Below are 57,671 nucleotides of genomic sequence, written 5' to 3'. Positions count from 1 at the left end.
TGGGCTAATTACAAGAATTAGGGATATTGCTGAATTGTTAAGAATTAAAAAAGAAGCAAGTATTGGGATAACTATTGGATATAGTGAAATTGATATTTGTGGGTATTTTTATGAAGGAAGCGTTATTGAATTTGATATTTCACCAATACAGATAGACTCAGAGAAAAAAATAGATATACTCATGAACTTCCTAAAAAGCCTAAGTCGGAAACTAAACAAAATGATAATTATTACCCCAGAAATGACTATGGAAGAGGTGCTAATTCGAGTAGAGCCCTAAAGGGAAACTAAATTAAGTAATTCACACTGTGGTCGCTTTCGCTTCCTTGGCCACGAAACATTATATGAAATACTGCAAAATACTTTATGGAGTGATGGATCTTATGGATGTAAAAAAGCTAAGAGATTGGGTAGACAAACAGAATATAAGAAGTCGGGCATTAGAGGCTTTTTGGCTTAATTTAAATAACTATAGGCTCGAGGAGCCTGAGCAATTTGATGAGTTATTTTGGGATTATGATAAAGATTATTTAAAGATCTTTATAGAGGATGTTTCCTTACATATCAAGAACTTGGAATATTTAGACCCAGTTAATAGAGATCTTGAGTATGTTGAAGTGAAAATTAGAATCGAGTATCGAACAAATCATATAGGTTATTACAGGCTGATCTTCAATCTAGATGGTACAGTAGAGGATGATTTTTTTATTTCTGAATGGACTGGATTGAGGTTATATCAGACAAGAGCCTTATTAGAGGATATTAAAGAAGAAATAGAAGCTGAAAGAATAAATGGAGAAATAACAGAAAAAGAGGCTTTTAAGTTAAAGGACATAATAGATGAGAAGAAGGACATGATTAGAAAGGAATTTAGTCATTAGAGCAAGTTATGGGAGAAGCGACGTAATCAAATAACTAGGGAGATTTTTATGTCTGAATACTACTGGGACATTAAAATTGATTACCTAAGAAATACCCGCTGGTTGTACTATAACGATGATTATTTGGAATTTCTTATACAAAAGGTGTGGAAGATAAATAAACCTGTAGAGATCGTAGATTATGGATGCGGATTTGGATATTTGGGACTGAAGCTTCTTCCATTGCTACAAAATGGATCAACATATACTGGCATTGACAAAGGCATGGAATTAATAAAGCAAGCCAATGAAATATTTTCGAAACTCTCTTATAATGCTGAATTTATAGAGTGTGATATTGAAAAAGTGGAATTAGAAAAGAAGTATGACATAGCAGTCAGTCATGCTTTTTTATTACATATGCCAAATCCAAAGAGTATTCTACAAAAGATGCTTGATTGTGTTCAGGATAATGGAATGGTTATCTGTTTTGAACCACATTGGATTGGTAATATGGCGAATTATTATCTAGACGGAATTGAACAAAGCGATGTCATCCGGTTAGGGATTCTACAGGAGTTATATGAGAGAGATCATAAGCGTACGGCTAAGGACGGAAATATAGGCATCCAAATACCGATCATGCTAAGCCAGCTAGGCTTAAGAAATGTAGGGTGTAGGGTTAGCGATAAGGTGAACTTTCTTGATCAGAACATGGACACGGAAAGTAAAAACATGCTTTATAGTTCTTTGAAAGAAGAAGGCTTGGGACAAGAACCTAATGATATTTCAGAGGTACTCAAAAATTTATTGGCCAGAGGATTAAACGAAATGGAAGCTCAAAAACAATATGAAGCAGAAGCAACTTTTTCTGAAGAGTTCAGTGATAAATCTTGGTTAGTATATGCGCCTAATATGAAGATTTCTTTTGGTACAGTACAGAGACTTTAAAAGTAGGATGTATTCAAAAAACATAATTGGGAGGTTATATGGGCACAGATATTTGGTTTTTTGTAGAGAAAAGGCACTTCAGAGACGAATATGAACAGATTGATGGTACTTGGAGAAAAATTAAAAAGAGTAAGGCAGAATTAAATGATACTGCTACTTGGGTAAGTGCAGATAAGTGGAATGTTAACCCAGATTACTATCTATATCCTGAAGACAAGACTGCTAATTGAAACCAAGTGATCCTTATGAATTTTATAGTGGCGATAGAAACTATGATTTATTTAGTATTCTATCGAATACTAGGAACGATTATAATCTAAAGTTTATATCTTTGCCAAGAGGTCTTCCTGTGGATATTTCCCCTGAATTGAGTGAAGTTGCATTCGAGGATAAAGATGACTTTTATGACCACAGTTGGCTATTATTGAAGGATTTAATTAATTTTAAATGGGATGAAAATTATTATTGTGATCAATTTATGGAATATAGAAATATTATGAATACATGTTCGGGGTTCATCAATGAAACAATTCCAAAATTATCAAAATTGGGGGATGCTGAAGATGTAAGAGTGATTTTCTGGTTTGGTTAGTACAGAATATTCTTTTTATTTAGCTGGTTAATTGTGGGCATTAGAATGTTAGACTCAAAAAATATGGATTTCTTATATCATAATATTTGGTCTGCGGCTCCTTATGGAGCTAGGTCTCCAAGATGGATTTCGGCGAGAGATTTTCAGCAGACAACCCTTTGAGTTCGTGTGAATACAGAGACGTTAAAGATAAAACATGCAGAAAGCTCGTGGTGAGAACTTGGATAAGGTAGAGAATATAAGATTAGAAGAGAAGAAGTATCATGATATCTGTTATGACAATTACAATTTGTTTGAGTCCGGTTCTTGGTTACATAGACCGGTACAAACGGTATTGGACCTTCTAGCTGAATATAAAGATTACGATAATCTATTGGTGCTTGATTTAGGAGCTGGAATTGGTAGAAATAGTATTCCTATAGCTGAATCCATGAAGATTAGAAAAGGAAAAGTAGTTTGCGTGGATTTATTAAAGTCTGCTATTGATAAGTTAGAGAATTATAGTAGAGAGTATGGTGTCGAACAATTTATTGAAACAAAATTATCTGATATTGAAAACTTCAATATTAAACAAGATGAGTATGACATTATAATAGCTGTATCTGCTTTGGAGCATGTAAGATCGGAAAGGGAAATGGAATTAAAGATTGAAGAAATGACTACAGGAACAAAAATAAATGGAACCAATTGCATTGTTGTTGGAACGAATATAAAAGAGATGAGAATGAAGGATGCACAACAATTAGAGCCAATGTTTGAAGTAAATATCTCGACTGAAAGTATGATGGAATTATTAAGACATCAGTACATTGGATGGGAAGTTAAAAAACGATTAGTAAAGCAACTGGAATATGAAATTGAAAGAAATAAACAACTCGTGAAACTATCAATGGATTGTTTAACCTTTGTAGCTAAGAAATTAGTGTAAGTCAGTACAATGAAGTCTGGAAGGAGTCATCTAATAAAAGTTTCACACATCAGGCTAACGCCCTCAGTCTGACAGAGGAATTTTGGGAGATGGATTTAGCCAGACACATCCGATTAGCGGCAGATCTCGCGAACATAGAAACATTATAGGAAAGCAGTGCGAATCCATTGTAGTACCAATACAATCAAAGGAGAGTCAACATGCACTCTGAAGAGGATTCCACGTATAGCCTGTCTATAGAATGTAAAGACATTATCCTTCGGGAATATCTTTTAGAAGATTTAGATAAAATACATGAACTCACATGGCGACCGGAGATTTACGAATTTTTACCAGGCAGGAATGTTGAAAAAGAAGTTAGACTCGACTGGTTGGAAAATTATGAGATACCTGAAATTAATCAATTTTTGAGACGTGTCGAGGAGGGAGTGAGGGTTGAGGATCTTAGATTGAAGCTAGGAATTGTGCTTAAAGAAACGGGAAAATTCATAAAAAAGAATTTTAGCAAACCCCACTTTTGGGGTCCATGAATACAAATACGTTATTCTAACTAACGCAAATTTGAAAAGAGGGGCGTGAAACCATGAATGAAAAGTCGCAGTTACTAGAGGAGTTCAAGGAATGGATATGTTTTGTTTCTGAGATTCGTGAAATGGATTGGCAAATAAAGATTGCCGAAGATAAATGGTCAGTTCACGATATCGTAAGTCATATATTGCTGTGGGATAAATACTTTTATGAAGCAGCCATACATCCGATATTAAACAATACGCCTTTGACATTAATACAGATTGATTTTAATCAATTTAATCAGGATGCTGTTGAATATGGGAAAACAAAAACAAAGGAAGAATTAATTGAAATGACTATTCAGTACCGTAACATGATATTGCAGAGTATAGAGAGTTTGGAAGATGATAAGTTTACTAAAGAATATGCTGACGGGAAGTTTACTGTAATATCTTATCTAAGAGATTTTATCTGGCATGATCAACATCATATAAGACAGATTGATGAGCTTAAAAGAAGAGCTATGTGAGTATATAAGCAGGTGAATAATATGAGAGATTATTGGAACAAAAGGTTTGCTGAAGAAGGAATGATTTGGGGTTGTGAACCAAGTCAAACTGTAACGCAAGCTATAGATTTGTTCAAAAAGAATAATGCACATCATATATTGGTTCCTGGTGCTGGATATGGGAGAAATACTAAGATGTTCTCTTCTTGTTTTCAGGTTGATGGAATTGAGATATCTAGTTCAGCTATAGATCTAGCAAAAGAATGGGATTTAAAAACGAATTTTATTCGAGAATCGGTGTTAGAGTTTCGTACAAGCAAAAGGTATGACGGCATATATTGTTATGATTTATTACATTTATTTTTGTTGGAAGACCGAAAAAAACTGATACAGAATTGTGTGATGCATTTGAAGGGACAGGGAGTGATGTATTTTACGTGTTTTTCTGATCGCGATTTTAATAATGGCGTGGGTAGAAAAGTTGAGGAAGGAACATATGAATACAAGAAAGGGAAATATGCTCACTTCTTTACTGAAAAAAATTTAATTGAACATTTTAATGATTTGAATATATTAGAAACTGGTTCCATAAAAGAATATCTGACACATGCAGAAAAACAACAAGAATATAAATTAAGATATATAGTTGTTCAAAATATTGATTAGCCATTTCGGGGAAGTAATTCAACAGACACACCCTACCGCTTAACTGCCGCAAGTGGCAGCCGGACTGTTAGTCCTTAAACGCTAGGACATCGTGCATACAGATCGTTATATGTAATTGGAACCGAAGGGAATAAAAAAATTAAAATATATCTATGTATAAACGTAATTTATTTATTGTTAGTTATATGTCAATTGGGTTATCTAATTTATAGATGGGATGAGGTGAACATATAATAAATATAGCAATGTGACGGCTATTCTTCGATGGGCTGAATTCGTATAATAAAAATATACGTTTCGGCTTTGCCCTTGATATCGTGATTTCTTCTGTATTCGTATCGAAAATCGATTTTCTGTAAATATTTATACATAAACATGATGAGCAAAAACAAATAAGGGGGGAGCTAACATGACAAATAGAGAGGAAATGAATCCTAAGGTTGATGTGTATTTAGGAAAAGTGAACAAATGGAAGGCGGAAATGGAGAAGTTGAGAGCAATCATGCTTGACTGCCAGCTAACTGAAGAACTGAAGTGGGGTAAACCTTGTTACATGTTTCAGAATAGTAACATAGCTATAATACAAGGCTTTAAAGAACACTGTGCACTTATGTTTTTCAAAGGTGCTTTGTTAAAAGACCCCAATGGTATTCTAATCAAACCTGGGGAGGATACGCAGGCGGGGCGCCAGATTCGGTTCACGAATGTTGAAGAAATTGTTGAGATGGAAACCATCTTGAAAGCCTATATAATTGAAGCCGTTGAAGTGGAAAAAGCCGGTTTGAAAGTGGATTTTAAAAAGAATACAGAACTCATTTTTCCTGAAGAATTCCAAGCTAAATTAGATGAAAATCCTGCTTTGAAAACTGCTTTTGCTGCATTGACGCCGGGACGACAAAGAGCATACATTATGCATTTTGCTGCGCCCAAACAATCTAAAACTCGGGAATCGAGGATTGAAAAATGTATGCAGGACATTCTCGCTGGAAAGGGATTAAATGATCGATAAATTCGATGAGAAATAAAATTGAAGGGAGATATTTATTTGGATTTTTTTCCGTTGGAGATATCTGTACTATCTGCCGATGCACTTCGTGAGTACATTTCAAGAGAATATTTTTCTTATGGCTTACTTAAATGCCGGTTATTTTATAGAGGCATACATGACATATATAGAGTTAATGCAGACGAAAAAGAGTATTTCTTTAAGGTATACCGTCAAGGGATCAGAAGCATGGAAGAAATACAAGCAGAGGTAGATTTGCTCAATCACCTAAGATCATCAGACATTGAAATCACTACACCAGTTACAAGACATGATGGAAAATTTATTTCACAGTTCAACACTGCAAATGGGATAAGGTATGGAGTGCTATATACGTCTGTTGGAAAACTTGAGTTTAATCAAATTGCGGAAACGGCTGAATTAAACGAGAGATTAGGTAGTTATATCGCTACAATTCATAATGCTTGGGACAAATGTGAGCTTGGAAAAAAACGATGGAATCTAGATGCTGCCTCATTTATAGATAATTCTATGGATGCTATCAGACAGTTCTCAACCATTCATGATTTTGACCTGCATTTTTTAGAGGAAGTTGCAAAGAATGTGAGCGATAAACTAGAGTGTTTAACTGTTGAAAGACCGCAATATGGTATATGTCACGGCGACATATATAGTGGGAATATCCGAGTTGACGCTAACAGCAATCCTATCCTTTTTGATTTTGATTTCTGTGGAAATGGATGGAGAACATATGACATATCTATGTATGCATTCCCATTTGGCATGGGATGTGACGAAACGAAATTAAAAAAGAGAGAAGAACGAAAATATCAATTCTTAAATGGATATAACAAGGTTAGAGCTATGAGCCAAAGTGAAGTAGATTCTATTGCCCTCTTTATTCCCTTCAGAAGAATTTTTAATATTGGCACTCTATACATTTCTTATCTTCCAAATACTTGGGGAGACTCTGCTGTCATCAGAAATGTAGATGAAGAATTAAACTGTTTCAAAAGTGGTTGGAATTAAACCCTATATTTTAATTAGTATGCAAAGCTAATGATAACTATATTCCGAAATCAACCTAGAGATCCTTTACATAAATAAAGCAAACCCACTGCCATGAGTCTAACCGCTTAAGGCAGTGGGTTTGTCTTTAAAACCTTTATATCCGTTAAAAACGGATTATTCCTCCCCGGTCGCCACCGGATTTTCCTCATAGCTGATCCAATCGCTCCAGCTTCCTGGATAGAGTCTCACATTACGAAATCCTGCCTCATTCAAGGCCAGAACATTCGGGCAGGCGGATACGCCTGATCCGCAATATACGATGATCTCAGCGTCCTGATCAAGATCAGAAAAATGCTGTTTCAACTGCTCTGCATTTTTAAATGCACCCTTTTCGTCCAAGACCTCTTTCCAGAAGAAATTCACTGCACCGGGGATATGCCCCGCTGCTTGATCTATAGGCTCTTCCAGTCCCAGGTAGCGTGGCTGCTCTCTGGAGTCGATCAATATAGGTGAAAACCCGATATAGGAGCCAACAGGAACAGAAGCTTCGGATATACGTTGTACTTCTTTCATACTTGTGAGCATTTGTGGCTGAACATTTGCCACAAATGTCGAGGGAATGCGAATCGGCTGGTCTGCCGTAACGGGGAATTTTGCTTCCTTCCAAGCGCTGTAGCTTTCTTCCAGTACGTATACCTGCTCATGACCAAGGTAGCGCAGCAGCCACCAGAAGCGGGAGGCCATCATCCCCCCTTGGTCATCATAAGCGACGATGCGTGAACCTGCATTGATCCCGGCACGGCTCAGACGTGCAGCAAGTGTATCTACATCAGGTAGTGGATGGCGACCACCATGCTCGCCTAGAGGAGCGGTAAGGTCTTCTTCCAAATCGAAGTGAATCGCCCCAGGAATGTGGTCTTCATTAAATTCGGTCCGTCCAGCCCCGGCTTGTCCGAGCACGGAACGGCAGTCGGCAATGATTATGTCGGGTTCATACAATCGGGCCAACAGCCAGCGCTTAGATACGATGGATTTCATAGAGGATTCCGCCTTCCTTTTTTTAACAGCAAATTTAATCCATTGAGTATGGTTTATGAAAATGGGGTAATAAGCTAAGAGCTAACCTTCAGGGGGTGCTCATTGTCAGGCATTTCACTTTGGTGGACAACTTGCTTTTTAAAATCCGTTCCGTATCGGATGAAAACCCATACTCCAAACAGGATAAAAAAGCCTGCCCCAAATTGTAAGGTAGACAGCCTTTCCCCGAGCAGCACCCAAGCCAGCAGGGAGGAAATAACGGGCTCACCGAGTACCGCCATCGACACAGCGGTGGCGTTAATGTATTTGAGCAGCCAGTTAAACAGGTAATGTCCGAACAGCGTAGGCACAATGGCAAGCAGCAGGAACAGCCCCCATTCCCGTGGCGCATATCCAGTAAAAGGTATAGCATTCACCACATTATACAGCGCAAGCGATGTGGCTGCGATGATAAAAACCCAAAAGTTATAGACAAAAGCGCTCAAATGCTCGCGTAGATGCTTGCCCATTAGCATGTGGATGGACACGGCGACCATGCCCAAGAAGGACAGTGCATCTCCGAGCAGAGCTTGTCCTGAGACATGAAAATCCCCTGCGCCGATGGCCAGTGAGCCGACAAAGGCCATACCCATTCCGAAGAGCATAGCGCGATTCGTGCCTGTCCGGAAAAACAAAAAAGAACCGAGCATGACAAGGATCGGTTCCAATGTCATAATAACAGTAGAGCTTGCAACGGTGGTCAGTCGCAGCGAGCCCATCCACAGCAAGAAATGCAGCCCTAGCGCGATACCGGACCAGAGGATCAGCATCCATTGCTTGCGAGTGAGGCTGAATAGCTCGGTGCGGTATTTCCAGACCAATGGCAGCATCAGAAGATTGGTCAGGTACAGACGGTACATAGCGATGACGGACACCTCGGCTTCAGACCATCTGACGAAGATCGAGGAGAACGAAATAGCGATAATACCTATGATGTACAATAATTCAAAGGAAAACGACGGTTTGTGTGCTTGATTCATGTGGCAGCTCCATCCGTATGAAAGAAAATAAATACATTAAAATTCTTTCTAACGGTATCTCGAAAATGAGGTTTAATATAGCTCATTATACCGTACCTGGCATTCCCATGGTATTAGGATTTTGCAAAATACTGAGAATATAATCAACGGGAGCGAGAGGGAGGATTTTAAGTGAGATGCTGCATAGAACTTTTGCTGCACAAGCTCGTCTAACATAGTGGAGGTGGATTTTATGAAGAAACATAACACATTTTCAATCATACTACTGACTGTCGTGGCAGTGCTGGCTCTATCAGCCTGTGGTACGAAACCGCAAACCAATAACAATGCACCTTCAGGGGCAGACCAACCGCAAACGCAACAGCCGCAAGTCGCACCAGAGCCGGTTGCTGAACCGCAGGTTAAAAAAGGCACAGGCGTATACAACGGAGCTGCTGACCCACATACGGTAGAGATTGAAACCAACGGCGAAGCCCAATCCTTCCAATTAGGGGAGGGGATGGATACGGTAATAGCTGGACTTAAAGAAGGTGATCCAGTAGCGTTTGAATATAACGAAAAAACAGTAGAGGGCGACGCGACAGCGAAGCAACTGACTTTAACGAAAATACAAAAGACAGAGGCTGCAACAGATGGCAATCAAAACGGAAGTTCTGGTCAACAAGTAGGCGGGGAACGCACGAAAACTCAAACTTTTGAGCTTACCCTTGAAGGGAAAAAGGAAAAGCAGACAGCAACCTTGGCAAAGGGAGAGGGCTATTCGCTGTATGTGTTTGATCCGATGTCCCTGTTCCCAGATCAAAACCGTGTCGCCTTAGCGGTGGATGATAACTACTACGCCGAAATTACGAAGTTGCCCTCCAACTTTAATTTAGATGAGCTTCAAAAAGAAGGCGAGAAGGAGTTGGCTTCCATTGGCAAGGTGCAAAAGCTGGACAAAGCAGACGTGCCTAAAGCGCTGACCAGCAGCCGTCTGTTCTTGCAAGCGAACGGTTCGAAGATTACACAACAGTATATTGTTGTGGAAAATACTACGGGCGCTTTCAGCGTGAAAGTGAATATTCCACAAGGGGAGCCTGCTGAAGGATTCGAATCCTTCATTTATACATCGCTGGAGAGCCTGCAAGCTAATAAATAATCCTAATATAAAGTCAGATGGACGCTGGCCTATAATTATGAATTTAAGGCAGTTAAACTGCTGAAATTTGTTGTTTCAGGTACTAGGTTAGCGCTTCGAGGGTCTAATCTGTAATTGCGAGACCTGCACTTTTGTGCTATAAAGGATGAGAGAATAAGATCATTCCGGCTTGCGAAGTCGTATGAAGCGATGAAGGAGTTGTTAGATTTAATATGTCCATCGAAATGAATACACAAGAAGTCATCAACGTGATTAAAAACAGCAAGAAAAAGACGCCTGTTAAAGTATATGTAAAAGGGGCTTTGGCTTCCGCATCTTTTGGCGAGAACGTTCAAGCTTTTATTTCTGGAGACAGCGGTGTGGTATTTGGTGATTGGGCCGATATCAAGCCGGTACTGGATAGCGCAAACGCGAAAGAAGAAGATTATGTGGTGGAAAATGACCGCCGTAACTCCGCTGTTCCTATGCTGGATCTGAAAGGCATTAATGCACGCATTGAGCCAGGCGCCTATATCCGCGATATGGTAGGCATCGGTAACAACGCAGTCATTATGATGGGTGCAGTAATTAACATTGGCGTTACGATTGGTGAAGGCACCATGATTGATATGAATGCTGTACTTGGCGGTCGTGTTAAAGTAGGCAACATGTGCCACATCGGTGCAGGCGTTGTCCTTGCAGGTGTCATTGAGCCACCATCCGCACAGCCTGTAATCGTAGAAGACGAAGTATTGATCGGTGCGAACTCGGTTGTACTGGAAGGCGTACGCATCGGTAAAGGTGCAGTTGTTGCAGCCGGAGCGGTTGTAACTGAAGATGTGCCTCCATACTCTGTGGTAGCGGGGACACCTGCACGTGTAATCAAACAAGTCGATGACAAGACCAAATCTAAAACTGAGATTTTGAAAGAACTGCGCGTTCTGTAAGAAGGCAAAGTTTTTTATGTACCAAAGGTGAACGATTCCTTGTCAGGAGCATGATGCACTGACAGCATAACTTAGGGACGAAGCACAACGGACAAGGCTCGGCGGCTGCGCCGGGCTTTTGTCCTTTTGTTCTTTTGCCAGGTAAGAGCTGATGAGCTATAAAGAGGAGGCGTAGCAGCAAAATGAGTACAGCCGATTATCGTTCTTTTGTTCAAATACGAAGGGATCTGCATCAAATTCCCGAACCAGGGTTTGAGGAATATAAAACACAACGATACTTGCTGAACTACTTGGAAACGCTCCCTCAGGAGCGGCTGGAGATTCGTACATGGCGTACGGGCGTGTTAGTATTCATTCATGGAACGGCTCCTAAGCGCCGCTATGGATATCGTTGTGATATGGATGGTTTACCCATCGAGGAAGAGACGGGTTACGATTTCCGTTCGACTCATCCCGGCTACATGCATGCTTGTGGACACGACTTACATATGACGATTGGATTGGGAATTGTGACTCACTTTGCGAGTCATCCGACTAAGGATGATCTGGTCGTGTTGTTTCAACCTGCGGAGGAAGGACCTGGTGGAGCCTTGCCTATGCGGGACAGCACGGAGCTGGCCGACTGGATGCCGGATGAAATTGTCGCATTGCATGTTGCACCAGAATATCCTGTAGGCACGATTGCCACCCGCCCGGGTATCCTATTTGCCAATACATCGGAGCTTTTCATCGACCTCATGGGTACGGGCGGACATGCGGCTTATCCACACAAGGCGAATGATATGGTAGTAGCTGCTTGCCAGTTGGTCGGACAATTACAGACGGTGGTAGCCCGTAATGTGAATCCACTGGATGCAGCGGTCATTACCGTTGGCAAAGTTAGCGGAGGCACGAAGCAAAATATTATCGCGGAAACCGCGCGTTTGGAAGGTACAATCCGTACGCTGTCTGCCGATACGATGACGCTGGTTAAATCGCGAATCGAGGCGCTGGTGCGCGGTGTGGAAGCTGGCTTTGAATGTCATGCGGAGATTCATTATGGCTCCAATTATTTGCAAGTGTACAATGAAGCCAAGGTAACTGAGGAATTCATGAACTGGGTCAGTAACCGGCAGGATGTGCAGCTCGTTGAATGCGGAGAAGCGATGACTGGAGAGGACTTCGGATATTTTCTGGAGCGGATTCCCGGTCTGATGTTCTGGCTGGGGGTGGATACGCCTTATGGCTTGCACCATGCCAAGCTGGAGCCTGCGGAGGAAGCCATCGAGGTGGCCATCCGTGTGTTGACAGACTATTTTACATGGAAGTCTCAAGGGTGAATGATATAGCCTGAATAATTATGTTTAATGAAGAGAATGTAATGGAATGAAGTCGAATTTTTGAAGGAGGGTGTTATGGGAGAGCAAACCATCATCCGATTTGAGCGGGTGACCAAACAATATGACAACGATCCCCCGGTGCTGGCGGATGTCAGCTTTGAGATTGAACGTGGTAAATTTTATACACTGCTGGGTCCCTCTGGCTGTGGTAAAACGACGATTCTACGTATGATTGCAGGGTTTGCAGAGCCGACAGAAGGCTCTATTTATTTGAATGATAAACTCATTAATCGTGTTCCGGCCAATGAGCGGCAGGTCAATACAGTTTTTCAGGATTATGCGCTATTTCCACATCTGAATGTGTTTGAAAATGTAGCCTTTGGTCTGCGGATCAAAAAGATGAACAAAAAGGATATTCAGGAAAAGGTGACACAGGCGTTGTCCTTTGTCAATCTGGAAGGCTACGGTGAACGGGAAATTTCCGAGATGTCCGGGGGACAGCGTCAGCGTGTGGCGATTGCACGGGCTATCGTCAATGAGCCTGATGTTCTCTTGTTGGATGAACCTTTGTCGGCACTGGATTTAAAGCTGCGGACAGAAATGCAGTACATTTTGCGTGAAATGCAGCAGCGCCTGGGAATTACCTTTATATTCGTTACGCATGATCAGGAGGAAGCGCTGGCCATGTCAGACGAAATTTTTGTCATGAACAAAGGCAAGATTGAGCAGAGCGGCACGCCAAATGATATCTATGATGAGCCGATTAATCGATTTGTGGCTGATTTTATCGGCGAATCAAATATAGTTCCTGGACGTATGATCGCGGATTATCAAGTGGAATTTAACGGTCGACAGTTTGAATGTGTTGACGGAGGATTGCGTCCGAACGAACCGATTGAAATTGTGATCCGGCCCGAGGATTTGGAGATTACGAGTGTTGCTGAAGGCAAGCTGCGGGTAAAGGTGGATACTCAATTGTTCCGTGGTGTTCACTATGAAATAAGCTGCTATGATGATTCAGGACAGGAATGGCTCGTGCATTCTACCAAAAAGGCGGAGCTGGGAAGTGAAATCGGCCTGAAATTTGACCCGGAAGCCATTCATGTCATGCGCTTTGGGGAGACAGAAGAAGAATTCGATCGGCGTCTGGAAGCCTATGAAGAGGTGGATCAGCATGTCCGGTAATACAAGAGCAGCGTATCTGCTGCCTTACTATTTATGGATTGTGCTGTTCGTGGCGGCGCCAGTTGTCTTAGTATTTTACTATTCACTATTTGATGTGGATGGTCATCTCACATTCAGCAACTATGCTCAGTTTCTGACACCTGTTTATTTAAGCATGACGCTTAGCTCATTTTGGTATGCATTTCTGATCACTGTATTTTCACTGCTCGTGGCGTATCCAGCGGCATATTTACTTACTCGCACCAAGCATAAGCAGCTGTGGCTGTTGCTCATTATTTTGCCTACCTGGATTAACTTGTTGCTCAAAACGTATGCTTTTATCGGGATTTTCGGAACCTATGGTCCGGTGAATGCGGTGCTAGGAATGGTTGGGTTGGGTGGTCAGCAAATATTGTTTACCAGCTCCAGCTTTGTGTTTGTATCTGTGTATATTTTTGTGCCTTTTATGATTCTGCCCATCTATAACGCGTTAGAAGGCTTGAATCCTTCACTGCTGGACGCAGCCCGTGATTTGGGAGCCTCCAAATGGACCGCGTTTCGAAGGGTTATTTTCCCGTTAACACTTTCGGGTGTGCGATCCGGTTGTATGGCTGTGTTTATTCCAGCGCTGTCGCTGTTTATGATTACCCGTCTGATTGCGGGCAACCGTGTGATTACGCTGGGAACGGCGATAGAGCAGCATTTTCTGGTTACTCAGGACTGGGGTATGGGCTCTACAGTTGCTGTGTTCCTGATTTTGGCGATGGCGATCATTATGCTGCTCACCTCGCGAACGAAACGGAGGGTGCGGCATGGCAAATAAAAACCGATTCGGAAATATTTATTTGGTGATTGTTTTTCTCGTGTTGTATGCACCTATCTTGTATTTGATGTACTATTCCTTCAACAGCGGCGGGACCATGCACGAGTTTGAAGGTTTTACACTTCAATATTACAAAGAGGTGTTTGCAGACACCCGCTTGATCATTATTGTTATTAACACCTTAGTGATTGCTTTGTTGTCGTCTGCGTTGGCTACGATTATTGGGATCATGGGTGCGCTGGCTATTCATCAGATGCAGAACCGTCGAGTTAAAAATACGTTGCTGTCGCTCAATAATGTACTGATTGTGAACCCGGACGTCATTATCGGCGCTTCCTTCCTCATTTTGTTCACGATGGTTGGGATCAAGCTGGGTTTTTATTCCGTTTTGTTATCCCATATTGCGTTTAGTGTGCCGATTGCGGTCATTATGATTTTGCCCCGCCTTCAGGAAATGAGTCCATCCTTGGTGGACGCCGCGCGTGATTTGGGTGCCAGCCGGCTGGATGTGCTAACCAAGGTGATTTTGCCCTTTATCAAGCCAGGAATTTATGCGGGCTTTTTTATGGCGTTAACGTACTCGCTGGATGATTTTGCGGTGACCTTTTTTGTGACAGGCAGTGGCTATTCGACCTTATCGGTGGAAATCTACTCACGGGCCCGTCAAGGGGTTTCCTTGTCCATCAATGCACTTTCCACGCTCATATTCCTGTTTACTGTGCTGCTGGTGGTGGGCTACTACTTTATTATGCGCAAGGCGAATCGTAATGGTAAAAAAGAGCCTGCGGCGGAAATGGGGGTGCCTAGATGAAGTCGCTTGTGCGCGTGTTTCTGTCCATTTTCATTATCTCGTTTGGTCTGATGGGCGTGGCAGCCTGGCTGAACTCCAGCCAAGGCTACTCTGGTGGCAACACACTGACAGTGTACAACTGGGGAGACTACATTGATCCTGAACTGCTGGAACGGTTTCAGAAGGAGACGGGCATTACCGTCATTTATCAAACGTTTGATTCCAATGAAGCGATGCTGACGAAAATCGAGCAGGGAGGAACTTCATTTGATGTAGCGGTTCCCTCGGAATACGCTTTGGCTAAAATGAAGCAGGAGCATCTGTTGCTCCCATTGGACCACAGCAAACTGCCGAATTTGAAGCATGTAGATGCTCATTATCTAAACCTTTCGTTTGATCCAAATAACCAATATTCGGTTCCGTATTTTTGGGGAACAGTCGGGATCGTGTTTAACCCGGAGCTGACGAAAGGCATTGATTTTCATAGCTGGGATGGTCTATGGGACCCGAAGCTGCGTAATAACCTGTTGCTGGTTGATGGAGCTAGGGAGATTATGGGCATGTCGCTGAACAGTCTTCACTATTCCTTGAATGATACAAACCAGACGCATTTGCAGCAAGCTTTGACGAAGCTGGAGAAGCTAGCACCTAATGTCAAGGCTGTGGTTGGCGACGAGATTAAAATGCTGCTGGCCAATGAGGAAGCTGCTGCCGGGGTTGTATGGTCCGGTGATGCGTCCGAAATTATGGATCAGAATGATAAACTGGATTACGTTGTGCCAGATGAAGGGTCCAACCTGTGGTTCGATAATATAGTTATTCCAAAAACGGCCACCCATGTGGACGCGGCTCATAAATTTATCAATTTTATGATGCAGCCCGATGTGGCCGCTCAAAATGCCGAGTTTGTAGGTTACTCCACGCCAAACAAGGATGCAAAAAAATTGCTGCCTGAGGATATTTCTGGCGATGAGCGGTTCTACCCTCCATCTGAAATTACAGATAAGCTGGAAGTATACAACAATCTGGGTAAGCGAATGCTCGCTCACTATAATGAATTGTTCCTGCAATTCAAAATGCATTTAAAGTAGGGGAGTAGCGTTGTGGATCAGGGAATGGTGCTTTAGAGGTCGCTGCGGTGGCGGATGGTGCTTACCATCGCTGTTAAATTCCGATTTTTATGATTGAATATGTAAAGGTGAAAATTGGAATTTAAAGGCGACCGCTTCGCTTGTCCAACACCATTCCGCCCCCTCCGCTGCACTGTGCTTAAAGCCACGTACCTATGAATCCCCCACGCCGACGGTGAGGGAGTAGTGAGAGCAAAAAGGCCCTTGAGCCACCCGTGTAGGGGATTCAAGGGCCTTTTTTGTTTACTCACCGCGCGAAGCGGTAAGTATAGTTTTTTTCCCCGGCTATTGTCCGAAGAAAATAAAGTTGTAGACTTAGAAAATAAAGTATTAGACTGGTGAGCACTTCATTAAGCCAACTGGCAGAATAGTGAGAGAAAATGAACATTCTTAAAGCGGTGCCACTGAGAGTAAATGAATAATGTGTTGATATTAAAGCTGGATAGATTACTATACGAAATATAAAGGTCAAATAGCCGGGTTTATTAAAAGGCAGCGGTACTCCCGCTCAAACGAGTAAGGGTGTACTACTGCCGTTTCTTTTTCAGATTCGTTTTTAGATTCCTGGGATTATAGTTGCAAACTTATATAATCAATCTAAGTGAAGCACGGCTTTGCCCGAGAATTTCCGTTCCATAAGATTACGGGCAACGGTGTCAATTTCGGTCCAGGGCGCCTCCACTTGGATTCGTGGGATTAACCGCTCATCTGTGACCAGCCGGGCCAGCAAACTCAGATCGTCCGCGGCTGATTGACGAGTGAGCTCCTCACCTAAAAAGAAGCTGTACAAGGTTCTTCCTCCGCTGGTCACCATATTCTTCATATCGATCATAGCAGTATTTGAAGAGGAAAATCCTACCGCAACGCAAATCCCTTGGGGCGCTAGCTGCGGCAGCAACGCCGCCAGTGTATTGCCGCCTACTGAATCGATGATCAGATCGTATGGCCCAAATTTGTTGGCTGATGAAATTGCGGAATATCCAATGATCACTTCGTCGGATCCGACCTCCCGAACAAGCTCAGCCTTCTCTTCCGTGCTAGCCGTACCTACAACGTATGCGCCGGATTGGACTGCAAGCTGATGGGCGAATAGCCCAACTCCGCCGCTAGAGCCTGTAATGAAAATTCGTTTACCAAGCAGCATGCCGCCTTTTCGAAGTGCATAAAGAGCCGTGAGCCCTGCTACGGGGAGGGTAGCCGCCATAGTAAAAGTGAGTTTGTCTGGGATTTCGGCCAACAACGATACGGGAGCAGCCACTTGCTCGCTCCAGGCTCCCATCGGGAGCAAACCAACAACCCTGGCCCCTTTTTGCGGTCCTGCGCCGTTCTCTGCCGGCTCGATGACAATCCCGGCGAGATCCCAGCCAGGACGGCTAGATATTTCCTGATTTTTAGCGTCACTCACTTCACCGCGGTTGAGTGAGACGGCCTTCACTTGCACAATTGCTTCCCATGGCTTAGGCTGCGGGGCGCCAACTTCCTTGAAGGCCAAATGAGACGGGGCATGCGGATCAACAACAATAGTACGAATCATATCGGTTTTCCTCCATGTTGGTATGGTCATTAGATGACCTTCATTTCAATGAGGAGTATACTTTAAATGAAGGTTCGGCCCAAGTGCAGAACTACACTTCATAAGAGAAGGGAAGAGAAGATGGATATAGATACGGAGAATTCCAGACATAGAATCGTAATGGGAGAAATTGAAGCCCTGCGGATAAAACGCCAGCAAAAGCTTGTCGATCGACCTCAACCGTCCTTGAAACGATTTACTCAACAAGAGCTGAACGACGAGGCTTTTCCTTCGTATAAAAATCTGCTGGTTGGACGTACCCGCCGCATACCGTCCCGCCAGACGATAATAAATATTGCAGAATATCTTGAGTGTACATCCGACGAGCGTAACGATTTGCTTTTGGCAGCCGGTTTTCTTCCAATTCAGACCGAATTGTATGGACGGTCGTTGGAGCGTGCATTAGAGTGGGCTCAGCAAACGATGAGGGGTATTCCTTTTCCCGCCATGGTCGTAACACATACTCAGGACATCAAGGGATTAAATGAGCCTTTTCATCAATTGTTCGAAATCCCTCTCGACCGTTCATATGACGGTTTAATGAATAGGGTCGATTTACATTTTAATTCTGGTTTTCCTATCCGGTCCCGCTCCACGTTTGACAAGGCGTCGTTTAAGCAGTGGGAGGAGCACATCATAAACGGAATACAAGCCTTTAAGAGTGAGCACATACTCTCGCGTTATGATGCGTGGTATCAAAAATTGCTGGATAGAGTTCAGAAATATAACGCGTGCGAATATCTGAGTGTGCGGGATGTAGGGGGAAATGTTGATCAAATACAAACAATTCTAGCCAGAATGGAAAGCTCCGGAGACCTTATTCCCGTACGCTACAGACAGATTTCGATTTCTGCAGGCGGCCGCTTATATCCGCAAATTGAGGTTTTCCTGCCGGTAGATTCCTCCGCGCGCACAGTTTTCGAGAACCTGGGATGTCCATCTGATTGTGCATTTATCTAATCCGACACTTACAAGAGGATGGAATCGAAAAAGCTATTGGTAGCTGATAATTCAGAATAGGTGGTTTATTAAACTAATGGGGAACGTTAGTTGAATGACAACAGCGGCAGTCTAAGGCTTTATTTATCAAGTCTTGGTCTGCCGCTGCTTTATATTAATTGTTCAGTTTAAAACTTATTTTTCAAAAGCTGGCGATTCTTCAGTTCAAAAACCTCGCTAAATCAACAACTCTAGTCTGATACTTTGTTTTCACCGAACAGCTATTCCACACACCTTATAGGATTGAGGGACTTTAAGGCGGGCAGTGAGCGAAGCGGGCCAATTGAATCTGGAGAAGCGGCAGCATTCGCCTTTGCTGAGGGATTCTTACCTATAAATGTTTTATACAATTAAAGAATCCCCCAGCAACAGCGATCGGAAGATCAAATGGACTGCGTAGCGCCCCTAACCACCTTAACCTCTCACAATTCCTCTAACAAACCTCTCTATTTTATCCAACCCTTGCTCCAGTACATCCTGTCCGTAAGCGTAAGATAAGCGAATGTAACCTTCGCCATAGGAAGAAAAGGCATCTCCCGGCACGACAGCCACTCCTTGCTCTTCCAGCAGCTTCAAGGTGAAGTCCATCGAGCTTAATCCAAAATGGGCGATGGAAGGGAAGAGATAGAAGGCTCCTTCGGGCTTCTCCAGTGGAATTCCCATATCAGTCAGTCTTCCGTGTACATAGTCACGACGTTTGCGGTATTCAGCGCGCATCGGAAGTGCATCATCCACCCCGGCGGTTAGGGCTTCCAGTGCTGCATATTGGCTAATTGAGCTAGCACAGGTCACATTGTACTGATGTACTTTGACCATGTGCTGTGTAATCTCGGCGGGTGCAAGTGTGAAACCAATGCGCCATCCTGTCATGGAATGTGATTTGGACAGTCCGTTAATGACGATGGTGCGCTCCCGCATACCTGGAAGAGTCGCAATAGATACGTGCGATGTATCATAAATCAGTTCGCAGTATATTTCATCTGAAATGATAAACAGGTCGCGTTCCTTGAGCAAATCTGCGACTGCCTCCAGCTCTTCGCGGCTCATTACTCGTCCGGTTGGATTCGAAGGATACCCGAGAATGACTGCTTTCGTCCGCTCAGTCAGATAAGGCTCTAGTACCTCGGACGTTAGCTTGAAGCCGCTGTTGCGGGTGTCAGCCAACACTGGAATGCCACCTGACAAACGGATCAATGGCTCGTACCCTGGGTAGATTGGTACGGGTAGAATGACTTCATCACCGGGTGACAAAATTGTGCGTAAGGTAATATCCAGCGCTTCACTGGCTCCGTTCGTTACGATAACCTCATCCTGTCCACGGTATTTTAGGCCGTATTTACGGGCTACAAACGCCGCTGCGGCTTCTCGTAATTCCGGTAGTCCCGGATTAGGTGTATAAGTGGTCCGGCCTTCATCAATCGCCCGATGGGCAGCTTCCATAATATGCGCAGGCGTAGGGAAATCCGGCTGTCCAATCGTTAAGGAGAGCGTTCCGGGTAATGCGGCAACTTTATTTGCGATTTTGCGGATGCCGCTGATTTGAATATTTTTGACCTGATCGTTAAGCAAATGCTCCATAGCGTGTGTGCCACCTTTTTCTGTATTAGAACAAGTTTACAATAATATGATCTGATTATGCTACGGCAAGAAGAATTCATTTTACATAATTCAGGTACTAAATTGGCTAATTTGTGGTATCTTAAATATAGGATATGTTTGTAAGCGTAATCATAAGGGAAATGGGGAGTGATTAAAGCCAATTGACTTAACGATCACAGAACTACGCGAATGTTAGATTGATTGACTTTATAGGATAGTTAAGTTATCTTTTGTGGAGAAGTAATATGATAAAGTAGAATAAATAATAGAATGAAGAGGTGAGATGTCGTGGGAGTAACAGCTAAACAAATTTTTGTGAATTTACCAGTTAAAAACCTGCAACACTCCATTGATTTTTTCACTACCATCGGATTTGAATTCAATGCTCAGTTCACTGATGAACATGCAACCTGCATGGTTGTTAGTGAGCATATTTTTGTCATGCTGTTGGTTGAAGAACGTTTTAAAGCGTTCACTACAAAGGAAATTTCAGATGCCACGAAAAGCACAGAAGCTATTGTCGCTCTATCGGTGGAGAGCCGAGAAAAGGTGAACGAGATCGTCCGCAAAGCTTTGGAAGCAGGTGGCAAACCCTCCAATGAACCTCAAGATCATGGTTTTATGTATGGATGGAGCTTTCAGGATTTGGATGGTCATCTGTGGGAGTTCTTTTATATGGCAGAGCAGTCATAGAAGTAAGGGTGACGAAGTAAATGAAGTGTGATGGAAAGTAATCTATCCTGAAAAGATAGTTTACTTTCTTTCTTGCATGCTATTGAACCCAACAGGAGGAATTACAATGTCTAACGAAGTGAGAATATACCCTGTTCAAGTGCTCAGTGAAGCATTGTCAGATTCATTAAGCCGACTGTTGATCGACGTGGTTTCTGATGGTGCATCTATAGGGTTCTTACCGCCACTGGGATATCAGGAGGCAGCAGCTTATTGGAACAGTGTGCTTGAAGATGGTGTAGTTCTGTGGATTGCCGAGAAGGACGGAGTATCTGTCGGGACGGTCCAGCTTCAGTTGGCTCAAAAAGCGAACGCTACACATCGTGCGGAAATAGCAAAGCTTATGGTGCATCCGTCCGGACGTAGGCTTGGGATCGCGCGACAGTTAATGAAGGCAGCCGAAGAAGAGGCAGTGCGTCAGAATAGAACCCTACTGGTGCTGGATACGCGGGTGGGAGATCCTTCTAATAGATTATATGAGTCGATCGGGTTTGTGGAAGCTGGTGTTATTCCGAATTATGCTCAATCAGCCGATGGTCAGCTGCACGCCACTCGATATTATTATAAGCCATTAAATCCGTATTCCAGTCATAGCTGAGCATTTGCCGAATAACCGTGGTATTTACGGGTAATCATAACTTGTCATAGGATTACATAACCTTTTTCCGCGTTTATTCGACTGGTAAAGCACGGGAATCGGAACGTATAATGATTAGGGGATCAGAAAAGGTCTTTTTATGACATTTGACTGTACTGAATTGAAGAACGTAGCAAACACAGCGGAGGAATCAAAGAATATGAGGCTGGAGCATGATTTTTTAGGAACCAAGGAAGTGCCGTCAGATGCTTATTACGGTGTACAAACTCTAAGGGCAAAAGAAAATTTTCCAATTACAGGCCAACGATTGCATCCTGAGTTGATCAAAGCCATGGCCATCGTGAAAAAGGGAGCAGCGACGGTAAACATGGAACTGACCCGTTTACATCGTCCCAAAGCAGAGGCCATTATTCAGGCTGCCGACGAGATTATTCAAGGACAGTTGCATGATCATTTTATCGTCGATCCGATACAGGGCGGCGCAGGCACGTCCATTAATATGAATACAAATGAAGTGATTGCGAACCGGGCGCTGGAGCTGATCGGCAAGCAGCGAGGAGACTATCAGGAGATCAGTCCTAATAATCACGTTAACATGGCGCAATCGACGAACGATGCTTTTCCTACGGCCGTACATTTGGCTGTATTAAGTATGATTGATAAGCTGTTAGTCACCATGAGTGAGCTTCAGGAAGCATTTTCCCGCAAGGCGAATGAGTTTGATAGTGTGATTAAAATGGGTAGAACCCACTTACAGGATGCAGTGCCGATCCGATTAGGCCAGGAGTTTCAGGCTTATGAGCGTGTACTGGGCCGTGATATCGGACGCGTCCGTGCGACCAAAGAGCACCTGCTAACGATTAATATGGGTGCCACTGCAGTGGGGACCGGCCTGAACGCAGACCGTCGTTATATTCAGCGTGTCGCAGAGGTACTGGCTGAGGTCAGTGGCTTTCCTGTGGAAGCAGACGAACATCTCGTAGATGCCACACAAAATACGGATGCCTATACCGAAGTGTCTGCTGCCTTGAAGATTTGTATGATGAATATGTCCAAGGTGGCCAATGACATCCGCTTGATGGCTTCTGGACCTCGTGCTGGTCTGGGAGAACTGAGTCTGCCTGCTCGTCAGCCAGGATCATCCATTATGCCGGGCAAGGTAAATCCAGTGATGTGTGAAGTCATTAACCAAATTGCCTTTCAGGTCATTGGTAATGATCATACAATCTGCTTGGCTTCGGAGGCGGGTCAACTGGAGCTGAACGTAATGGAGCCTGTACTTGTCTACAATTTGCTGCAATCACTGGAAATTATGAAGCAGGGTTTCCACGTATTCCGTGTTCATTGTGTGGAAGGAATTGAAGCAAATGTGGAGCGGTGCCGTGAATATGTGGAGAACAGTGTAGGTATTATTACAGCGCTCAATCCGCACCTTGGATATGAGGTCGTATCACGCATTGCCCGCGAAGCAATTACGACTGGCAAATCGGTACGTGAGCTGTGTCTGCTATATAATGTACTAACTGAGGAAGAATTGGACATTATATTGGACCCGTACCAGATGACTCAGCCTGGTATTGCCGGAGAATCTTTGCTGAATCGTGAATAAATATTGCGGAGTTTAGAATGTAGGCAACTTTGAGATAAAATGAAGGCAGCCCCGTCGAATTCGGCGGGGCTGCTTTTGTGTAAAACTGTGTCAGTGTGATAGGTGGTAACGGTAAACCCTACTAATGGAGTATACCGCTTGCATGCCTGCTGTAGAAAAGGGGAAGAGGAATGCTGCTGGAGCAATTATCGGCATATAAGGAATTAGGAATAGGACTTATTGTATTATTATTACTGCTTGTGCTCATCATCAGGGCGATGGTACGTGGTCGTCGGAATCGGATCTTGCGTGATCTGGACCCGCGTAAAATCGGAATTCAGGATATAGATCGTATGGAGGACGGCTCGGAATTTGAGCTTTATTTGCAGCGGCTATTATCTGCACTTGGCTATAAGGACATTTATAAAACAACCAGCAGCCGGGATTTTGGAGCGGATCTGGTATTTACAGACCGTGAAGGCGCCAGAGTCGTAATTCAGGCCAAGCGTTATGCTGTACAACACCCGGTCGGGTTGGGTGCGGTGCAGGAAATTTACACCTCTATGCGTTATTATGCAGCCGACAAGTCTATTGTTATCACCTCCGGTCGTTACACAGAATCTTGTAAAACACTTGCTGCTGTTAACGGAGTTAAATTATTGGATCGCAATGATTTGATGGATATGATTGACCTGTTCAAAGCCAAACGTCGTGAGGAGGTTATGGAACGAATAGAAAGTAAAACTGACGTGGTTGCTTCCAAATGGTCTAGCAAGAGCAAATCATAAAAGGGACTGAACTACTAGCCGACGAGATCGATGCCTGGTAGTCAGTCCCTTATATTTTTAACATGATCTATCTTTATATACCGTTATCATCAGATGCCTGTCCAGACATCCTTGGCATAGCGTTTTTCCTGTTGGAGATGATCTAGCCATTGCTGCGCTTCTTCTTTACTTGTATGGTGTACATCCGCATAGGCCGCACAAAGCGTGTCTTCAACATCGGGGGCCATCCGGCTACCATCACCGCATACATACAGATGTGCTCCTTCATCAAGCAAGTGAATCAGAGTGTCCGCATCTTCATTCATGACATGCTGTACATACCTTTTGGGTTGACCAGGCAGACGTGAAAAGGCTGTATGAACCGTAACGATTCCTTCCTGCTCCCAGGCCTGCAGCTCTTGCTTGTATAGATAATCGAGCTTTGGATCACGGCAGCCATAGTATAAATGAGCCTCGCCAAGCTGTTCTCCTCTCTCCTTAAGCACATGGCGTGTTTGGAGAAATCCGCGGAATGGGGCAACACCAGTACCCGGACCGACCATGATGATAGGCACGGACGGGTCTTCCGGCAAACGGAAGCCAGACTGAGGCTTTCGCACAAAAATGACAACCGGATCATCTGGTTGGAGCTGTGCCAAATAATTGGAGGCGATACCGAGATATTCGCCCTTTCCGCTACGGGCTGGTCCACGGACAACGCTCACGGTTATACTCGCTGAATTCTCCGATTCAAGCGGAGAACTGGAGATGGAGTAGTATCTAGGCTTGAGTGGCGGTAACAGCGAGATGAAGTTTTCAAATGGCAGCTCGCAGGCTGGATACTTCTCCAGAATATCCAGCATCGTGACGCGCTTCTTTCGTATCTCTTGATCGAAAGTAGTATCCTCGAGCAAAGCTTCGATTTCTTTCTTGTGCGGTGGACACACTGTAAAGGAAGCCAGTTGCCGTAGCTGGGCTCTGGTTGCCGATTCTTGCAGTTCCACACTGAGAGTGAGCAAATCTCCTACGCTGACAGGCCGATCTAAGGGGAGATGCGCCGCATCCCGGTCACTGCCTTTTAATACGATGTAGTCCTGATCCTGTAACTTAAAGCGTTGCATCACCCTATTAACCAGCGAAGCAGGATTACGCGGCAAAACACCCAGATGATCACCCTCGCGATAGGACAATCCGGTTGGTAATTGGATCTCCAGATGCCGTGTACTGCGTTCACTTTCAGCAGCGTGCAGTTCACGATTCGCGGTAACAACGGCAGTAGCTGCCTCATAGTTGGCCGCCAAAGGAGCACTAAGTACGTCGCTTACAAACTCTATGCTCAGACTGCTGGTGTCCTGTGGTTCTGTATCACTGTGCTCTATCCCGAAAGCATTCAGCAATTCCGGCCATAAGCCGTGGTTCCAGACTTCCCAATCCTTCTCGAAGTCACCACTGGCGTCGCCCTCACCCCGATCATACAGTCGCTTTGCCCCTTTGGCAGCCATTAGCTCATCGACCATCCTTGGAATGCGCTGATACGTGCTGGCCCAATTCCGGTCACCGCAACCAAAGACAGCGTACCTTATGCCTGCCAGTTGTCCCTCGTCTACCTGCTCCAACCATTCTACGAAGGCATCAGCATTATCTGGGGGATGCCCGTTATAAGATGCGGTCGTAATAAGTACCACGCCTTCTTTAGGCAAATGGTCCACACGATCATTCAGAGTTGCTATGCTACTGTTGAAACCCCAATTCCGACCTAAATCGGCTAGTTCACCTGCAAGTCCCTCAGCTGTACCCAGATTCGAGCCGTACAAAGACAACAAAGAAGTATCATGCTTTTCGGCATGGGGGGCTGCAACTTTTGGTTCCTTCTTTTCATGAAGTTCTTGAGCGGCACCTGGCAGCATGACGGCAGTCTGTGTGCTGCGCGGACGTACTTGAATGGTGAAGCCTTCCGGCTTGAGCGTGAGCGTTTCTTTGACTTTCAACTCATAATGAGTATGATCAATCAGCTCAAAATGTTTCAGTACCATACCCAGCACAAGGGTGGCCTCCTGTAAGGCAAACTGTTGTCCAATACAGGCCCGTTGACCGTTGCCAAACGGTTTGTAGGCATCTTGCGGAATGGCGGATGGGTCCTCAAAGCGTTCGGGTCTAAATTCCTCAACATCTTCACCCCAAGCCTCGGTATCACGGTGCAGTTTCGGGATGAGTACATTGACACTGTCGCCTTTTTTAAGCGGATAGGTTCCGTCGAGCAGCGTATCTTCTTTGGCGAAGAGAGAGAAGGCAGGTGCTGTCGGCCATAGCCGCAGGGCTTCATTCAGTATCATCCTTATGTACTTGAGCTCACGCACCTGAGTATAGGAAGGCAGCGAATCGGTGAGCACGCGATCTACTTCTTCATAGGCTTTGGTTAGCGTCTGTGGATTTTTAAGCAAATAGTAAATGGCAAAGGATAAAAGCCCACTGGTCGTTTCATGACCGGCAATGAGAAAGGTGATGATCTGATAGCGGATATTTTCATCATCCAGCGTTTCACCTGTTTCCGGGTCCTTGCCTTCCAGCATACGTGCCAGTAAATCCTCTTCACCTTGGTTGCCCTGGGTTTTGCGTTCTTGAATAATGCTGTCCACTAGAGAGAACATCGTTTCGATGTCGTGTTTAAACTGTTTTTTCTTCGATAACATCAGCTTGTTTTGCAGATTGAGGCGTTGCAACTGCCCCATTGCTTCATCCAGTGCGCGTGTCATACTGGTTACAAACGGATGGGGCTGGTCGCGGTAAAAGCTGTTAAAACGATAATTAAAGCCGCATAATCCGATGGTATCCAAAGTCAGCCGGGTCATATCTTCCGGTACCTCTACACTTTCATCTGGATTGAGCCGGGACCATTTCTGTACCAGCTGTACAGCAAGATCAAGCATCATATTGTGGTAACCCTTCATGGCCCGCTGACTGAAGCTTGGCAACAATATTTGGTGGGCCTTGCGCCAGTTCGGTTCCTCAGTCCAGCTTGTGAATAGTCCGTCTCCGGCAAAAGCTCGTACTTTTTGTAAGGGAGCCCATACCTGTTTGTCGAAACGAGTTTCATCACAAGCATCTGCCACCAGCTTATGACCGGAAATATAAATATTCGTTCCTTCAGGCAGATCCATGCGAAATATGGGACCGTACTCATTGGCAAGCTTAACCAGAGACTGGACAGGGGCATGGGTATCGATCAAGGGCAGATTTCCTAAGGGACCATATGTTTTAGGTTGCGGAATTGAATTTGTCGAAGTCATTCTAAATGTAGCTCCTTTCAGTTTCAACATAGAGTGAGGGTTCAAGGGTTTCCTACGTTTACCATAAAAATTACACTTTATTCTTTCTAGATAAACGAAATAAATAATTTTAGACAGTTCGTACAATAAAAGCAGTATGAAAAGAGACGCTTATTACATGTAGAAAAAGATAAACCCATTGTAAATTTCCATTTACAATAAATTTACAGAAAACTTTATGAACAAATTCACCTCTATAACCGATATAAAGATGTTGGGGATTTGCATTTTATGTTGAGGTGATATGTCATGAAGAAAAGAGCTCTATTATTAACTTTTAGGTGGATTCCCATTGTCACGATCTTTGCATTATTGCTAAGTGCATGTGGGCAATCAGACGTACAAACCAAGGCCCAACCCATTAAGGTGGGAATCGTGCTGTCAGATATTGGTCTGGGCGATCAATCTTACAGCGACGCGGCTTTTCGAGGTTTGGTCAAGGCACGGGATGAGGGGAAGATTGTTTTTGAATACCGGGAAATAACTGAGACCAAGACGTATGAGGCTGCTTTTAATCAGCTTGTTCAAGAAAAAGCTGATTTAATCATTGGGTTGGGTTACATGGTGAAGGACAGTTTGGAGGCTGTTGCCAAAAAGAATCCGGACCGTAAGTTTTTAATCGTGGATGAAACATCGGAATTGCCGAATGTGGCTTCCATTACCTTCAAAGCAGAAGAGGGCAGTTTTATGGCCGGGGTTGTTGCTGGTTTGACGAGTCGTACGGAACAGGTGGGTTTTCTTGGAGGTGCGGAATCTCCTCTGTTGAAAAAGTTTGAAATTGGGTATCGCGCAGGGGTGCAATCAGTCAAGCCTAATGCCAAAGTTATAGCAACGTATGCAGGAGATTTTGGCAAGCCGGAGCTGGGTACGAAAATTGCAGATGACATGATCAACCAGAATCAGATTGATGTCATTTTTGCAGCAGCAGGGCTAACGGGTGTAGGTGCGCTACAGGAAGCACAGAAGCAGCATAAATTCGCCATCGGGGTCGATAGCGACCAGTTTTTTATTGCGGAGAAAGCGGTAGTGACCTCAATGATTAAAAACGTAGACAGTGCAATTTATACAGTAGTCAAAGGCTTTGCAGACCATCAAAGAAAATTTACGGAGAAGGATATGGTGTTTGGACTTGCGGAAGAAGGTATAGGTTTGGCGCCTATTCGTGTCGTGACACTGAATCCGGATCAGCAAAAGGTGATGGATGATTTAATGGAAAAAATCAAATCTGGCACACTTACTGTACCCGCCCAATAAATTTTCGCAAACGGAGGATGAATGCTGATGAAACTGCAAGGTAAACTGGTGCTTAACGCGATGATTTCCCTGATCGCTTGCCTGGCTTTAGTAGCTTATATCATTTTTGAATTGTTACGCATTAACGCTCAAAGCAGTAATCTTGTTCCAGCTATGTTGAATGTACAGCAGCTTAATGCCTATTTGATTCAGTCGGGGCAAGCGCTGCAAAATTATTCTACTTCCATGACGGAGAGCAACAAAGCCGATGTGCAAAATCAGCTAACTCAGTCTGAAAAGACGATTACTTTGCTTTCGCAGGGCATGATGCAGACCGAAGCACAACAAAAGCGACTGAATACGATTAAAACAAAATTCAGCCAATTGAAAGTAGCAACGGAAAAAGCGATGAGTGCTCAGAACAGCCCAGAATCCAAACGAGAGGCCATGCGTGCCCAGGGAATTCAGAACGATGTATTTATGCTGGATCTGCTGACCAAGGCGCGTTACGACCAATACACAGAAGACTTGACCAAAAGTATTCGTTTTACTTGGCAATTAGCCTTGGCAGGTGCAGTTCTACTTCTGGTGGCGGTTGGGCTATATAATACATATACCTCCAGGCAGCTTGCCCTTAGAACCCGCAAGTTAACGGATGCAGCGAAGCAAATTGCCGTGGGAAATTTAACTGTTCAACTTCCTCAAACAAAGGGCCGAGATGAACTAGACGAGCTCAATGAATCTTTCCGCGTTATGATCGGGAACTTGCGCAGCATTGTACTCTCCATTGATCAGGCGGGTAATCGTGTCGATCTGATGGCTCGGGATATTGATCAGCATAATGAGGCCATGAAGGAAATTGTGACACAAGTCAGCACATCAACCGAGGAACTTGCAATAGGCAGTCAGAAAATTGCTGAGGACCTGTCATCGACGGTTGGCGTGGTGGATGATATGCAGCAGAAGTTTGAATCTAATTTGCTGGAGACTACGCAATCAACCACGTATAGTGAGGATGCATTGCGTGTCATTGAGCAGGGTGCGCGTGTTATGAGTGATCAAATGCGCATCGTTGCAGAGAATCGTTCAGCAATGTCCGAAGTGGAGCAAACCGTCAGAGAGCTGGAGTCTAATGCAGCCGAGATCACAACTATGACTGGTTATGTATCTGAAATTGCCAGCCAGACGTCGCTCTTATCCTTGAATGCTTCGATTGAGGCTGCGCGTGCGGGTGAAGCGGGAAAAGGCTTTGCTGTGGTTGCCAATGAAGTGAAAAAGCTGGCGAGTCAATCTGAATCTGCTGTAAAGAAAATTTATACCGCTGTTGAGGGGATCACGCAGGCTATGGATAAGGTAAAGGCTTCTGTGAAGCAAAGTCAGGAGCTGTTCCGCGAGCAGGAGAAGGCAACATCCTCCACCGGAGAATCGTTTAGAGAAATTAGTGGCAAAGTGCAGCAAATTGCCGGCCAAGTCAGCAAGTTATCCATAGACATGAATGTATCACGAGAACTGAGTGTACAGGTGCAGCAAGCTATTGAGAATATTAGCGCAATCACTCAGCAGTCCGCCGCAGGCAGTGAAGAGATTACGGCTTCCACGGTGGAGCAGAAGCGTTCCTTCGAGGAATCGGCTGAGAAGGTAAAGGAGCTTCGCCAGATTCGTGAGGAGATGCAGCGGGAACTGAATCGTTTTCAGGTGGAAAAGACGAGCTAACACTGTAATGCGAATATCTATGCTGTTGAACAATGAATGCAAGCAGCATGTAAGAAGAAGTTCTACCTTGTACAGGGAGACTTCTTCTTTTTTATTATTAATGATGTGACTTCTATTAAGTTTGATTTTGTAAAGGCAGGAAATTCCACTTCATGCGTCAAATAGATGTAAAGGTAATATGTCATCTAATATTGAGTAAGAGGAAGATGGACAACGTAGTCCGGAAGGATGAAGTTACAGGAATGTTGCGACTTAAGCTTCGATTGATACTGAAAAATAAGCAGACAAGACTGATCCTGCTGCTTACGCTGTGCGTGTCGCTCGTGATCAGCGTGATCGGCTTGCTATCGTATTCAAGATACCGTGAAGGTTTGGATACCGAGCTGAACACACCTAATATAGAATTGTTGCAAATCAATCTGGATGTGACCAATCGGGCTTTCCGTGAGTCGGATAACAAGGCGCTGGATGCCGCTTATCATCCGGATGTAGAGTCTTTTATACGTATTCATACGGATGGAAAATCGGTATCCAACAAAGCCTCCATTATAGATCGACTTCAGAAATATTTGAAAACCCTTTCTTCGAGCGAAGAAATTTATTCGGTTGAAGTCATTTCCTTGGACAATCATACTCTCATCTCCAGCAATTATGGTTATTTGCCCGATTGGAATCAGGCACCGGATACAACGTGGATTCCCTGGATTCATGATATTCAAAAAAAGCCGCTACTGATTAAGCGAAGATGGTATGGCACTGATCAACAGCATGGCACGATAGAACTGCTTTCGCTGGCTAGGCCTATAGTAGAGAAGGGACAGGTCGTGGGTGCAGTGTTAATCAATCTGGATTACGACCGTTTTTTCTCCAAACTGTATATTCATTTATCTAACTCGCAATACGTCTATGATCTCGAAGGCGAGCTGATCTATCCCAAGCTGAGATCGTCCTTACCCTTAAATGATATGGGCAGGGTTTTGAAAGAGCTGGATGTGAATCCTTATGCTTATGTAGAAATTGGAGATATGGAATATATGGCGAACCAGACCTTCTCCGATGTCACAGGCTGGCGTCTAGTCTCCCTCGTACCGATGGACAAGCTACTGAAAAATGTGAAGCTGGCGCGCAATATGATGCTGTGGCTGGCTTTGATCTCTATTCTGGCTGGGTGCTCAGCGGTTTACTATTACAGTTATGTCGCTTTTCGCCCCATGAAAAAAATTAATAATCTCTTGAATTCAGGCAACAAGGGAACGCGTCAGGGAGGATTGTATGATCTGGAACCTGTGATTAGCAAGTTGGTTGGAGAATTTCACCACAAATCATTAGTGGTAGAGCGAAGTTTGCCGGAGCTACGTTCCAAATATATAGAAGATGTTATCCAGCGTAGAATGGGTGTACAGGAAATGCGTACGAAATGGGAACAGTATTTTTCCGATTGGGAACGTAATTCTTTGGTTGTTATGATCGTGTCGATTGATCGGTATTCTACGTGGAGCACAAGCTTTCCGGAAGAGGACAAAATGCTGCTTAAATATGCGCTGAACAATATTTTGCTGGAGATGCTTGAGCCTCATTGGAAAGCAGTTAGTGCGCCGGAGGAAGAGAGTGGTTTAGTTGTACTGCTGCAGTTCAGGGAAAGCACACATGAAGTTGAAGCGGAGGGAGCTGCTAAAGAGAGAGCATGGCTTCGCAAAAACGTTGACAGGCTAATTCAGGTTGTTGGGGAATATCTTCCTATGACGATTTCGGTAGGGATTGGGCATAGGGTCACAGATATTCAACAGGCACGGGCGTCTTTTATAAAAGGAAAAGAGGCGCTTAATTTACGTTTGTATGAGGGATATGGACGCTCACATATGAATATGAACAGCATTACAAATGTGAAACGGAATTGCATAGTGGATATGCAGTCACAGGATCAGGCTCAGGATGCAAGATTACTGGACCATCGGCGTGTAGATCTGATTCGTGCGGTGGAGTCGCAGGAACCTGGTGCAAGTGCAAAGCTAGTCAGCCAGTGGGTAGAAGAACTTCGACTCTCCAGGACATCTCCAAACCAGGTCTACCTATTTATTCATGAACTACTGGAAGATCTGCTGAAATGGTGTACCACTCAAAGCGTAATACCGCCAGATCAGCTCGCTGATTATCATTGGAATCAGATTCTGACGCTAGACCTTCAAGACATTGAGCTTTTGTTGACTATTATGTTGACTGATATTGAAGAAAAGTGGCATGGACGCCAACAATCCATAGGTTTTGTACGTGTACAAGAGATGATCGACTATATGGAAAATTATCTGCATTTGAACATCGGTCTTCAGGAAATTGCGGATCATGTTCACATGAGCGTGTCCTCGGTGAGCAGTATGTTCAAGGAGGAAACGGGGACCACCGTATACGATTATTTGACTGGATTACGTATAAAAAAAGCATGCGTATTGCTGTGTGAAACGCATTTGAAAATTGGTGAAATTGCAGAACAGGTCGGGTACCGAAATGAGAATAGCTTTATACGTGTATTCCGCAAGTATAAACAAGTGACACCAGGGAAATTCAGACAAATCAACAAATCTTCTAATGAATATGCAGATCGATCAAAAGATCGGCGCTTTGGTGAAATAGAAGATAAATACGAGGATTAGGCGATAGATGTGGACCTCCACGTTGCGGTACATTGACTTCATGTAAGCGTGAACAATTTGTCCGTAAAGGTAGGAGGTGACAACGGGTGCAAGTTGGGCCCAGTTCATTTTTGGAGAAGAGGAAGCGTAATGAAGAAAAAGCCATGGCAAAAATATGTGCTGGTTGCGGCAGGAGTGGCTATGCTTTCTGCCTTGAGTATCAGTGAATATGTGGATCACCGTACCCTGCAGGATCACAGCCGTGTATTTCCTGCGAAGCCAGTAACACTTGTTGTTCCATATGCGGCGGGGGGCGGTACAGATATTACCGCAAGAGCGTTGGCAAAAGCCGCCGAAAAGCATCTCGGGCAGCCGATCATTGTCGTTAATCGAACAGGAGGCGGCGGTTCTGTTGGGCTAATGGAGGGGGCTGAGGCGCAGGCGGACGGTTATACCGTAACGTATCTGGTCGCTGAACTGACTACATTACCACATTTGGGACTATTACCCATCACCTATGAGCGCTTTAAGCCGCTGCTTCAGACCAATATGGACCCTTCTGCTATTACGGTCCGGGCGGATGCGCCGTGGAAGACAGCGGAGGCATTTCTGGAGGATGCTAGGGCCCATCCAGGCAAGCTGAAAATGGGGAATGCAGGCACAGGAAGCATCTGGCACCTCGCTGCCGCGATGCTGGAGCAGAAAAGCGGAGTCCGCTTCACCCATATCCCTTATGAGGGAGCAGGTCCAGCAGTCTCTGCTTTAAGGAGTGGATTCGTGGATGCTGTACCTGTCAGCCCCGCAGAAGTAAAGAAATACGTGGACGATGGGAAACTTCGCATACTGGCGATCCAGGCAGACACTGTTTCGGAAGCGTTTCCAAAAGTGCCGACACTTCAGCAGGCGACTGGGCTGCGTGTTCATTTTATCGGCACCTGGAGAGGGCTGGCTGTACCCAAGGATACACCGAATGAGGTGGCTCAAACGCTGGCGGATGCACTGATCAAGGGAACGAAAGACGAGGAATTCAGGGAGGAAATGCGAAAACATGGATTAGGATTGCGTGTCCAGGATGCAGAGGCATTCGCGCGTCAACTGAAGGATAGTCATGATACCTTCGCAAAACTGATTCCTGAACTCGGCTTAAGCCGCAAGTAAAACGGCCTTGTTTTTGCATTGGCAAAAACGAAAGGGTTGAATGAAGTTATGAAAATCAAACAAAACATCGATAAAATTCCAGGGGGCATTATGCTGGTGCCGCTGTTTATCGGCGCACTTTTTCATACGTTTACTCCATGGGCAGGCGACTATTTTGGATCTTTTACCAAGGGATTGATGACTGGTACGGTGCCCATTTTGGCAGTGTGGTTTTTTTGTATGGGTGCTTCCATAGATGTGCGAGCGACAGGCACCGTATTGCGTAAATCAGGAACACTCGTATTGACTAAAATTGCGGTCGCCTGGGTCGTGGCGATCATAGCGTCCAGGTTGCTGCCCGTTGGTGGCGTAGAAAGTGGGCTATTTGCAGGTTTGTCGGTGTTGGCGCTGATTTCGGCTATGGATATGACGAACGGTGGGCTTTACGCCTCCATTATGCAGCAGTATGGCTCCAAAGAAGAGGCAGGAGCATTCGTGCTGATGTCACTGGAATCTGGTCCGTTGGTGACCATGCTTATTCTAGGGAGCACCGGACTGGCCGTTTTTGAACCGCAAACATTTGTCGGGGCCGTATTACCATTTTTGGTCGGCTTTATGTTGGGCAATCTGGATCATGATTTCCGTAAATATTTTGGAAACGCGACACAAGCCCTTATTCCATTTTTTGGTTTTGCACTGGGGTGTTCCATTGACCTGAGTGTGATTGTCCAGACAGGTGTGTTAGGTATTTTGTTGGGTGTTTTTGTAATTATCTTTACAGGTATTCCACTGATTCTGGCGGACAAATATATCGGGGGTGGCAACGGTACGGCAGGAATTGCAGCCTCCAGCACAGCAGGTGCAGCAGTAGCGAATCCAGTCATTGTTGCCAATATTAAGCCTGAATTTTTGCCTGTTGCCCAATCTGCAACGGCATTAGTAGCCGCTTCGGTCATAGTGACCTCCATTTTGGTGCCAATTCTGACGGCATACTGGGCCAATTATATGAAGCGCAAGGAGAAGTCCAAAGGAGCGGGGCCTGTAACTCCAGGGGCGAATGTACCTAAATAAAGTTTAAGTAATGAGGGCTCAATTGGTCGACGTTACCATTACCCGGGAAATGCTGTCACAGTCATAGATACACCTTCCGTCCTAACATGATAAAACTTGTCCTAAAACGCTTCTGCCAACATACAAATGTAAGCAGAGGAGCGTGATGGAATTGGAAAACAAGGTGCGTCGCTATTACCAGTTAAAGCAAAAGCAAAAAGAAATTGAAGGCGAACTGGCTGATTTGCGTAATGACATTACCGCTCATTGTGCAGAGCAGGAAGTATCCGATTGGGAAATTGGCAACTATCGAGTCAGGATTGTACAGCAGCAGCGCAAGGAATACGATCATGCGAAATTGTATGATTCATTGCCTGACCCTCAATTATGGCGTTTGTTTTCCAAGCCGGACACTTCAAAGATTTCCAGCTTGCTAAAACTTAAGGTGATCGCGGAGGAGCAAATAAAAGATGCCGTTTCTCTTAAAACAGTGACCTTGTTGCAGGTGGATAAAAAATAAATAAAAAGAGCTGCCCCGTTTTTTTCGGAGCCAGCTCTTTTTATTATCTGTGGTTAGCAGTCTTCCACTTTCATATCTATTAAGCTATTGATCAGACAAACCTTTTCCCACGCCTTTGAGAAAATGAATACCGAACCCCATTGCCCGGTTTACATCTGGATCATTCATTGCCTTCATAAGATCACGTAGCCGAGTCTTTTTGTTCTGCTTTAGATGCTCTTCAGCTTCGTTCAGACCCGTAGTGACGCTGCTTGTCAGTTTTTTCATCAGCTCAGGGTCTACCTCCGACAGCATCCCTGCTGCACCCATCAGATTATTGATGATGTTCGTCACAGGCTTGCGCGTCGCTTGTCCTACAGCGATTTTGGCAATGGTTTCTTTGGCTTTTAGCATAGACTGAGCTGCTTCGAGAAGACCACTGTCATGCAGTTCACGTACAATTTCAAGCGTCTTCTGCAATGCTGCCCCATTGTCTGCCAGATCGGCAGTAAGTTGATCCAGCGATTGTTTTTGCCGTTCTTCTGCTGTCAATATACGTTTTCTCACAATTGAAATAGGCTTAGCCATGGTTCGACCTCCTTATTTTTGATCTACCAAATCGATGTAACCGGGACGATTCCACTTACGGTTCACTTCAACCCCATTTTGCGGATGCCGCTTTTTATAACGTGGATTGATATGTGGGAGTGGATTTTGACCATCGAATTCCAAAACGTGCATCCGTACTTTGGTTTGTTTATAGGCTGGTGTACGGGTGACTACATCAAATGCTCCACCAGTTAATAGATTGACAGCACCCTCATGGCTGGTAGAGTGCATTGGTACATAAATTTCTGTTCCTTGTACCCGGTCCGTCACCAGAACATGCAGCTTGACCGCACCATAGGGAGATTCCAGTCGTACTAGCGATCCGTCTGTAACTCCGCGCTCCTCTGCCAACTCAGGGGACACTTCCACAAATACTTTTGGGAGTTTGAGCTGAAGGCCTGTTGACTTTGTCGTCATATTTCCTTCGTGAAACTGTTCGAGCAGTCGGCCATTATTTAAGGTCAGATCAAATTCAGTGGGGAACTCCTTTGGTGGTACATATTCGAAGAGTCCCAAGCGCGCTTTTTTATCTGGAAAGTTAAAGCCGTTGGTGTGCAAGAGCGGTGTGTTGCTACCATCCGGCGACCCCCAATGGAAGCTGTTCCAGCCTTCCAATACGTCATAATTACATTGGGAGAAAAATGGAGTGAGCGCCGCCATTTCCTCAAAAATTTCATTCGGATGACTGTAATCCCAATCAAATCCCATGTGCTTGGCAAATTGGCTGAAAATCCACCAATCCGGTTTGCTGTCTCCTACAGGGCGGAGGGCCTCATATAAACGCTGTACGCGACGTTCGGTGTTTGTGAAGGTTCCGTCTTTTTCGAGTGAAGGTACGGCTGGCAAAATGACATCAGCGAATTCAGCTGTCTTGCTCAGAAATACATCCTGAACGACAAGGAAATCCAAATTCGCCAGCATTTCTTGGGTATGGTTGGAGTCTGCATCCACCCATGCCATTTCTTCTCCAGCGATATACATACCTTTGAGCTTACCCGTCTCAATGGCTTCCAGCATTTGAATGTTGTCCAGTCCGCGTTGGCTTGGAAGTTGTACGCCGTAGGCCGCTTCGAACTTGGAACGAATGGCATCGTTCGTTACGGGCTGATAGCCAGGGAAAATATCTGGCATCGTACCCATATCGGCAGCGCCCTGCACATTGTTATGACCACGAAGCGGATATGCGCCTGCACCCGGACGCATAAAGTTACCAGTCACCAGCAGCAGGTTGGCAATTGCAATCGAAGTGTAGGAGCCTGCGATGTTTTGTGTCACGCCCATACCCCAGCAAATGGCCGTGCCATCCGCTTCGTGAATCATGGTTGCTGCCTGAATCAGCGTCTCTTTGGAAATGCCTGTTTCCTGTTCGGCGAATTCCAAGGTGAAGTTCTCCAGCAATTTCAAATATTCAGGATAGAAATTTACATGTTCCTCAATGAATTTAGCATCATGCCAGTTTTGCTCAATGATGTATTTGGCTACAGCGGATAACCATACATAATCCGTACCTTGCTTCGGACGCATGAACAGATCTGCGCGTTCTGCCATTTCATGTTTGCGCAGGTCCACCGAGATCAGCTTTTGACCATGCAGCTTATGCGCACGTTTGATGCGGGTAGCCAGCACAGGATGCCCTTCTCCTGGCGCACAGCCGACCAGTATGACCAAACCTGCTGAGGCAATGTCTTTAATCGTACCGCTGTCTCCGCCGATGCCTCCGGTGTATTGTAGACCCCATGATGCAGGAGATTGGCAATACCGTGAGCAGTTATCAACGTTATTCGTTTGGAACACCTGACGAGCCAGCTTTTGCATCAGATAATTTTCTTCATTGGTAAATTTGGACGAAGAAATAAAGCCGAGTGCCTCGCCGCCGTAGGTTTCTTTAATCGCTCCCATTTTACTGGCCATCAGGCTCAAGGCTTCTTCCCAGGTTGCTTCCACGAATTCGTCTCCTTGACGAATTAATGGCGAGGTCAAACGCTGATCGCTATTCACAAAATCCCAACCGAATTTCCCTTTGACGCATGTCGAAATGCCGTTAACAGGCCCCTCAGAGGTAGGTTGTACCTTCAAAATTTTGCGGCCTTTGGTCCAAACTTCAAAGCTACAACCTACACCACAAAACGTGCAGACGGTTTTTGTTTTTTTCGTGCGGGTTTCACGCATGGCTGCTTCGGCTTCCGAAATTGCAAAAATCCCGCTGTAGCCCGGTTCCACTTCCTTAATTAGATCAACCATTGGATTTAATAAATCCTTATTTATGCCGCTCATGAAGCCGGCTTCCCCCAGCATGGACTTCTCCATCAAGGCATTACATGGGCAGACCGTTACACACTGACCGCAGCTGACGCAGGAGGAATCGTTAATGGCAACTCCATCATCCCAGATCACGCGAGGGCGTTCAGCCTCCCAGTCGAGGGACAGTGTTTCATTGACCTGCAGGTTCTGACATACCTCTACGCATTGGCCGCATGCAATACATTGATTGGGATCATAGCGGTAAAAAGGGTGGGACATATCCACTTCTGTGGGATCAACCTTCGGTCGATATGGATATTTTTGATGTTCAATTTCCATAAGTTCTGCAGTGTTATGCAAAGTACAATTACCGTTGTTGTTATCGCACACCGTGCAGTAGAGGAGGTGATTCTCCAGCAAACGGTCCATAGCCTCGGTTTGTGCCGCTTTTGCGCGATCTGAATGTAAATGAATATCCATTCCATTTGTAGCAAGCGTTGAACAGGAACGCATAAGCTTTCCGTTCACTTCTACGATACATGTGTCGCAGGTGCGGATTGGATCCACTTCGGGAACGTAACACAGTTGAGGATGGGCGATATTGTTTTCGTTGATTACTTCAAGAATGGTTGCACTGCTATTCGTTTTCAGTTCCTGTCCGTTTAATGTGATTTTGATCGTATTATCCGTCACGGTTCAGGCTCCTTTCAGATTCTGAATTTTAAAATTGGGAATAAAAAAACTCCACCATAAACACAAGTGCTCGTGTTTAAGCACTTGTGTTTATGGTGGAGTAGTGACCAAGCTCTAGGTCCTGGAGGCCAATCCGCCATAGGAGTATGTATTAATACCAAACAGTACGCACTGCTTGTGTATCAATAAATCAGATATGTCATTTTCTGCATGTCATCTGGTGTAACTATAGCGTAAAATTTAAGATAGTTCAACGGTGATTTATTAAAATTTTTAATTGATAATGATTATCGATTGAGAAAGCGAAAAATCATTGACAAACGTTCCAGGATTGCTAACAATAGGAATGTAATCTTATTTGAGAGCATTCGTGAATGGAGTGTACGTGGGAATCGCGTATATTTTATTTGGCGCAGCGCTTGTTAGTTTGATTTTTCTATATCACTTGATGTAAGGATTCATAAAATCCTGATGTAGATAAATTAACCGGCATTTAGCAGATTCTTCGGTATTCATAAGCGAAGAAGTTGTTGTGATGCCGGTTTTTTGGTTCAGTCTAGAGTTTGAAGAGGTTTATTAATGAAGACGGATTGAGGTGAACGGGATGGCGAACCGCAGCGACGATCAATGGAATCGCCCGTTACGGGACTTGAGAATATCCGTCATAGACCGATGTAATTTTCGGTGCCGATATTGTATGCCTGAAGAAATATTTGGCCATGACTATCCGTTTTTGCCAAAAGAAAAAATATTGACTTTTGCGGAAATTACCCGCCTCTCTCGTATCTTTGTCTCGCTCGGCGTTACAAAGCTGCGTATTACTGGGGGTGAGCCGTTGCTGAGGAAAGATTTGTCCTCGCTCATTCATTCGCTAACTCAACTCGATGGGGTTGAAGATATTGCCATGACGACGAACGGTGTCTTTTTGCCTAAGTATGCAGCGGCACTGCGAGAGGCGGGACTGAAAAGAGTAACGGTTAGTCTGGATTCGCTTGATGATGATCGATTTCGCCAAATGAACGGGGGGAGAAGCAGTGTCAAGGCGGTGCTGGAAGGTATCGAGGCTGCTGCTCAAGCAGGAATGCAGGTGAAAATAAATATGGTCGTGCAAAAGGGCTTTAACGATCAGGATATCGTACCTATGGCCCGCTATTTTCAAAAGAAAAAGCATATTTTGCGCTTTGTTGAATTTATGGATGTAGGAAACACCAATGGCTGGAAATTGGATCAGGTTGTTTCCAAGCAGCAGATTATTGAAACGATCCACGAGCACATGCCGTTAGAACCCGTTCCACCCCAGTACAAAGGTGAGGTGGCAACGCGCTATAGGTATCTGGACAGAGACGGGGAAATCGGCATCATTTCATCCGTTACAGACGCATTCTGCTCCACATGTACACGGGCGAGAATTTCTGCTGAGGGCTCCTTGTACACATGCCTGTTTGCGTCTAAAGGGTACAAGCTTCGCACGATGCTGCGGTCCGAGCAATCCGATGATGAGATTAGATCTTACATTGAGCGTGTTTGGAGAGGACGTACCGACCGCTACTCAGAGGAACGGTTGACTCATACGAAGAAAGCATCGTCCAAAATTGAAATGTCACATATCGGCGGGTGACCGAAGAGCCATCCTGTCAGAAACAAGGGAGTTGAGCACATGGAAAAGCCGGCTGAGGTGAAACGCGAGATCCTACGTTATCAGGACGGTCAGATCAAGCGTTTTGAAGACACAGTGGTGACGGAGTATCCAGTGACCATTAAAATCAATCAGCAGGAATTTGCCACCATGGTTTGTACACCAGAGTATGTAGAAGATATGGTAGTAGGCTTTTTGGCCTCTGAAGGCGTCATTCAACGGTATGATGATATCGAAGATATTTGGGTTCAGGAAAAAGAAGGTTTTGTTCATATTAAAACCCGTCGAATGAATGAGTTTTATCAAAACTTTCATTCCAAACGATACATTACCTCCTGCTGCGGAAAAAGTAGACAGGGATTTTACTTTATAAATGATGCCAAAGTGGCAAAAAGAATGAATGATGCCCATGTTACGGTGTCTTTTGATGACTGTTTCCGGCTGATGAATTTGATGCAAAACTCGGCACATACGTTTCAGGAGACTGGTGGCGTTCATAATGCCGCGCTGTGTGACAAAGACGGAATAATCCTGTCCAGAATGGATATCGGCCGCCACAATGCGTTGGATAAAATCTATGGGCACTGCCTAAAGCATGATATTATATTACAAGATAAAATCATCGTATTCAGTGGGCGCATCTCGTCTGAAATTTTGTTGAAGGTTGCAAAGATTGGTTGTGAGGTTGTTTTGTCCAAGTCAGCTCCCACAGAGCTTGCACTTGAATTGGCAGAGGATCTCGGGATTACTACCGTCGGTTTTATACGAAGTCGTTCTTTGAATGTGTACACGCACACGGAGCGGATTGATGAATTGGTTGAATCTAAAATATAATATAAAAAATGATCAATGTAGACCATAATCGTTAACCAGCATGGAATAAAACCTTTCGAGGTATTAGTTCATGTTGGTTTTTCTTGGTGTATATGCGATGTTCAGTCCTTGTACTGAAAGGGGGGAACCTACTTAATGAACTATCATATTCAAGTATTTGCCGGTCTTGCAGAACTGATGGGAAGGCCTATGATTACGGTGCCTGCTGATCAGGAAACGATGACCGTCAACGCATTAAAAGACTTGCTGTCCCAACATTTCCCTGAAGCAGCGACCCAGTTGCAAGGAGCTTTTGTTGCCAGAAATCAAGCCTACGCCGCTCCTGAGGAGCTGGTAAGTATACATGATGAGATTGCGATTATTCCTCCGGTTTCAGGAGGATAAGCTCCAGTAACAGACTAGGTGAAATCGATAGATAAGGGAACAAAGGGGGTCAGATGCATATGCAATACCATATTCAATTATTCGCAGGTATGGCGGAACAATTTAGTGACGTGATTACTGTGGAACTTTTACAGGAAACGGTGACCATTGCAGATATTCGAACAAGGCTGAATGAGCTGTACCCGGAGATAGCTTCACAACTGTCTGGTTCTTTTTTTACCCATCATAAAAAGCTGGCTTCTCCAGATGAACTTGTGCTTCCATCAGATGCAATTGGTCTTCATCAGTCAGCACCCGGAATGGAGACCGTCATTTCAAAATGTGGCTTATACGCTATTACCTACGATTTGATTGATGTCGATGAGGTAACCTCCAAGGTACACGACCCTTCGCACGGGGCTTCATTGACCTTTAATGGTACGACCCGGGAATTTACACAAGGGCAACGAACGGTGCTGCTTGAATATGAAGCGTATGTTCCAATGGCTATGAACACGATGAAGCAGATTGGCGACGAAATCGCAGATCGTTGGCCGCAAACGCGCACTGCCATTACACATCGGCTTGGTACGGTAAGGATTGGAGAGACCAGTGTCGTGATTGCTGTTTCTGCTGCACACCGAGATGTTTGCTACGAGGCTAGCCGCCATGCTATTGAACGCTTGAAGCAAATCGTACCGATATGGAAAAAGGAAGTGTGGGAGGACGGCTCAGAGTGGAAGGGGCACCAGCTAGGTGGCTGGAATCCTCATAACACCCCATAACTTTCGAGTTAGGCGTGACATCTGGACTTTTATCTTGTCTGATCAATTTGCAGCAATTAATGGATAAGAAGTATGGGGGCGTAAATAACGATGTCTGAAATGAAAAAGGACCCAATAACGGATGTGGATGCAGAAGCACACACGCAGGCGTCCCACGCCAGATATTCAAGACAAGAATTATTCGGAAAAATCGGGCCAACAGGACAGCAAAATATTCGCAGCAAGCATGTGTTAATGGTAGGTGCTGGAGCACTGGGAACTGCCAACGCAGACATGCTGGTGCGAGCGGGCATCGGACGGTTGACGCTGGTAGACCGGGATTATGTAGATTGGAGCAACCTACAACGCCAGCAGCTCTACGACGAAGCGGATGCCCGTGAACAGATACCCAAGGCAGTGGCCGCCCAGAGGCGATTGCAGCAAGTTAATTCGGACGTGGACATCCGTGCACTAGTCCAAGATGTATCGCTAGAGGAAATAGAAGATGTTGCCGCAGGGGTGGACCTCATCGTAGATGCAACTGATAATTTCGATACACGTTTGCTTATTAACGATTACGCTGTAAAGCACCAAATCCCCTGGATTTATGGAGCGTGTGTTGGTAGTTACGGGACAACCTTTACGATTGTTCCAGGACAGACACCCTGTCTGCATTGTCTGCTCGGAACCGTACCGCTTGGCGGCGCAACCTGTGATACGGTCGGTGTGATCAGCCCGGCTGTACAGATGGTGGCAGCTTACCAAAGTGCCGAAGCATTGAAGCTGCTCACTGGGGACAATTCAGCCTTGCAGGGCAAGCTGATTTCCTTCGATCTATGGAATAATCAACATCAGGCGATCCAAATCAGCGCCATGAAAAAAACGGATTGCCCGACATGTGGAGAGCATCCGGTGTATCCATTTCTACAATTGGAGCATCAGGCTAAAACGGCTGTACTGTGCGGACGTGATACGGTTCAGATCCGACCCGTCACAGGTGCTGTACGTAATCTGAACGAAGTGGCACGCCTGCTATCCCGTCAAGGGGGCCAAGTGGAGCATAATCCATATCTAGTGTCCGTTGTCATTGGAGCGCATCGGTTGGTTCTTTTTCAGGATGGACGCGTTCTGATCCATGGCACCAAGGATATCGCCGAGGCGAGGTCTATTTATCACAAATATTTGGGTTGACCCAATAGATTCGGACCGTAATGAGATGCACACTGTCACCTCATTACGGAATTTAGAGGACAGGGGAAGAACAAGTTGAAAATGAAATTCGGGTACATATTCACAATCGTTGGATTGTTGGCATGGGTTCTGGCTGGATGCTCGTCTCCGGCTGCTGTACAGTCGACAGCGCCTGCAGCCAAAACAGAGCTGATCGTATCTGCCGCTGCGAGTCTTCAAGATAGTCTGAATACGCTCAAGGAGCAGTATGAAAAGCAGCACCCAGATATCAAGCTGACCTTTAACTATGCTTCATCTGGTACTTTACAGAAACAAATTGAGCAGGGTGCACCCGCTGACGTATTTATTTCGGCAGGTATGAAGCAAATGAAGGCTTTAACCGATGCATCATTAGTCGAAAAAGATAGCGTACTGCTTCAAAATAAACTGGTTGTAGTTGTTCCGCAAGATAAGGCGAAGAGCACAGATAACAAGAGTATTACGCTTAATGATCTGACAAATCCTTCTTATATGAAGCTTGCCGTTGGGGAGCCTACTACTGTTCCGGCCGGACAGTATTCCAAAGAGTCGCTGACAAAAGCCGGATTATGGGACAAGCTGGAAGCGAAAATGGTATTCGCCAAAGACGTAAGACAGGTATTAAACTATGTTGAAACAGGCAATGCCGATGCTGGACTTGTTTATTTGACGGATGCCAAATCATCCGATAAAACAGTCGTGGCACTAGAAGTACCTGAGGAATTGCATGCCCCTATCCTGTATCCAGAAGGCATCGTAAAGGCAACCAAACACAGCAAGGAAGCAGGCGAGTTTGTTGATTTTCTGCGTACAGATGAAGCCATGAGCGTATTCAGCAAAGATGGATTTTCAGCTCCAGCAGAAACAACTGGGAAATAGAATTCACAGATAAAGGAGGGGGTCCCGTTGGATTGGTCGGCTTTTCTTCCTCCGGTTATCGTATCTGTTAAAGTCGCTGTCGTTGCCAGTATCATTGTCTTTTTATTAGCAACTGTAGTAGCTCGGATGATGGCGAACTGCAAGCTGCGCAGAGGAATCAGCGTGATTGAGACCGTCCTACTTCTTCCGCTTGTTTTGCCTCCCACTGTTGTCGGCTTTATATTGCTCATCTTGCTGGGAAGGAAAAGCTGGATTGGCACTGCCTTTGAAAGCTTGTTCCAGCAGACCATTGTATTTACGTGGGGAGCCGCAGTGGTGGCGGCGGTAGTTGTTGCTTTTCCACTGGCTTATCGGACGATCAAAGCAGGTTTTGAAGCTGTAGATCCCGAGGTAGAGCAGGCTGCACGTGCGCAAGGTGCCAACGAATGGCAAGTGTTTCGCCATATTACGATGCCCCTTGCCTACCGACCGCTCATTTCAGGATACATTCTCGGATTTGCCCGAGGGCTAGGGGAATTTGGTGCTACACTGATGCTTGCGGGTAATATTCCTGAACAGACACAGACCCTGCCTACGGCGATTTACACCGCGTCCGAGGTTGGAAATATGACACTCTCCTGGAGCTGGGTAGCCGTCATCATTTTATTCTCTTTTATCATGTTGATGCTATCGAATCGATTGGTGAAGGATTAGTTCGTTTGGATTCGTAATCTACGCAGTCTGTCCGATCGGGCGGGCTGTGTTTTTTTCTATGACGTCCCATGGTAAGTATGTTCCAAGAATCACTTTCGCTTCATCTCTGTTTTATATGATAGGAATCGGTTATGATGGAAGTAGTAACAAGGATTTTAGTAGATTTTAGGAGAGCGGTGCGATATGAGAAAGGAAACGGGTTTTAACGAAATTATTCGAAAAGTACGTAAAGAGCTATTTGGAAAAGGCCCGGAACGCATACATACAACCTTTGTAGATAATATGGCCATCACAATGCTATACGGTAATTTAACTCCATCGGAAAAGTTTCTTGCGCAAGAGGATGCAGGAAGAGAGATGGTGCATGCAGCTCGAACCAAAATGGTACAAAAAATCTATCCTGTACAGTTCAATAAAGAACTGGAGGAGTATATGGATTCCCGATTATTGCATTTATTTTCAGATATTAAAGTGGAGGAGGATATAGCCATCTCCGTTTTTGTGTTCGAGGATAATATTGCTGTGAAATAAAAAGAAATTGGAAGCCACAATATCCATATTGTTGGAGAGTTCGACTGCACCTTTGATTGATTTCGATGTTTGGATGCAATGAAAAGTGAAGGAGCTACATAGTTTATGAAAAAAGATGATTTTGGAAATAGAATGAAGGAATATGAAAATGCTTATAGATTAAGTCTGCCCCGCCGTTTACCCGTAATTATCAGAATCGATGGTGCTCATTTTCATACTTTTACACGTGGGATGACGAAACCTTTTGATGAAAAGTTAATCTTTGCATTATGGGAGACGTGCAAATATTTGGCTTATAATATTATGGGCTGTAAACTGGTGTACCATCAGAGTGATGAAATCTCTCTGCTTCTTACGAATTATGACAAATTAACGACACAATCATGGTTTGAAAATAATCTTCAAAAGATGGTGTCTATATCTGCCTCTTTGGCTACTGCCAAATTTAATGAGGAAATCCAGAAAGTTTATCCGGATAAGCCTCTAGCCACTTTTGATGCAAGAGCATGGGTTTTGCCTCACGATGAGGTTGCCAACTACTTTCTATGGAGACAACAAGATGCTACTAAAAACAGCATTTCTATGGTAGCTCAAGCTCATTTTAAGCATTCAGAACTACAAGGATTGAACGGAAGTCAGCTCCAAGACAAGCTTTTTGTGGAAAAAGGACTGAACTGGAACGACCTTCCGGTCTGGCAAAAGCGGGGAATCTGTATTACCAAACAACAGTATAACAAAGGAGAAGCCGTCAGAAGCAAGTGGGATGTTGATCATGACACGCCAATCTTTTCACAAAATAGAGATTATATTAACCAATATGTATACCTGAACAAGGATGTGTGAGGTTTGGAGTGTGTCATTTTTATAGGGATTCAGGCTTCGGGCAAATCGACTTTTTATAAAGAACGATTCTTCAAAACACATATGCGAATAAATCTTGATATGCTTAAAACACGAAATAGGGAAAATATGTACCTTCAGACCTCCATCGAAACGATGCAGCGTTTTGTAGTGGACAATACAAATCCCACAGTCGAAGAACGAAAGAAATATATAGATGCTTGTAAAAACAAGGGATTTAAAATCATTGGCTACTACTTTGAACCTGATTATGCTGAATCTATTAAGCGTAATGAGCAGCGCACAGGCAAAGAGTATATTCCTGAAATCGGTATTAAAAGTGTAATGAGTAAACTAGAGGTCCCCAGTTACGAAGAAGGATTTGATGAAATTTACAGCGTGATTTCGAGTGAGGGGACGTTTCGGATCGAAAAGCAACCATAGAACCGTATAATTTAGGAGGAGCATCCATGAACATACCAGAGAGATTTATCAAACGTTTTCCAGCATACGAGGACGTATTTGCCAGCGATCTTGAACATCACCGCAAGCACTTTCTGCCAATTTGCTCGATTAATCTCCAATTTTTATTTCCAGAGCAGGACGAGTGGCTTCATTTTGTTTCCGTAAAAGAAATCCACGAAGGCTGTGTGGGTGAAAATACTCAGCAATTTCATACCTTATATACCAAGGAAGATATGCTGGGATTCGATGTAATTGACGGCAAATATAAATTCGAAGCAGACTGGAATTATTTTAGTCTTCATCAGAAAGCGCAGCTGGAAGCTACCTATGAAGCGCTGAGATCTACCGGGGATAAAGCGTACCTACGTATGAAGAGAGAAGTCATGGCGTTGGACGGACTGGAGCAGGTGTACACAGCTAATGAACAAGATTACGAAGCTCGCAAAGCATTTTTCTTAGAAAATAATAAAATCTATCCTTATTCCTCCTTTGGTGAGGCCAAAAAGTCTGTGGAAGAGCTCACCCACGATTTTGAGGAAAAGCAATCCAGTGGCTGGGGGCTAAGCTTTCCCGAAGTCAACGGTATTCTGGATGATATCGCATTTCAGTCTGATGAGGCTCAAAGCTACATCAAGGAATATGACGAATCCTTGGAAGAGATGCTTAAGTTCGAGCAAACTAACTTGCTTCATGTGCCTAAACGTACCAATGGTGAGACATTTACATATATCGGTTCTTTCACCGGGTATTATTTTCAAGCGTTTGGAGCTGATACGGTTTACTTATTTTATGATCGAGAATTAAAGAAAGCGGTAATTTGCTTCGAGTATTCCTAGGATATAGAAAAAGCTCCCCAGACGGGAGCTTTAAAATTTATTTCTTATTGATCTTCACATCGTGCTCTTTAGCCAGTGTGTTAACCTGTTCACCAAAATCTCTGAATAGCTTTTTACCCTCGCTTAGCTTGGTATTACCCTCATTAATTAAGTTCAGATCCCCTTTTTCCAACGCATCGACCATCGTAATGAGTGCTTCCTTTTGAGTGCTAACTGCCTTGATGTAGGTTTCGTGGACAGCTCGTACCTCAGGAGTTTCCGTCTTTACTGCTTCAACCTTATCCAGGTATTTGGTGTATTCTGGGATAATATCATCTCGTAACGTATTATATAGTGTTTCATCATCTGTGAAGTTATCCCCGGTCACGGATTCATATTTTTCAGTTACTGCTTTTTCATCTTGTGCTAACGGAAGCATTCCGTCATTCACATAGGTAATTAAATCTTTTTTTACTGGATCGGTAGAGCAAGCTGACAAAATTGAAAAGCAACACAATACTAGCATAAATACGGTGAGTTTTTTCATCTGTATTCCCCTTTTTTATGTATGTTTATGGGTAATTCGACGCTCGTATAGGCTAAAAGTACTACCCATATCTATTTATTATATCGTATAAACAAGAGATTGGTAGGGTTTTTATGGTAAAACAGTGTCTAAAATAAGTTTATTGTCCCAGAATTATCATATAATCTATTGACTCTAGGGGTTTCTATTTTAGGGAATGAAGACTAAAAAATATTTACACAATATATTCCATTAGAACCAAGAATGTTTTATGATAGAGACAACAGCCTAGAATTGCCCTGGTTCTCCAGGGAATAGCGGGAATTCCTTAAACCATTTGAGAGGGGATTTCAGTATGAAGAGATTCAGAAAGGCTATTTCAGTTATGCTAAGCTTGATGCTCCTGTTTGCTTTTGGGATGACTGCAAACGCGAGTCAAGGCACAGAGATGAACAAGGAAAAACAAGTTGTTGAAGCTGATTCTAGTTTTCAGCTAACAACGAATAACGAAGATGTTATTGAGCATCTAACCCGGGTGGACAAGCCTGAAGGTATTACATCCTCAGTTTATAACATCCAGGAAAATATCAATTTCAAAGCACTAGAGACATTCTCATTGAAAAAAGAGACCCTTCCTTCCCTGAAAGCAAGTCCAACGGTAGCTACTGTTTCCTCTGCTACGTACTCCGGTACGATTACACAGGAGGGAGGCACACAGTTTTTATATCCGATTTATGTGAAGCCAGGTGAACTGTTGCAGGCACAGTTGGATGGTCCATTTTCAGAACAGCTTGACTATGACTTATATTTGTACGAATTTGATATGACGACAGGGGATATTAACCCCAATGCTATTGATGCCTCCACCTACGGAACCTATTTTAACAAGTATGAACATGGGTCTGCATCACTTCCTGAAAACGTAGGAAGCCGTAATGCTACCGGATCTGAGAAAGCTTACGCAATTGCAGTCCATTCCAAAAAGGGATCGAGCATAAATGATCCTTTCTATTTAACCGTGGATGTAAACTCCCAATATGATGCCTATGAACCAGATGAGAGTGCTTTTCATGCCTATAACTTTACATTTAGTACAGGGGGATCTACCCTTAATTCACGCTCCATTCATTCAGGAATTGACAACGATTGGTATCAAATCACAATTCCTGCGAATCGCAATTATGATGGTTTGAATGTCAAACTGGACAGCACTTCGGAAAGCTACGGTTACAAAGCGGAAGTTTACGGGGCTCTTAGTGGCAACCAAATGGTGCTTCTGCCGCAAACCAATCATAATGTCACTTTGAATACGGGAACCTACTATGTGCGAGTGTACACCACAAACCAGTATTCACCCGACCATTTATATGCACTCACACTTAAACCAGTACTTCGGGCTGGAAAAATTGTAATTAACGGTTATGACTCTAAAAACGGTCCGAATGACTATCCATCCTACTCTTATGGTCGTCATTATCGGGTTAATGGAAACACCAGCCTGACTGTAAAGGGTGTTGTTACTACAACGGATAATTATCCAGTAGCAAATGCACCAGTTAATGTGACATGGTTGAACCAGAACTGGACTGAAAGTAGTGGGAATCGGACTCGTACTGGCACTGGCTATACGGATCAAAATGGAGCCTTTAGTGTGACCCTTTCTCTACCGCATTCTACGGGAAGTATTGCGGAATACTTGTCTGGACCTATAAGCTTTACACATTACTATGATCTTTCAGGTGTAGCTGCCCAAGTGTCAGGTACTTCGCTTACAGCCACAGATATTGTATATCACTTTGCTTATAGCATTTATGGCGGTTGATATACTGTTCTATAAAGCAATGACAACGTCAGCTTGTTTGTTTTAACAATTTACATTCAGAGTCAGGAGCTTGCTTCAAAAATTGTTCATTTTTAGGACAAAGCATATATTCATTCCATATATGCTTTGTCCGATATATATAGCGACAGGGTTACATTAGATTGTACATACGCCTTAGATTGCCTGTTACAAACATGACAGGAGGAAACAGGATGAATTTTGAACCTCTTAGAGCACAACAAGCGGTTCTTAGCTCTGGTAGCCTACGGATAGACCCGGCAAGCAAGCAAGTTCCATCCCCCCAGCTACATGAAGAAAAACTCTCCAGGTTCGTCGTTCAGGATTCTGTAGAGATTAGTGAAGCCGGCAGACAATTGGCTGAAGGGGCCATCGTGTCGCATGCTGCCAAGTATTTTGGCACAACACAGATCAATGATGCATTAAACCGAGTTTTGGAAGATCAGCCGGAAGAAGTGTCCAATGCAGTATACAACATGATTCAATCCAATTTTATCGTCGACGGAACGGTAACGGATGAGAAGCAGCGATCGGTGCTGCTGGAAATGGGAGTTTCCCAATCCAAGTATATTGCAGATCGTTACATGGAAGGCGATAAAGCCAAGGAATTTATGAAAACCATGAACCAGATAGCTGGTATTGCCTTGACACGAACTATGGATTCAGAGACCGGGGATATTAGCTACACGACTCCAGCAGATCGTCCGATAGGTGCCCCTGAGGATTACGTTAAACTATCGGAAGTGATGAAACAGGTAGATCCTCAAAAATATACTGCGTTCATGAATGACATCAAAGGTGGAGGAAATGGATTAAGCCAGCTATTGAGTTTTGCCCAAAAGGTTCCTCAACATCCTGATTGGATTAATAAATACAAGGAACGTACAGGACAGACTGAAGAGCTGTTAAATAAACTACAATTAACGAATCAGTTTGACAAAGCGGATACTTCCTCAGCTTCTGCGTTTATGAACAGTATGCAAAATCTTCTTAAGGAATCTTCTCCTGCTCAGGACTCTTACATGCAGAATATGCGGGGATTTTTTCGAAACTTGGGTGTTCAGGTTGATTAAAACTTCAAAACGATCGCTGAGATGAGAAATTCGAGAATTTATTACAGTTCATTTTGCTGTTCTGTTTACATCCTGCTTGGAACGAAGTATAATAGCTTCAAAACATACTCGTGAACTTGAGGAAGCACCTCAAACTTAGGCATTATTGCCTTGGTTTGGGGTGCTTTTTCTATTTTAGTCAAAGCGAGTACGTAGAAATCTTTGAAAATAAAATAAAGTAAGGAGAAGTGATATGTATCGAAAAAATAAACGAAGGGTTAGGAAGCACAGTAAATGGGTGTATGGAGCACTGGCTTTACTCCTCTTATTGATGACCATTCCTATATTCCCGCAAAGGGTATCAGCTGCTACCCAAGAAATCATAGGAGGCCCTTTTTGCCAAAACAATTTGCCAGGTGGGGGCGACAGTTGGGGCTCTTGGTCAGGAAGTGGGATAGGAGCAACGGAAGTATACACTGGCATGGGCTCGGCAAGGTATAAATGTGATGGGACGGCACAGCCGACAAATCGTTTTATTGATATTGGAAGATCTATTAAGACTTCTGATTACAGGGTTTTTGTTTACATTGAGGGGTCTTATCATACAGATATATATACATCTAATGCCGCCGCAGGCGACAGCTGGAGACCCAACGGAACGAATTTATATACATGGACTAATGTAACGAAATTCTATGCCAATAGCTATTACCAGGGAAAATGGATAGATATCACCGACTCTATTACATTAAGGGATGTACGATATTTCAGAGCGATGGGAACTAGTCAACAGACAAGTGATGAAATATCCAAGTTTGGAATTCGTATTATTCCCAAATCAGACTTGATGCCTAAACCACCCCAGATTCATGCTGGTGCAGAGGGACAGGCTGTTACAGGGTGGACCAAAGAGCCTGTAACCGTGTGGATTGATGGGGATGTGGCTCCTGAAGGATTAAAGTACTATGAATATAGCCTGAATGGAGGAGCATTTCAGCAATATATTGGTCCCTTCACTGTCAATGATCATGGTGTAAATACAATTTATGCGCGCACAGTGGACGTGCATAACCAGTATAGTGGTCTTTCTTCCGCGAATGTCCGAATAGACAGGATGCCACCAACTGCCCCCATTATAGACGCAACAGGAAACAGTAATGAATATACCATTTCATTACAACCGGGTGCAGACGATTATTCTGGACTAGCCCATACTCAATTTCGGTTGACCGGCGTTGTAAATCAGGCTTGGCAGGATTATGGTGGAGTATTTCATGTCAATCAAGATGGCAAAAGCACGATTTATGCTCGTTCCATTGATAGTGTCGGTAATGTGAGCCGGGAGGTAAGCAAGGAAGTCACCGTTGATAAAAAGGGGCCGACGGCTCCTGTTATACGGGCTAGCGAAACGGGTCCAACGAACCGTGACGTGGACATTGCCATTGAGTCAGGAAGTGACTCTACAAATGGAATTAAGAAGACACAGTATCGTTTGAGTCCAACAGGGGAGTGGCTGACATACAATGGCACTTTCACATTAAATGCAGAAGGGAGTTACGAACTATCAGCACGGACAATCAATAATCTTGGTGTGTCTAGTCCAATTGTGACTCAATCGGTCATGATTGATCGTACTCAACCAACCCCTCCGAAAGTTACGTTTTCTGAGGTGACAAATCTTACCCGATATATTAATAAACCAGTACAATTTACGCTCTCGGGTGCAACGGATACTACAGCCGTTTATTATGAATATCAATTGGGTTCTGGCGCTTATGTACCTGGTTCATCGGGAATATTAAATAGTTCGGGGATTGTAGAAGTAACTGCTCAAGCTGTAGATGCAGCTGGAAATCGAAGCGTTCCGGTGACCGCAATATCTTATATCGATTTGGAGCCGCCGAGCATTCAACTGACACCCAATGCACGTGAATGGAAAGATGCCTCAATTCATGTGAGGATACAATATGGTGACCAGTACTCGGGGATTGATCCATCAACAATGCAGTATAAAATCACGAACAGCTCCGATTCACCCGAAAACTGGGAGGCTGCAGCCGAACCAATAGTCCAGCTGGATCTTTCAAATGAAGGTGAATGGTATGTCCATGCGAAGGTGAAAGACCAGGCAGGAAACATGTATGAAACGGTCAGCAGTGCACTTCGCATTCAAAAGCAACCGCAGCCGGTTGTGCTTTCGGCGACATCTGTACGCAACAAAGAGGTTGATTTGCAATGGACTCTCCCTTCCGGGCTTGCCGATGGTTATGTCTATACAGTCCGGAATCTAACAACAAATAAGGTTTGGGATGTTAACCATCCGACAAATTCTTTTACAGATACAGGGCTATTAGGAGGGCATGAATATGAGTATGAACTGCGTTGCAGTAATCATGTAGGAGGCAATGCATATTCTAATCGAGTCCGTGTATTAACGTTACCTGATGCCCCTGAGCATGTTCAGTTGCGACCGGTCTCTCGTCATTCGTCAGAAATCATGGCCGACTTTACGCCAGTTTTTTCAGCTAATAAATATATTATTACAGCAGCGGACGCAAGTACGGGAGAAATCATATTTAAGGATACGGTTATACAAGATGTGTATAACTCTATTAAAGGCATGGAGCCTGGTAAGTATTACGAAGTTTCTGTATCCGCTATAAATGACACGGGAGAGGGCGCAGCAAAGCATGTATCTTTTTTAAGTCTGCCAGACAGCCCAAGCGGATTCCGAAATGTAACCGTAAGAGAAGATGGAATCGACTTGAAGTGGAATTCTGTAATCACTGCCACCTACTACGCCCTAGAGCGAGATCAGGTCTCAGTTTTCAACGATGTATATACAGAATTCACCGATACTGAGCTTCAGGCGGGAACAGAGTATAACTATCGTATATTTGCTGAAAATGAAACAGGATTTGGAGACTATGCTCATCTCGGAGTTACGACATTGCCAGATCGGGTAACTACACTTTCAAGTGTAACGAAGGATGTATATTCTGTTGGTGTAGTGTGGCAAGATGTGCAGGGGGCTGAAGGGTACATCTTAAATGTTAACGATGGACCAAAGGTGCAGATTCCGCGTGGTATCCATTCTTATACTTTTGAGGGCTTGCCAGCAGGTAGATCTGCCAATATAAAAATTCGGGCTTACAATCGAAGTGGTACGGGCGGAGATACATCTATCAACGTATTAACGCTGCCTGATTTGGCTGTACAACTTGCAGCTGTAGATGTTCGCGAACACGATGCCACATTGATATGGGCTCCGGTTGATGGGGCAACTCAATATAAGGTAACAATCAACGGTCAAAATTATTATAGTACGGAACCACGGGTAGTTGTATCTGGTTTAGTAGGTGGAAAAAACTACGATTTTCAAGTGAGCAGTGGAAATAGCAGTGGTTACAGCCCACCAGCGTGGGGTGAGTTGCTGACGCTTCCACCTCAAGTACAAAATGTCAAAGTTAAGGAACTTGGGAATGGACAGATTTCGCTGGCCTGGGATGAAATCAAGAGTGCTACCCAATATGCTGTAATCCGCAAAGATACAGGGGAAGTTTTTGACACCAAAAAAGCTCATATTATACTTTCAGATATCCAGCCTGGTACAATTTATTTGTTTGGTCTACAGACTATGAATACGACGGGGAAAGGTGACATAGCTCCCTTTTCGTATCGTGCGTTGCCAGGTCAAATACCAGATCGTAGGTTGGTTGTGAAAAGCGTAACGGATACCGATTTGCTTATTGCGTGGCAAGAAGCTCCAGGTGCAGATGCCTACAATGTCTACAAAAACGAGATGCTTATCGGTCATACGAGCACTCATGAGTTTAAAGTAGACGGATTAGACAGCTCTACATTGTATCGTATTACCGTTAAGCCTGTGAACACAAGCGGTGAGGGCCAGCAGACAGAAGGTGAGGTCGAGACGTTACCGTCTTCAGCATTTGCATTTTCGAAGACAGAAACAACCAATAGCGAATTTATCATCCATTGGGAGTCAGAACATGAAAATGATATTTTCGTTCTCGCCAATGAAGAAGGAACTGAACTATATCGTGGCAAGGATCGAGGTTTTATCTGGAGACAGCTGAGAGAGAAGCAATTGTATACCGTTCGACTTTGGGCAGAAAATAGTCAAGGAAAACGCACAGAGGCCAAACAAGCAAATGGTAAAACTACAGGGAATACTGTAGATACAGTTGGTGGAGCAGGAGGAGCCGGGAGTGTTAAACCGATTCAGACTGTTGTAGAGGAGCCAATAGAAACAAAAACAGAGTTCTTTCAAGGCTCAACAATCGAGACGCAGGCAAATCATTTTAGCGATATTGATCGGGCATTCAATAGAGAGAAAATAAATGCGCTTGCCGATTTGGGCGTAGTAAAAGGGACATCCAGCACGCTTTTTGAACCGAGCAGACCCGTAACACGTATGGAGTTCACTTCAATGCTTGTTCGTTCTCTCAAGTTACCGCTCGAAACGGATGTGACTCTAGGCTTTGAGGATATTGATCCATCGGCGTGGTATGTTGATCTACTCAAAACTGCAATTAAGGATCAAGTCGCTCGAGGATTTAGTAGCAAAGTATTTGGTCCAGATCGGGTTATAAACCGGGAGCAGGCCGCTAAAATGGTGAATAACATTATCAAGGCTACACCACAGCAAGAAAGCAGTGTATACTCAGATTCTTCTCAAATTGTAGAGTGGGCCAGAAAGGATGTACTCGGCCTAACCGAGATTAATTTAGTACAAGGATACCCAGATGGCAGCTTCCGTGCTAAACAGGAAGTTACGCGCGCGGAAGCAGCTGAGATGATTTATAACATGCTTCAAATGAAATAGTCAAAAAGGGGACGGCATCAGCCGGCCCCTTTTTTGTATACTAGCTTATTCCGCAATAGCCGGATTTATGTTGGATGCTCTGTAGGCAGGAACGCCATTGATGAGTGCGGTTCTTAGTTGAATGTATCGGATACCATAATAGGTGGTTGTATTATTCAATCCGGAGGATAGTACAGTTATTTTATAATATGAAAAAGGAATCTCATTACTAAACTGATAGGTTATTTTTGCAGTGCTTGGCACAGCCTCGACTTGTCCTAACCTATACCAGTTTTCTCCGTCATTCGAGCCATGAAAAGATAACGAAAGTATAAAAGCCCGAGAAGATGGCTGGGCTAAGAGGATATCATTGATCGTTTTTCCTGTATCTAATTTGAAGATGATTTCTCCACCTTTACCGCTTAAGCTGCTCTCCCAATAGAGATTATTATCGATCAAAACATTTTTCGGAAAAGTATTTTTGGTATCTCCGTTCGTTGTAACATTATCTTCAGGGATAACGGCAGGTTCCATGGAAAACGAATAATTGTCTGGATTTTGGCTGAATTTAGTCATGCTGATTTACCTCCCTTGGTTATGATTCTTAATTTGTTGAACACGTTGTTGTATATGATTTATATGAAACTCTCAATGAATGTATACCTTGATCGTGAAATGAAACTAGTATAATTTTAAATCAGACGAAGCGGGGGGGTGGGAAAAGTATTCCATTTTTGGTTTCTTGACTAGCTCATTTCCCAAAGGCAATTTTATATAGAAAGTCTGAGAGCAAGAATATGAATAACTTGAATAACTATTTTAGGTGCGAGAAGGGGAATGTATAAAATATGAAAATATACACTTATTATTTGGGAGATGGCGTATTTCCTTTGGATTGGGAAGTTTGTTTTAGTACTGTTGAGGAATACAAAACCAAATTATTTGAGAAGTATACCTCTTCCCAAGAGTACAATGATTTTGTAATAGGCGGATTTCATGTGCTTGCCGATAAAATAGATGCGATCCTGAATTATGC

53 protein-coding genes (2 of these 53 running past the window's edge) are annotated in these 57,671 nt (G+C 44.1%); 44 read left to right on the top strand and 9 right to left on the bottom strand.

The window, feature by feature from the left end; genetic code table 11:
* From ACN6NF_RS17070 to ACN6NF_RS17020, 11 genes are all read left to right on the top strand, one after another.
* Positions 1-280 carry the 3' portion of a protein export chaperone secb gene (locus ACN6NF_RS17070; RefSeq protein ID WP_474318732.1) on the top strand. The gene continues 146 nt to the left of window position 1, outside the view, so 280 of the gene's 426 nt are visible here — the last part of the coding sequence; its start codon lies beyond the left edge, outside the window; its stop codon occupies positions 278-280.
* A gap of 103 nt (positions 281-383) precedes the next feature.
* On the top strand, positions 384-881 hold the full coding sequence (locus tag ACN6NF_RS17065; RefSeq protein ID WP_474318731.1) for a hypothetical protein: 498 nt from the start codon (positions 384-386) through the stop codon (positions 879-881).
* A gap of 48 nt (positions 882-929) precedes the next feature.
* Complete coding sequence (locus tag ACN6NF_RS17060) at positions 930-1,811, top strand: class I SAM-dependent methyltransferase (protein ID WP_474318730.1); 882 nt, start codon at positions 930-932, stop codon at positions 1,809-1,811.
* Between the two features lie 38 nt (positions 1,812-1,849).
* Positions 1,850-2,041 carry a hypothetical protein gene (locus tag ACN6NF_RS17055; RefSeq protein WP_474318729.1) on the top strand — a complete coding sequence of 64 codons (192 nt, stop codon included), beginning with the start codon at positions 1,850-1,852 and terminating at the stop codon, positions 2,039-2,041.
* On the top strand, positions 2,038-2,403 hold the full coding sequence (locus ACN6NF_RS17050) for a hypothetical protein (RefSeq protein ID WP_474318728.1): 366 nt from the start codon (positions 2,038-2,040) through the stop codon (positions 2,401-2,403). The genes ACN6NF_RS17055 and ACN6NF_RS17050 overlap by 4 nt, the downstream gene beginning before the upstream one ends.
* A gap of 196 nt (positions 2,404-2,599) precedes the next feature.
* On the top strand, positions 2,600-3,331 hold the full coding sequence (locus tag ACN6NF_RS17045; protein WP_474318727.1) for a class I SAM-dependent methyltransferase: 732 nt from the start codon (positions 2,600-2,602) through the stop codon (positions 3,329-3,331).
* Positions 3,332-3,531: 200 nt separating this feature from the next.
* Positions 3,532-3,861 (top strand): GNAT family N-acetyltransferase, encoded by a 330-nt coding sequence (locus ACN6NF_RS17040; RefSeq protein WP_474318726.1) that lies wholly within the window; start codon positions 3,532-3,534, stop codon positions 3,859-3,861.
* A gap of 53 nt (positions 3,862-3,914) precedes the next feature.
* Positions 3,915-4,370, top strand: a complete 456-nt coding sequence (locus ACN6NF_RS17035) for a DinB family protein (RefSeq protein ID WP_016821701.1) — start codon at positions 3,915-3,917, stop codon at positions 4,368-4,370.
* 21 nt (positions 4,371-4,391) lie between these two features.
* Positions 4,392-5,015, top strand: coding sequence for a class I SAM-dependent methyltransferase (locus tag ACN6NF_RS17030; protein ID WP_016821700.1), 624 nt, complete (start codon positions 4,392-4,394; stop codon positions 5,013-5,015).
* Between the two features lie 409 nt (positions 5,016-5,424).
* Positions 5,425-6,024 (top strand): YdeI/OmpD-associated family protein, encoded by a 600-nt coding sequence (locus tag ACN6NF_RS17025; protein ID WP_044788059.1) that lies wholly within the window; start codon positions 5,425-5,427, stop codon positions 6,022-6,024.
* Positions 6,025-6,060: 36 nt separating this feature from the next.
* Entirely contained in the window at positions 6,061-7,050 is a 990-nt protein-coding gene (locus ACN6NF_RS17020) for a phosphotransferase enzyme family protein (protein ID WP_474318725.1), read from the top strand.
* Positions 7,051-7,206: 156 nt separating this feature from the next.
* Here ACN6NF_RS17020 and ACN6NF_RS17015 read toward each other — a convergent pair whose 3' ends face one another.
* On the bottom strand, positions 7,207-8,070 hold the full coding sequence (locus ACN6NF_RS17015) for a sulfurtransferase (protein WP_474318724.1): 864 nt from the start codon (positions 8,068-8,070) through the stop codon (positions 7,207-7,209).
* Positions 8,071-8,144: 74 nt separating this feature from the next.
* Positions 8,145-9,089, bottom strand: coding sequence for a DMT family transporter (locus ACN6NF_RS17010; RefSeq protein WP_474318723.1), 945 nt, complete (start codon positions 9,087-9,089; stop codon positions 8,145-8,147).
* A gap of 232 nt (positions 9,090-9,321) precedes the next feature.
* Between ACN6NF_RS17010 and ACN6NF_RS17005 the strand changes: the two genes are divergently transcribed.
* The 7 genes from ACN6NF_RS17005 (at position 9,322) to ACN6NF_RS16975 (ending at position 16,340) form a co-directional block, all read left to right on the top strand.
* On the top strand, positions 9,322-10,227 hold the full coding sequence (locus ACN6NF_RS17005; protein ID WP_474318722.1) for a hypothetical protein: 906 nt from the start codon (positions 9,322-9,324) through the stop codon (positions 10,225-10,227).
* 212 nt (positions 10,228-10,439) lie between these two features.
* Positions 10,440-11,153 (top strand): 2,3,4,5-tetrahydropyridine-2,6-dicarboxylate N-acetyltransferase, encoded by a 714-nt coding sequence (dapD, locus tag ACN6NF_RS17000; protein WP_013372273.1) that lies wholly within the window; start codon positions 10,440-10,442, stop codon positions 11,151-11,153.
* 182 nt (positions 11,154-11,335) lie between these two features.
* Positions 11,336-12,472 (top strand): N-acetyldiaminopimelate deacetylase, encoded by a 1,137-nt coding sequence (locus tag ACN6NF_RS16995; protein WP_474318721.1) that lies wholly within the window; start codon positions 11,336-11,338, stop codon positions 12,470-12,472.
* A 75-nt stretch (positions 12,473-12,547) separates the two neighbouring features.
* On the top strand, positions 12,548-13,657 hold the full coding sequence (locus ACN6NF_RS16990; RefSeq protein ID WP_016821693.1) for an ABC transporter ATP-binding protein: 1,110 nt from the start codon (positions 12,548-12,550) through the stop codon (positions 13,655-13,657).
* Positions 13,647-14,459, top strand: coding sequence for an ABC transporter permease (locus tag ACN6NF_RS16985; RefSeq protein ID WP_013372270.1), 813 nt, complete (start codon positions 13,647-13,649; stop codon positions 14,457-14,459). Before ACN6NF_RS16990 ends, ACN6NF_RS16985 begins: the two co-directional genes overlap by 11 nt.
* On the top strand, positions 14,449-15,270 hold the full coding sequence (locus ACN6NF_RS16980) for an ABC transporter permease (RefSeq protein WP_016821691.1): 822 nt from the start codon (positions 14,449-14,451) through the stop codon (positions 15,268-15,270). The genes ACN6NF_RS16985 and ACN6NF_RS16980 overlap by 11 nt, the downstream gene beginning before the upstream one ends.
* Entirely contained in the window at positions 15,267-16,340 is a 1,074-nt protein-coding gene (locus ACN6NF_RS16975; RefSeq protein WP_474318720.1) for an ABC transporter substrate-binding protein, read from the top strand. Before ACN6NF_RS16980 ends, ACN6NF_RS16975 begins: the two co-directional genes overlap by 4 nt.
* A gap of 631 nt (positions 16,341-16,971) precedes the next feature.
* On the opposite strand, the gene ACN6NF_RS16970 is transcribed toward ACN6NF_RS16975, so the two are convergent.
* The gene (locus ACN6NF_RS16970) at positions 16,972-17,913 is read right to left on the bottom strand and encodes a zinc-binding dehydrogenase (RefSeq protein ID WP_474318718.1); all 942 of its coding nucleotides are present in this window, start codon (positions 17,911-17,913) and stop codon (positions 16,972-16,974) included.
* 120 nt (positions 17,914-18,033) lie between these two features.
* On the opposite strand from ACN6NF_RS16970, the gene ACN6NF_RS16965 reads away from it, so the two are divergent.
* Positions 18,034-18,912, top strand: a complete 879-nt coding sequence (locus ACN6NF_RS16965) for a hypothetical protein (RefSeq protein ID WP_474318717.1) — start codon at positions 18,034-18,036, stop codon at positions 18,910-18,912.
* 453 nt (positions 18,913-19,365) lie between these two features.
* Here the strand turns inward: ACN6NF_RS16965 and ACN6NF_RS16960 are convergent, their stop codons facing one another.
* The gene (locus ACN6NF_RS16960; RefSeq protein WP_474318716.1) at positions 19,366-20,529 is read right to left on the bottom strand and encodes an aminotransferase A; all 1,164 of its coding nucleotides are present in this window, start codon (positions 20,527-20,529) and stop codon (positions 19,366-19,368) included.
* Between the two features lie 309 nt (positions 20,530-20,838).
* Here ACN6NF_RS16960 and ACN6NF_RS16955 point away from each other — a divergent pair, with 309 nt between their 5' ends.
* From ACN6NF_RS16955 to ACN6NF_RS16940, 4 genes are all read left to right on the top strand, one after another.
* Positions 20,839-21,243: a VOC family protein gene (locus ACN6NF_RS16955; protein ID WP_474318715.1), complete on the top strand. Its 405-nt coding sequence runs from the start codon at positions 20,839-20,841 to the stop codon at positions 21,241-21,243.
* 106 nt (positions 21,244-21,349) lie between these two features.
* A complete protein-coding gene (locus tag ACN6NF_RS16950) occupies positions 21,350-21,880 on the top strand; it encodes an N-acetyltransferase family protein (protein WP_474318714.1) in 531 nt (176 codons plus the stop codon).
* Positions 21,881-22,079: 199 nt separating this feature from the next.
* Complete coding sequence (gene aspA, locus ACN6NF_RS16945; RefSeq protein WP_474318713.1) at positions 22,080-23,489, top strand: aspartate ammonia-lyase; 1,410 nt, start codon at positions 22,080-22,082, stop codon at positions 23,487-23,489.
* A 170-nt stretch (positions 23,490-23,659) separates the two neighbouring features.
* Positions 23,660-24,256 (top strand): restriction endonuclease, encoded by a 597-nt coding sequence (locus ACN6NF_RS16940; protein ID WP_474318711.1) that lies wholly within the window; start codon positions 23,660-23,662, stop codon positions 24,254-24,256.
* An 89-nt stretch (positions 24,257-24,345) separates the two neighbouring features.
* On the opposite strand, the gene ACN6NF_RS16935 is transcribed toward ACN6NF_RS16940, so the two are convergent.
* Positions 24,346-27,522: a bifunctional cytochrome P450/NADPH--P450 reductase gene (locus ACN6NF_RS16935; protein ID WP_474318710.1), complete on the bottom strand. Its 3,177-nt coding sequence runs from the start codon at positions 27,520-27,522 to the stop codon at positions 24,346-24,348.
* A 288-nt stretch (positions 27,523-27,810) separates the two neighbouring features.
* On the opposite strand from ACN6NF_RS16935, the gene ACN6NF_RS16930 reads away from it, so the two are divergent.
* From ACN6NF_RS16930 to ACN6NF_RS16905, 6 genes are all read left to right on the top strand, one after another.
* Positions 27,811-28,815 (top strand): BMP family lipoprotein, encoded by a 1,005-nt coding sequence (locus ACN6NF_RS16930; RefSeq protein ID WP_474318709.1) that lies wholly within the window; start codon positions 27,811-27,813, stop codon positions 28,813-28,815.
* Positions 28,816-28,842: 27 nt separating this feature from the next.
* Positions 28,843-30,507 carry a methyl-accepting chemotaxis protein gene (locus ACN6NF_RS16925; RefSeq protein ID WP_474318708.1) on the top strand — a complete coding sequence of 555 codons (1,665 nt, stop codon included), beginning with the start codon at positions 28,843-28,845 and terminating at the stop codon, positions 30,505-30,507.
* A 206-nt stretch (positions 30,508-30,713) separates the two neighbouring features.
* Positions 30,714-33,155, top strand: coding sequence for a helix-turn-helix domain-containing protein (locus ACN6NF_RS16920; protein WP_474318707.1), 2,442 nt, complete (start codon positions 30,714-30,716; stop codon positions 33,153-33,155).
* 129 nt (positions 33,156-33,284) lie between these two features.
* Entirely contained in the window at positions 33,285-34,292 is a 1,008-nt protein-coding gene (locus tag ACN6NF_RS16915) for a tripartite tricarboxylate transporter substrate binding protein (RefSeq protein ID WP_474318706.1), read from the top strand.
* Positions 34,293-34,340: 48 nt separating this feature from the next.
* Positions 34,341-35,342, top strand: a complete 1,002-nt coding sequence (kdgT, locus tag ACN6NF_RS16910) for a 2-keto-3-deoxygluconate transporter (protein ID WP_474318705.1) — start codon at positions 34,341-34,343, stop codon at positions 35,340-35,342.
* Positions 35,343-35,487: 145 nt separating this feature from the next.
* Positions 35,488-35,841, top strand: coding sequence for a hypothetical protein (locus ACN6NF_RS16905; RefSeq protein WP_474318704.1), 354 nt, complete (start codon positions 35,488-35,490; stop codon positions 35,839-35,841).
* Between the two features lie 84 nt (positions 35,842-35,925).
* Here ACN6NF_RS16905 and ACN6NF_RS16900 read toward each other — a convergent pair whose 3' ends face one another.
* Both ACN6NF_RS16900 and fdhF read right to left on the bottom strand, forming a co-directional pair.
* Positions 35,926-36,408 carry a helical membrane plugin domain-containing protein gene (locus ACN6NF_RS16900; protein ID WP_474318703.1) on the bottom strand — a complete coding sequence of 161 codons (483 nt, stop codon included), beginning with the start codon at positions 36,406-36,408 and terminating at the stop codon, positions 35,926-35,928.
* 12 nt (positions 36,409-36,420) lie between these two features.
* On the bottom strand, positions 36,421-39,363 hold the full coding sequence (gene fdhF, locus ACN6NF_RS16895) for a formate dehydrogenase subunit alpha (protein WP_474318702.1): 2,943 nt from the start codon (positions 39,361-39,363) through the stop codon (positions 36,421-36,423).
* A 604-nt stretch (positions 39,364-39,967) separates the two neighbouring features.
* On the opposite strand from fdhF, the gene moaA reads away from it, so the two are divergent.
* From moaA to ACN6NF_RS16840, 11 genes are all read left to right on the top strand, one after another.
* Positions 39,968-40,981, top strand: coding sequence for a GTP 3',8-cyclase MoaA (gene moaA, locus ACN6NF_RS16890; protein WP_474318701.1), 1,014 nt, complete (start codon positions 39,968-39,970; stop codon positions 40,979-40,981).
* A 39-nt stretch (positions 40,982-41,020) separates the two neighbouring features.
* The gene (fdhD, locus tag ACN6NF_RS16885) at positions 41,021-41,833 is read left to right on the top strand and encodes a formate dehydrogenase accessory sulfurtransferase FdhD (RefSeq protein WP_474318700.1); all 813 of its coding nucleotides are present in this window, start codon (positions 41,021-41,023) and stop codon (positions 41,831-41,833) included.
* Between the two features lie 135 nt (positions 41,834-41,968).
* Positions 41,969-42,217, top strand: a complete 249-nt coding sequence (locus ACN6NF_RS16880; protein WP_474318699.1) for a MoaD/ThiS family protein — start codon at positions 41,969-41,971, stop codon at positions 42,215-42,217.
* 59 nt (positions 42,218-42,276) lie between these two features.
* Positions 42,277-42,981 carry a molybdenum cofactor biosynthesis protein MoaE gene (locus tag ACN6NF_RS16875; protein WP_474318698.1) on the top strand — a complete coding sequence of 235 codons (705 nt, stop codon included), beginning with the start codon at positions 42,277-42,279 and terminating at the stop codon, positions 42,979-42,981.
* A gap of 90 nt (positions 42,982-43,071) precedes the next feature.
* A complete protein-coding gene (locus ACN6NF_RS16870) occupies positions 43,072-44,151 on the top strand; it encodes a thiazole biosynthesis adenylyltransferase ThiF (protein ID WP_474318697.1) in 1,080 nt (359 codons plus the stop codon).
* A gap of 75 nt (positions 44,152-44,226) precedes the next feature.
* On the top strand, positions 44,227-45,048 hold the full coding sequence (gene modA / locus ACN6NF_RS16865; protein WP_474318696.1) for a molybdate ABC transporter substrate-binding protein: 822 nt from the start codon (positions 44,227-44,229) through the stop codon (positions 45,046-45,048).
* A 27-nt stretch (positions 45,049-45,075) separates the two neighbouring features.
* Positions 45,076-45,741, top strand: coding sequence for a molybdate ABC transporter permease subunit (modB, locus tag ACN6NF_RS16860; protein WP_474318695.1), 666 nt, complete (start codon positions 45,076-45,078; stop codon positions 45,739-45,741).
* Between the two features lie 183 nt (positions 45,742-45,924).
* A complete protein-coding gene (locus ACN6NF_RS16855) occupies positions 45,925-46,272 on the top strand; it encodes a Na-translocating system protein MpsC family protein (RefSeq protein WP_474318694.1) in 348 nt (115 codons plus the stop codon).
* Between the two features lie 105 nt (positions 46,273-46,377).
* Complete coding sequence (locus ACN6NF_RS16850; RefSeq protein WP_058712445.1) at positions 46,378-47,115, top strand: tRNA(His) guanylyltransferase Thg1 family protein; 738 nt, start codon at positions 46,378-46,380, stop codon at positions 47,113-47,115.
* Positions 47,116-47,118: 3 nt separating this feature from the next.
* Entirely contained in the window at positions 47,119-47,556 is a 438-nt protein-coding gene (locus ACN6NF_RS16845) for an AAA family ATPase (RefSeq protein ID WP_013372243.1), read from the top strand.
* Between the two features lie 26 nt (positions 47,557-47,582).
* A complete protein-coding gene (locus ACN6NF_RS16840; RefSeq protein ID WP_474318693.1) occupies positions 47,583-48,413 on the top strand; it encodes a siderophore biosynthesis protein in 831 nt (276 codons plus the stop codon).
* A 37-nt stretch (positions 48,414-48,450) separates the two neighbouring features.
* Here ACN6NF_RS16840 and ACN6NF_RS16835 read toward each other — a convergent pair whose 3' ends face one another.
* Positions 48,451-48,939: a hypothetical protein gene (locus ACN6NF_RS16835; protein WP_013372241.1), complete on the bottom strand. Its 489-nt coding sequence runs from the start codon at positions 48,937-48,939 to the stop codon at positions 48,451-48,453.
* A gap of 334 nt (positions 48,940-49,273) precedes the next feature.
* Between ACN6NF_RS16835 and ACN6NF_RS16830 the strand changes: the two genes are divergently transcribed.
* The 3 genes from ACN6NF_RS16830 to ACN6NF_RS16820 all read left to right on the top strand — a co-directional run bounded on the left by ACN6NF_RS16830 (position 49,274) and on the right by ACN6NF_RS16820 (position 56,656).
* The gene (locus tag ACN6NF_RS16830; RefSeq protein ID WP_474318692.1) at positions 49,274-50,740 is read left to right on the top strand and encodes an Ig-like domain-containing protein; all 1,467 of its coding nucleotides are present in this window, start codon (positions 49,274-49,276) and stop codon (positions 50,738-50,740) included.
* Between the two features lie 212 nt (positions 50,741-50,952).
* Positions 50,953-51,831 carry a hypothetical protein gene (locus tag ACN6NF_RS16825; RefSeq protein ID WP_474318691.1) on the top strand — a complete coding sequence of 293 codons (879 nt, stop codon included), beginning with the start codon at positions 50,953-50,955 and terminating at the stop codon, positions 51,829-51,831.
* 232 nt (positions 51,832-52,063) lie between these two features.
* Positions 52,064-56,656: an OmpL47-type beta-barrel domain-containing protein gene (locus ACN6NF_RS16820; RefSeq protein WP_474318690.1), complete on the top strand. Its 4,593-nt coding sequence runs from the start codon at positions 52,064-52,066 to the stop codon at positions 56,654-56,656.
* Between the two features lie 45 nt (positions 56,657-56,701).
* Here the strand turns inward: ACN6NF_RS16820 and ACN6NF_RS16815 are convergent, their stop codons facing one another.
* Positions 56,702-57,211 (bottom strand): discoidin domain-containing protein, encoded by a 510-nt coding sequence (locus tag ACN6NF_RS16815; RefSeq protein WP_474318688.1) that lies wholly within the window; start codon positions 57,209-57,211, stop codon positions 56,702-56,704.
* A 272-nt stretch (positions 57,212-57,483) separates the two neighbouring features.
* Here ACN6NF_RS16815 and ACN6NF_RS16810 point away from each other — a divergent pair, with 272 nt between their 5' ends.
* Positions 57,484-57,671, top strand: partial view of a hypothetical protein gene (locus ACN6NF_RS16810; protein ID WP_474318687.1) — the 5' portion only. Its footprint extends 184 nt past the window's final position; the window shows 188 of its 372 coding nt (coding positions 1-188); it begins with the start codon at positions 57,484-57,486; its stop codon lies beyond the right edge, outside the window.

It is taken from the genome of Paenibacillus sp. TSM33 (assembly GCF_056099025.1).
The sequence above is the reverse complement of the archived record's forward strand: the minus strand, read 5'-3'. Positions and strand labels throughout refer to the sequence as shown.

Bases quoted from the DNA above. Each gene is read 5' to 3' on its own strand.
- ACN6NF_RS16900 (WP_474318703.1), bottom strand. From the start codon at position 36,408: ATGGCTAAGCCTATTTCAATTGTGAGAAAACGTATATTGACAGCAGAA.
- ACN6NF_RS16970 (WP_474318718.1), bottom strand. From the start codon at position 17,913: ATGATTCGTACTATTGTTGTTGATCCGCATGCCCCGTCTCATTTGGCC.
- ACN6NF_RS16870 (WP_474318697.1), top strand. From the start codon at position 43,072: ATGTCTGAAATGAAAAAGGACCCAATAACGGATGTGGATGCAGAAGCA.
- ACN6NF_RS17045 (WP_474318727.1), top strand. From the start codon at position 2,600: ATGCAGAAAGCTCGTGGTGAGAACTTGGATAAGGTAGAGAATATAAGA.
- ACN6NF_RS17025 (WP_044788059.1), top strand. From the start codon at position 5,425: ATGACAAATAGAGAGGAAATGAATCCTAAGGTTGATGTGTATTTAGGA.
- moaA (WP_474318701.1), top strand. From the start codon at position 39,968: ATGGCGAACCGCAGCGACGATCAATGGAATCGCCCGTTACGGGACTTG.
- kdgT (WP_474318705.1), top strand. From the start codon at position 34,341: ATGAAAATCAAACAAAACATCGATAAAATTCCAGGGGGCATTATGCTG.
- ACN6NF_RS16905 (WP_474318704.1), top strand. From the start codon at position 35,488: ATGGAATTGGAAAACAAGGTGCGTCGCTATTACCAGTTAAAGCAAAAG.
- ACN6NF_RS17030 (WP_016821700.1), top strand. From the start codon at position 4,392: ATGAGAGATTATTGGAACAAAAGGTTTGCTGAAGAAGGAATGATTTGG.
- ACN6NF_RS17015 (WP_474318724.1), bottom strand. From the start codon at position 8,070: ATGAAATCCATCGTATCTAAGCGCTGGCTGTTGGCCCGATTGTATGAA.
- ACN6NF_RS16880 (WP_474318699.1), top strand. From the start codon at position 41,969: ATGAACTATCATATTCAAGTATTTGCCGGTCTTGCAGAACTGATGGGA.
- ACN6NF_RS16935 (WP_474318710.1), bottom strand. From the start codon at position 27,522: ATGACTTCGACAAATTCAATTCCGCAACCTAAAACATATGGTCCCTTA.
- ACN6NF_RS16840 (WP_474318693.1), top strand. From the start codon at position 47,583: ATGAACATACCAGAGAGATTTATCAAACGTTTTCCAGCATACGAGGAC.
- ACN6NF_RS16915 (WP_474318706.1), top strand. From the start codon at position 33,285: ATGAAGAAAAAGCCATGGCAAAAATATGTGCTGGTTGCGGCAGGAGTG.
- ACN6NF_RS17060 (WP_474318730.1), top strand. From the start codon at position 930: ATGTCTGAATACTACTGGGACATTAAAATTGATTACCTAAGAAATACC.
- ACN6NF_RS16990 (WP_016821693.1), top strand. From the start codon at position 12,548: ATGGGAGAGCAAACCATCATCCGATTTGAGCGGGTGACCAAACAATAT.
- fdhD (WP_474318700.1), top strand. From the start codon at position 41,021: ATGGAAAAGCCGGCTGAGGTGAAACGCGAGATCCTACGTTATCAGGAC.
- ACN6NF_RS17065 (WP_474318731.1), top strand. From the start codon at position 384: ATGGATGTAAAAAAGCTAAGAGATTGGGTAGACAAACAGAATATAAGA.
- ACN6NF_RS17040 (WP_474318726.1), top strand. From the start codon at position 3,532: ATGCACTCTGAAGAGGATTCCACGTATAGCCTGTCTATAGAATGTAAA.
- ACN6NF_RS17010 (WP_474318723.1), bottom strand. From the start codon at position 9,089: ATGAATCAAGCACACAAACCGTCGTTTTCCTTTGAATTATTGTACATC.
- ACN6NF_RS16925 (WP_474318708.1), top strand. From the start codon at position 28,843: ATGAAACTGCAAGGTAAACTGGTGCTTAACGCGATGATTTCCCTGATC.
- ACN6NF_RS17055 (WP_474318729.1), top strand. From the start codon at position 1,850: ATGGGCACAGATATTTGGTTTTTTGTAGAGAAAAGGCACTTCAGAGAC.
- ACN6NF_RS17005 (WP_474318722.1), top strand. From the start codon at position 9,322: ATGAAGAAACATAACACATTTTCAATCATACTACTGACTGTCGTGGCA.
- ACN6NF_RS16825 (WP_474318691.1), top strand. From the start codon at position 50,953: ATGAATTTTGAACCTCTTAGAGCACAACAAGCGGTTCTTAGCTCTGGT.
- ACN6NF_RS16950 (WP_474318714.1), top strand. From the start codon at position 21,350: ATGTCTAACGAAGTGAGAATATACCCTGTTCAAGTGCTCAGTGAAGCA.
- ACN6NF_RS16855 (WP_474318694.1), top strand. From the start codon at position 45,925: ATGAGAAAGGAAACGGGTTTTAACGAAATTATTCGAAAAGTACGTAAA.
- ACN6NF_RS16940 (WP_474318711.1), top strand. From the start codon at position 23,660: ATGCTGCTGGAGCAATTATCGGCATATAAGGAATTAGGAATAGGACTT.
- ACN6NF_RS16835 (WP_013372241.1), bottom strand. From the start codon at position 48,939: ATGAAAAAACTCACCGTATTTATGCTAGTATTGTGTTGCTTTTCAATT.
- ACN6NF_RS16965 (WP_474318717.1), top strand. From the start codon at position 18,034: ATGGATATAGATACGGAGAATTCCAGACATAGAATCGTAATGGGAGAA.
- dapD (WP_013372273.1), top strand. From the start codon at position 10,440: ATGTCCATCGAAATGAATACACAAGAAGTCATCAACGTGATTAAAAAC.
- ACN6NF_RS16850 (WP_058712445.1), top strand. From the start codon at position 46,378: ATGAAAAAAGATGATTTTGGAAATAGAATGAAGGAATATGAAAATGCT.
- ACN6NF_RS16830 (WP_474318692.1), top strand. From the start codon at position 49,274: ATGAAGAGATTCAGAAAGGCTATTTCAGTTATGCTAAGCTTGATGCTC.
- aspA (WP_474318713.1), top strand. From the start codon at position 22,080: ATGAGGCTGGAGCATGATTTTTTAGGAACCAAGGAAGTGCCGTCAGAT.
- ACN6NF_RS16975 (WP_474318720.1), top strand. From the start codon at position 15,267: ATGAAGTCGCTTGTGCGCGTGTTTCTGTCCATTTTCATTATCTCGTTT.
- ACN6NF_RS16930 (WP_474318709.1), top strand. From the start codon at position 27,811: ATGAAGAAAAGAGCTCTATTATTAACTTTTAGGTGGATTCCCATTGTC.
- ACN6NF_RS16995 (WP_474318721.1), top strand. From the start codon at position 11,336: ATGAGTACAGCCGATTATCGTTCTTTTGTTCAAATACGAAGGGATCTG.
- ACN6NF_RS16980 (WP_016821691.1), top strand. From the start codon at position 14,449: ATGGCAAATAAAAACCGATTCGGAAATATTTATTTGGTGATTGTTTTT.
- ACN6NF_RS16875 (WP_474318698.1), top strand. From the start codon at position 42,277: ATGCAATACCATATTCAATTATTCGCAGGTATGGCGGAACAATTTAGT.
- ACN6NF_RS17035 (WP_016821701.1), top strand. From the start codon at position 3,915: ATGAATGAAAAGTCGCAGTTACTAGAGGAGTTCAAGGAATGGATATGT.
- ACN6NF_RS16820 (WP_474318690.1), top strand. From the start codon at position 52,064: ATGTATCGAAAAAATAAACGAAGGGTTAGGAAGCACAGTAAATGGGTG.
- ACN6NF_RS16920 (WP_474318707.1), top strand. From the start codon at position 30,714: ATGGACAACGTAGTCCGGAAGGATGAAGTTACAGGAATGTTGCGACTT.
- ACN6NF_RS16960 (WP_474318716.1), bottom strand. From the start codon at position 20,529: ATGGAGCATTTGCTTAACGATCAGGTCAAAAATATTCAAATCAGCGGC.
- ACN6NF_RS16815 (WP_474318688.1), bottom strand. From the start codon at position 57,211: ATGACTAAATTCAGCCAAAATCCAGACAATTATTCGTTTTCCATGGAA.
- ACN6NF_RS16985 (WP_013372270.1), top strand. From the start codon at position 13,647: ATGTCCGGTAATACAAGAGCAGCGTATCTGCTGCCTTACTATTTATGG.